The organism is Nonomuraea sp. NPDC050328, from assembly GCF_044459405.1.
Taxonomy (GTDB): domain Bacteria; phylum Actinomycetota; class Actinomycetes; order Streptosporangiales; family Streptosporangiaceae; genus Nonomuraea.
Genome location: NZ_JBITIW010000012.1, coordinates 136,618 through 193,792, shown reverse-complemented (window position 1 = coordinate 193,792; position 57,175 = coordinate 136,618). Strand labels below are relative to the sequence as shown.

The 57,175-nt window shown below is 72.7% G+C and carries 45 protein-coding genes (1 of these 45 cut by a window edge); 20 read left to right on the top strand and 25 right to left on the bottom strand.

All coding sequences use genetic code 11. From position 1 onward, the window contains the following. Window positions 1–248 carry the start of a DUF6232 family protein gene (locus ACIBG7_RS36235; protein WP_397339185.1) on the bottom strand. 262 nt of this gene lie to the left of the window's left edge, so 248 of the gene's 510 nt are visible here — the first part of the coding sequence; its start codon is at window positions 246–248; the stop codon falls past the left edge of the window. Window positions 249–397: 149 nt separating this feature from the next. On the opposite strand from ACIBG7_RS36235, the gene ACIBG7_RS36230 reads away from it, so the two are divergent. From ACIBG7_RS36230 to ACIBG7_RS36215, 4 genes are all read left to right on the top strand, one after another. Beyond that, window positions 398–2,119 (top strand): ATP-binding protein, encoded by a 1,722-nt coding sequence (locus ACIBG7_RS36230; RefSeq protein WP_397339184.1) that lies wholly within the window; start codon window positions 398–400, stop codon window positions 2,117–2,119. Window positions 2,120–2,223: 104 nt separating this feature from the next. Next, window positions 2,224–3,354 (top strand): exonuclease SbcCD subunit D, encoded by a 1,131-nt coding sequence (locus ACIBG7_RS36225; protein WP_357930048.1) that lies wholly within the window; start codon window positions 2,224–2,226, stop codon window positions 3,352–3,354. Beyond that, window positions 3,351–6,560 (top strand): AAA family ATPase, encoded by a 3,210-nt coding sequence (locus tag ACIBG7_RS36220; protein ID WP_397339183.1) that lies wholly within the window; start codon window positions 3,351–3,353, stop codon window positions 6,558–6,560. The genes ACIBG7_RS36225 and ACIBG7_RS36220 overlap by 4 nt, the downstream gene beginning before the upstream one ends. Beyond that, window positions 6,557–7,501: a hypothetical protein gene (locus ACIBG7_RS36215; protein WP_397339182.1), complete on the top strand. Its 945-nt coding sequence runs from the start codon at window positions 6,557–6,559 to the stop codon at window positions 7,499–7,501. The genes ACIBG7_RS36220 and ACIBG7_RS36215 overlap by 4 nt, the downstream gene beginning before the upstream one ends. Here ACIBG7_RS36215 and ACIBG7_RS36210 read toward each other — a convergent pair. From ACIBG7_RS36210 to ACIBG7_RS36190, 5 genes are all read right to left on the bottom strand, one after another. Continuing rightward, complete coding sequence (locus tag ACIBG7_RS36210; RefSeq protein ID WP_397339181.1) at window positions 7,452–8,534, bottom strand: methyltransferase; 1,083 nt, start codon at window positions 8,532–8,534, stop codon at window positions 7,452–7,454. The two genes, ACIBG7_RS36215 and ACIBG7_RS36210, sit on opposite strands and share 50 nt — an antisense overlap. A 77-nt stretch (window positions 8,535–8,611) precedes the next feature. After that, window positions 8,612–9,211: a hypothetical protein gene (locus ACIBG7_RS36205; RefSeq protein ID WP_397339180.1), complete on the bottom strand. Its 600-nt coding sequence runs from the start codon at window positions 9,209–9,211 to the stop codon at window positions 8,612–8,614. Beyond that, window positions 9,208–11,559, bottom strand: a complete 2,352-nt coding sequence (locus tag ACIBG7_RS36200; RefSeq protein WP_357930035.1) for a SpoIIE family protein phosphatase — start codon at window positions 11,557–11,559, stop codon at window positions 9,208–9,210. Before ACIBG7_RS36200 ends, ACIBG7_RS36205 begins: the two co-directional genes overlap by 4 nt. Window positions 11,560–11,605: 46 nt before the next feature. Further along, complete coding sequence (locus tag ACIBG7_RS36195) at window positions 11,606–15,799, bottom strand: HAMP domain-containing protein (RefSeq protein WP_357930033.1); 4,194 nt, start codon at window positions 15,797–15,799, stop codon at window positions 11,606–11,608. Between the two features lie 186 nt (window positions 15,800–15,985). Continuing rightward, on the bottom strand, window positions 15,986–17,959 hold the full coding sequence (locus ACIBG7_RS36190) for a glycogen debranching N-terminal domain-containing protein (RefSeq protein WP_397339179.1): 1,974 nt from the start codon (window positions 17,957–17,959) through the stop codon (window positions 15,986–15,988). A gap of 54 nt (window positions 17,960–18,013) precedes the next feature. Here ACIBG7_RS36190 and ACIBG7_RS36185 point away from each other — a divergent pair, with 54 nt between their 5' ends. Continuing rightward, the gene (locus ACIBG7_RS36185; protein ID WP_357930028.1) at window positions 18,014–19,051 is read left to right on the top strand and encodes a glycosyltransferase family 4 protein; all 1,038 of its coding nucleotides are present in this window, start codon (window positions 18,014–18,016) and stop codon (window positions 19,049–19,051) included. On the opposite strand, the gene ACIBG7_RS36180 is transcribed toward ACIBG7_RS36185, so the two are convergent. Then, window positions 19,048–21,183, bottom strand: coding sequence for a hypothetical protein (locus ACIBG7_RS36180; protein ID WP_397339178.1), 2,136 nt, complete (start codon window positions 21,181–21,183; stop codon window positions 19,048–19,050). The genes ACIBG7_RS36185 and ACIBG7_RS36180 overlap by 4 nt on opposite strands. Before the next feature lie 106 nt (window positions 21,184–21,289). Between ACIBG7_RS36180 and ACIBG7_RS36175 the strand changes: the two genes are divergently transcribed. Then, entirely contained in the window at window positions 21,290–21,658 is a 369-nt protein-coding gene (locus ACIBG7_RS36175) for an ArsC/Spx/MgsR family protein (protein WP_357930023.1), read from the top strand. 4 nt (window positions 21,659–21,662) lie between these two features. On the opposite strand, the gene ACIBG7_RS36170 is transcribed toward ACIBG7_RS36175, so the two are convergent. The 6 genes from ACIBG7_RS36170 to ACIBG7_RS36145 form a co-directional block, all read right to left on the bottom strand. After that, entirely contained in the window at window positions 21,663–22,568 is a 906-nt protein-coding gene (locus ACIBG7_RS36170; protein ID WP_397339177.1) for a carbohydrate ABC transporter permease, read from the bottom strand. Further along, on the bottom strand, window positions 22,565–23,416 hold the full coding sequence (locus ACIBG7_RS36165) for a carbohydrate ABC transporter permease (RefSeq protein ID WP_397339176.1): 852 nt from the start codon (window positions 23,414–23,416) through the stop codon (window positions 22,565–22,567). Before ACIBG7_RS36165 ends, ACIBG7_RS36170 begins: the two co-directional genes overlap by 4 nt. 28 nt (window positions 23,417–23,444) lie before the next feature. After that, window positions 23,445–24,740 carry an ABC transporter substrate-binding protein gene (locus ACIBG7_RS36160; RefSeq protein ID WP_357930014.1) on the bottom strand — a complete coding sequence of 432 codons (1,296 nt, stop codon included), beginning with the start codon at window positions 24,738–24,740 and terminating at the stop codon, window positions 23,445–23,447. Window positions 24,741–24,900: 160 nt separating this feature from the next. Then, the gene (locus ACIBG7_RS36155; RefSeq protein WP_397339175.1) at window positions 24,901–26,154 is read right to left on the bottom strand and encodes a Dyp-type peroxidase; all 1,254 of its coding nucleotides are present in this window, start codon (window positions 26,152–26,154) and stop codon (window positions 24,901–24,903) included. Beyond that, complete coding sequence (locus ACIBG7_RS36150) at window positions 26,144–26,683, bottom strand: copper chaperone PCu(A)C (protein ID WP_357930008.1); 540 nt, start codon at window positions 26,681–26,683, stop codon at window positions 26,144–26,146. Before ACIBG7_RS36150 ends, ACIBG7_RS36155 begins: the two co-directional genes overlap by 11 nt. A 139-nt stretch (window positions 26,684–26,822) precedes the next feature. Next, entirely contained in the window at window positions 26,823–27,365 is a 543-nt protein-coding gene (locus tag ACIBG7_RS36145; RefSeq protein WP_357930005.1) for an MFS transporter, read from the bottom strand. A gap of 124 nt (window positions 27,366–27,489) precedes the next feature. Here ACIBG7_RS36145 and ACIBG7_RS36140 point away from each other — a divergent pair, with 124 nt between their 5' ends. Then, on the top strand, window positions 27,490–30,573 hold the full coding sequence (locus tag ACIBG7_RS36140) for a M14 family zinc carboxypeptidase (protein ID WP_397339174.1): 3,084 nt from the start codon (window positions 27,490–27,492) through the stop codon (window positions 30,571–30,573). Here ACIBG7_RS36140 and ACIBG7_RS36135 read toward each other — a convergent pair. Next, window positions 30,570–31,271 (bottom strand): DUF2470 domain-containing protein, encoded by a 702-nt coding sequence (locus ACIBG7_RS36135; protein ID WP_357929999.1) that lies wholly within the window; start codon window positions 31,269–31,271, stop codon window positions 30,570–30,572. The genes ACIBG7_RS36140 and ACIBG7_RS36135 overlap by 4 nt on opposite strands. A 65-nt stretch (window positions 31,272–31,336) precedes the next feature. On the opposite strand from ACIBG7_RS36135, the gene rpsD reads away from it, so the two are divergent. Then, window positions 31,337–31,951 carry a 30S ribosomal protein S4 gene (rpsD, locus tag ACIBG7_RS36130; protein ID WP_357930403.1) on the top strand — a complete coding sequence of 205 codons (615 nt, stop codon included), beginning with the start codon at window positions 31,337–31,339 and terminating at the stop codon, window positions 31,949–31,951. A 24-nt stretch (window positions 31,952–31,975) separates the two neighbouring features. On the opposite strand, the gene ACIBG7_RS36125 is transcribed toward rpsD, so the two are convergent. Beyond that, a complete protein-coding gene (locus ACIBG7_RS36125; protein WP_357929996.1) occupies window positions 31,976–32,770 on the bottom strand; it encodes an ion transporter in 795 nt (264 codons plus the stop codon). Between the two features lie 71 nt (window positions 32,771–32,841). Further along, window positions 32,842–33,312 (bottom strand): nitroreductase family deazaflavin-dependent oxidoreductase, encoded by a 471-nt coding sequence (locus tag ACIBG7_RS36120; protein WP_357929994.1) that lies wholly within the window; start codon window positions 33,310–33,312, stop codon window positions 32,842–32,844. Window positions 33,313–33,423: 111 nt separating this feature from the next. Here ACIBG7_RS36120 and ACIBG7_RS36115 point away from each other — a divergent pair, with 111 nt between their 5' ends. Next, window positions 33,424–33,735 (top strand): DUF4190 domain-containing protein, encoded by a 312-nt coding sequence (locus ACIBG7_RS36115; protein ID WP_357929991.1) that lies wholly within the window; start codon window positions 33,424–33,426, stop codon window positions 33,733–33,735. Window positions 33,736–33,796: 61 nt separating this feature from the next. Here ACIBG7_RS36115 and ACIBG7_RS36110 read toward each other — a convergent pair whose 3' ends face one another. Further along, window positions 33,797–34,429, bottom strand: coding sequence for a TetR/AcrR family transcriptional regulator (locus ACIBG7_RS36110; protein WP_357929989.1), 633 nt, complete (start codon window positions 34,427–34,429; stop codon window positions 33,797–33,799). Window positions 34,430–34,482: 53 nt separating this feature from the next. Between ACIBG7_RS36110 and ACIBG7_RS36105 the strand changes: the two genes are divergently transcribed. Beyond that, on the top strand, window positions 34,483–35,184 hold the full coding sequence (locus ACIBG7_RS36105) for an ABC transporter ATP-binding protein (protein WP_397339173.1): 702 nt from the start codon (window positions 34,483–34,485) through the stop codon (window positions 35,182–35,184). Then, on the top strand, window positions 35,177–35,899 hold the full coding sequence (locus ACIBG7_RS36100; RefSeq protein ID WP_357929983.1) for an ABC transporter permease: 723 nt from the start codon (window positions 35,177–35,179) through the stop codon (window positions 35,897–35,899). The genes ACIBG7_RS36105 and ACIBG7_RS36100 overlap by 8 nt, the downstream gene beginning before the upstream one ends. A gap of 4 nt (window positions 35,900–35,903) precedes the next feature. Here the strand turns inward: ACIBG7_RS36100 and ACIBG7_RS36095 are convergent, their stop codons facing one another. The 4 genes from ACIBG7_RS36095 to ACIBG7_RS36080 all read right to left on the bottom strand — a co-directional run bounded on the left by ACIBG7_RS36095 (window position 35,904) and on the right by ACIBG7_RS36080 (window position 40,657). Then, window positions 35,904–36,116: a hypothetical protein gene (locus ACIBG7_RS36095; RefSeq protein WP_357929980.1), complete on the bottom strand. Its 213-nt coding sequence runs from the start codon at window positions 36,114–36,116 to the stop codon at window positions 35,904–35,906. A gap of 5 nt (window positions 36,117–36,121) precedes the next feature. Continuing rightward, the gene (locus tag ACIBG7_RS36090; RefSeq protein ID WP_397339172.1) at window positions 36,122–37,480 is read right to left on the bottom strand and encodes a S8 family peptidase; all 1,359 of its coding nucleotides are present in this window, start codon (window positions 37,478–37,480) and stop codon (window positions 36,122–36,124) included. A 197-nt stretch (window positions 37,481–37,677) separates the two neighbouring features. Next, the gene (locus tag ACIBG7_RS36085) at window positions 37,678–39,228 is read right to left on the bottom strand and encodes an LCP family protein (RefSeq protein ID WP_397339221.1); all 1,551 of its coding nucleotides are present in this window, start codon (window positions 39,226–39,228) and stop codon (window positions 37,678–37,680) included. Window positions 39,229–39,328: 100 nt separating this feature from the next. Next, window positions 39,329–40,657: a neutral zinc metallopeptidase gene (locus ACIBG7_RS36080; protein WP_397339171.1), complete on the bottom strand. Its 1,329-nt coding sequence runs from the start codon at window positions 40,655–40,657 to the stop codon at window positions 39,329–39,331. A 316-nt stretch (window positions 40,658–40,973) separates the two neighbouring features. On the opposite strand from ACIBG7_RS36080, the gene ACIBG7_RS36075 reads away from it, so the two are divergent. The 5 genes from ACIBG7_RS36075 to folP all read left to right on the top strand — a co-directional run bounded on the left by ACIBG7_RS36075 (window position 40,974) and on the right by folP (window position 47,231). Further along, on the top strand, window positions 40,974–41,849 hold the full coding sequence (locus tag ACIBG7_RS36075; protein ID WP_357929971.1) for a LysR family transcriptional regulator: 876 nt from the start codon (window positions 40,974–40,976) through the stop codon (window positions 41,847–41,849). Between the two features lie 454 nt (window positions 41,850–42,303). Continuing rightward, entirely contained in the window at window positions 42,304–43,656 is a 1,353-nt protein-coding gene (locus ACIBG7_RS36070; protein ID WP_357929968.1) for a cellulose synthase catalytic subunit, read from the top strand. 112 nt (window positions 43,657–43,768) lie between these two features. After that, the gene (locus ACIBG7_RS36065; protein ID WP_397339170.1) at window positions 43,769–45,628 is read left to right on the top strand and encodes an acyltransferase family protein; all 1,860 of its coding nucleotides are present in this window, start codon (window positions 43,769–43,771) and stop codon (window positions 45,626–45,628) included. Continuing rightward, window positions 45,625–46,392 carry a family 16 glycosylhydrolase gene (locus ACIBG7_RS36060; RefSeq protein ID WP_357929962.1) on the top strand — a complete coding sequence of 256 codons (768 nt, stop codon included), beginning with the start codon at window positions 45,625–45,627 and terminating at the stop codon, window positions 46,390–46,392. Before ACIBG7_RS36065 ends, ACIBG7_RS36060 begins: the two co-directional genes overlap by 4 nt. Then, a complete protein-coding gene (gene folP, locus ACIBG7_RS36055; protein ID WP_357929959.1) occupies window positions 46,389–47,231 on the top strand; it encodes a dihydropteroate synthase in 843 nt (280 codons plus the stop codon). The genes ACIBG7_RS36060 and folP overlap by 4 nt, the downstream gene beginning before the upstream one ends. Here the strand turns inward: folP and ACIBG7_RS36050 are convergent. Further along, window positions 47,213–48,607, bottom strand: a complete 1,395-nt coding sequence (locus tag ACIBG7_RS36050; RefSeq protein WP_357930397.1) for an aspartate aminotransferase family protein — start codon at window positions 48,605–48,607, stop codon at window positions 47,213–47,215. The two genes, folP and ACIBG7_RS36050, sit on opposite strands and share 19 nt — an antisense overlap. A 123-nt stretch (window positions 48,608–48,730) precedes the next feature. Between ACIBG7_RS36050 and ACIBG7_RS36045 the strand changes: the two genes are divergently transcribed. Next, entirely contained in the window at window positions 48,731–51,544 is a 2,814-nt protein-coding gene (locus ACIBG7_RS36045; RefSeq protein WP_397339168.1) for a BTAD domain-containing putative transcriptional regulator, read from the top strand. Between the two features lie 91 nt (window positions 51,545–51,635). On the opposite strand, the gene ACIBG7_RS36040 is transcribed toward ACIBG7_RS36045, so the two are convergent. The 3 genes from ACIBG7_RS36040 to ACIBG7_RS36030 form a co-directional block, all read right to left on the bottom strand. Then, window positions 51,636–51,779, bottom strand: coding sequence for a hypothetical protein (locus tag ACIBG7_RS36040; RefSeq protein WP_357929954.1), 144 nt, complete (start codon window positions 51,777–51,779; stop codon window positions 51,636–51,638). Window positions 51,780–51,843: 64 nt separating this feature from the next. Continuing rightward, window positions 51,844–53,187, bottom strand: coding sequence for an ATP-binding protein (locus ACIBG7_RS36035; RefSeq protein ID WP_357929951.1), 1,344 nt, complete (start codon window positions 53,185–53,187; stop codon window positions 51,844–51,846). Continuing rightward, entirely contained in the window at window positions 53,180–53,854 is a 675-nt protein-coding gene (locus tag ACIBG7_RS36030; RefSeq protein WP_357929948.1) for a response regulator transcription factor, read from the bottom strand. The genes ACIBG7_RS36035 and ACIBG7_RS36030 overlap by 8 nt, the downstream gene beginning before the upstream one ends. Before the next feature lie 118 nt (window positions 53,855–53,972). Here ACIBG7_RS36030 and ACIBG7_RS36025 point away from each other — a divergent pair, with 118 nt between their 5' ends. The 3 genes from ACIBG7_RS36025 to ACIBG7_RS36015 are packed head-to-tail and all read left to right on the top strand — an operon-like array spanning window position 53,973 to window position 56,891. Beyond that, window positions 53,973–55,034: a DUF2092 domain-containing protein gene (locus tag ACIBG7_RS36025; protein WP_357929945.1), complete on the top strand. Its 1,062-nt coding sequence runs from the start codon at window positions 53,973–53,975 to the stop codon at window positions 55,032–55,034. A 5-nt stretch (window positions 55,035–55,039) separates the two neighbouring features. After that, window positions 55,040–56,005 (top strand): ABC transporter ATP-binding protein, encoded by a 966-nt coding sequence (locus ACIBG7_RS36020; protein ID WP_357929942.1) that lies wholly within the window; start codon window positions 55,040–55,042, stop codon window positions 56,003–56,005. Then, a complete protein-coding gene (locus tag ACIBG7_RS36015; protein ID WP_397339167.1) occupies window positions 55,992–56,891 on the top strand; it encodes an ABC transporter permease in 900 nt (299 codons plus the stop codon). The genes ACIBG7_RS36020 and ACIBG7_RS36015 overlap by 14 nt, the downstream gene beginning before the upstream one ends. Window positions 56,892–57,175 lie beyond the last annotated feature (284 nt).

Sequence of the window (57,175 nt, the reverse complement as noted above, 5' to 3'; positions counted from 1 at the left end):
ACGCACAGGGCGGCGACGATGAGCCGGCGGTCCACGTCGAGGTCCACGTAGTCGGACCCGACCATCGCGGCGGCGGCGAGCAGGGTCCACAGCACGACGGCGCGCAGGAACTGCGCCAGCGCCAGGCCGCGCCTGGGGCGCAGGGCCATCGTGTAGGCACGGGCGATGTTCTGCACGGGGTAAGCCTCGCCGCCGACCCACAGCACGCGCCGGTGGACCTTCACCTCGATCGTGGAGTTTCTGGGCATGTTCCGTCCCTCCCATGGCTACAGGCCGATGCTCCTCGACCGGCGCGGGAAGCACATGGGTACCCCCTACTCAAATGCGCGGCGGATCGGCCATCGCGGTTGCGTCCGGTCGCCGGGAATCGTCGGAGGCACCGGTTACGCTGCCTGCTGTGACAGCAGTGGCGACAGGTGTGACGACAGGCGTGGCGGTCGGCCGGGTGCTCGGCACCCAGGCGGCCTCGCCCCTGTCCTTCTGGATCGGGCTGGAGCCGGGCAAGGTCGTGCAGCTCGACGACGTGGTCGTGACCAGGCGCGACGTGCCCGGGCACGGGCCGGTCCTGGTGGCCGGCGTGGTGACCGTGGTCGAGGCCAGGCACGAGGGCGCGGCGTTCGACAGCGACGTGTTCCTGATCGCCGACGGGTCGCTCCCGGCGGCGGTGGTCGAGGTCGCGGAGGTCCGGGTGACGCGCGTCGAGCCGGAGGTCTTCGTGCCGCCGCTGCCGGGGGAGAAGGTTTATCTGGCCGAGGCGCTCGACCGTGACCAGGCGCTCTATTTCGACGTGATGGACCGGCGCATCCCGATCGGCACCGGCCGCGACGGCGGCCCGCTCTACCTCAACTTCGACTTCATGGACGGCACCCGCGGCGCGCACGTGTCGATCTCGGGCGTGTCGGGCGTGGCGACGAAGACCTCGTTCGCCACCTTCCTGCTGTACTCGATCTTCAACTCGGGCGTGCTGGGCGGCGAGGCGGCCAACACCAAGGCGCTGATCTTCTCGGTCAAGGGCGAGGACCTGCTCTTCCTCGACCACCCCAACATCAAGCTGACCGACACCGCCGCCTACGCCCGGCTCGGGCTGCCCGCCCAGCCGTTCGGCAGCGTGCACGTCTTCGCCCCGCCCCGGCCCAACGATCCCAACGGCGTGCCGCACGTGTCGGCGCGCACGCACGGGGTCAGCGCGTTCTACTGGACGCTGGTCGAGTTCTGCCAGGAGGAGCTGCTCCGCTTCGTCTTCGCCGACGCCGACGACGAGCGGGCGGGGTACTCGTTGCTGGTCGGGCAGGTGGCCGCCCGGCTGCAGAGCTGGGCGGAACCGGTGGGCGACGGGGGAGCGGTCCGCATCAGGGGTACGGCCTGCCGTACCTTCTCCGACCTGGTCGAGCTGCTGTCCGACCAGTTGCAGGACGAGGAGGAACGGCGCGAGTGGACGGGCTCGACCACGCCGCTGGGCACGGTCAACGCGTTCCTGCGGCGGTTGCGCAGCGCGGTGCGGGCGCTGACCCCGATCGTCCGGGGCGACCTGCCGTTCTACCGCGGCCACTCGATCCGCACCTCCGACGCCCAGGTCTCCATCGTCGACCTGCACAACCTGCCCGAGCGGGCGCAGCGGTTCGTCGTCGGCGTGGTGCTGCGCGGCGAGTTCCACCGCAAGGAGTCGGCGGGTACGGCGAAGCCGCTGCTGTTCGTGGTGCTCGACGAGCTCAACAAGTACGCCCCGCGCGAGGGCGACTCGCCGATCAAGGAGATCCTGCTGGACGTGGCCGAGCGTGGGCGGTCGCTGGGGGTGATCCTCATCGGCGCCCAGCAGACCGCCTCCGAGGTGGAGCGGCGCATCGTGGCCAACAGCGCCGTGCGGGTGGCGGGGCGGCTCGACCCGGCCGAGGCCGCCCGGTCGGAGTACGGCTGGCTGCCGCCTACAGTCAGAGACCGGGCCACCATCGCGAAACCGGGCACCATGTTCGTCGCCCAGCCGGAGATCCCGGTGCCGCTGTCGGTGGCCTTCCCCTTCCCGGCCTGGGCCACCCGGCCCTCGGAAGCGGCGGCCCCGGCCAAGATCACCGGAAATCCCTTCCAGGGCCTCCCCGAGGAAGAGGACATCCCACCGTTCTGAGATCCCGCCGCCCCAGGATCCCGCCGTTCTGGGAACCCTGCCTTTAGGGAGCTCGGAAGGAATCCGGAGGAAGAGGACATCCCGCCCGTTCTGAGAGGTCTGTCGTGAAGATCCTGCACACCGCCGACTGGCACGTGGGCAAGGTGCTCAAGGGGCACTCCCGCGCCGACGAGCACCGCGCCGTGCTGCGCGAGCTGGTCGGCGCCGCCCGCGAGCACGACGTGGACGCCGTGATCGTGGCCGGCGACCTGTTCGACACCTCCGCGCCCACCCCCGAGGCGCAGTCGCTGGTGCTGCCCGCCCTGCTGGCGCTGCACGAGGACGGGCGCGACGTCGTGGTGCTGGCCGGCAACCACGACAACCCGCAGCTGTTCGAGGTCTACCGCCCGCTGCTCGGCAAGCTCGGCGTGCACGTCGTCGGCACCTTCCGGCGGACCGCGGTGGAGTTCACCGCCCGTTCCGGCGAGCCGGTACGGCTGGCCGCCCTGCCCTTCCTCTCGCACCGCTACGTCGTCCGGGCGGCCGAGGTGCTGGCCGGCACCGCCATCGAGCACAACCGCGACTACGCCGCCCGCATGGGCGAGCTGATCGCCGCCCTGACCTCGGGGTTCTCCGGCGAAACGGTCAACCTCGTCACCACCCACGGCACGCTGCCCGGCGGCCGGTTCGGCGGCGGCGAGCGGGAGGCGCAGTCGGTCTTCTCCTACTACTTCGAGCCCACCGCCTTCCCGGCCTCGACCCAGTACGCCGCCCTCGGCCACCTGCACCGCCGCCAGCAGATCCCCGGCCCCTGCCCGATCTGGTACCCCGGCTCGCCGCTGGCCGTCGACTTCGGCGAGGAGGCCAACCTGCCCGGCGCGCTCCTGGTCGACGTCGAACCGGGCCGGCCGGCCGTCGTCACCGAGCTCCTCGTCAGCCAGGCACGGCGGCTGCGCACCGTCAGCGGCAGCCTCGCCGAGCTGGAAGCGCTGGAGACGGGCGACGACTGGCTGCGGGTCGTGGTGGCCGAGCAGCCCCGGGTCGGCCTGGCCGACCAGGTGCGGGCGCTGCTGCCGTACGCGATCGACGTGAGCATCGACGAGCGCTTCCGGCCGGTGCGTGCCGTACGGCAGGCGGGTGCGGGCACGCGCGCGCCCGGCGAGCTGTTCCGCGACTACCTGACGGCCAGCAAACGCTACGACGAGCAGGTCGCCACCCTGTTCGACCGCCTGCACGACGAGGTGACGAGCGCATGAGGCCGCTGCAACTGACGCTGGAGAACTTCGGCAGCTTCCGCGAGCCGCTGACCGTCGACTTCACCGACGTCGAGTACTTCGCCCTGGTCGGGCCCACCGGCGCGGGCAAGAGCACGGTGATCGACGCCATCTGTTTCGCGCTCTACGGCACCGTGCCGCGCTGGGGCCGGGAGAACTCGGTCGCCTACGCGCTGGCGCCCTCGGCGGCGGCCGGCAAGGTGGGGCTGCTCTTCGAGAGCGGCGGCAAGCGGTACGGCGTGGTCCGCGCGATGGCGCGCGACGCCAAGGGCATCGTGCGCACCCGCGAGGCGCGGCTGGAGGAGCTGTCCGGCGGGTGGGAGGAGGTCACCCGCTCGCTGGCGGAGGGGGAGAACGTCACCGCCGAGGTGCAGCGGCTGACCGGGCTGGAGTACAAGTTCTTCACCCAGTGCGTGGTGCTGCCGCAGGGCCGTTTCGCCGAGTTCCTGCACGCCAAGCCGAACGAGCGGCAGGACCTGCTGGTCCAGCTGCTCGACGCCGAGGTCTACAACGAGATCCGGCTGAAGGCCACCCGCGAGGAGGAGGTCGCCAAGCAGGCCGCCCTGCACGCGCGCGAGCAGCGGGCCGAGTTCACCGCCACCCCGCAGGCCGAGGCGGAGGCCGAGGCCGGGGTGCTCGCGTTGCGGACGGCGCAACGTGAGCTCGGGACCGAGCTCGACCTGTTGCGGGCGCGGGACGCCGAGCTGGAGCGGATCCGGCGGGAGTCGGCCGAGCTCGCCGGGCGGCTGGCCGGGCTGCGGGCGCTGACCATGCCGCCGGAGGTGCCGACGCTGGCCGCCTCGGCCAAGCAGGCCGCCGTCCAGGTGGCCGAGCTGGAGGAACGGGCCGCTGTGCTGGCCGTCGCCGAGCAGGAGGCGGAGGCGGCGCTGGCGGGGCTGGGGGAGGTGGCGGGGCTGCGCGCGGCGCTGGCGGCCTTCGACACGGTCGAACGGCTGGCGGCGGCCGCAGCTTCGGCGCGGGCCGACTCCGAGCGGTCGCTGGCCTCGGCTCGGGCCGCTGCGGCGCAGGCGGTCGAGGAGGCCCGGCGTTCCGTCGCGCAGGCCCGGACCGAGGCCGTCGAGCAGGCCCGGGCGGCGCTGGCCGCCGAGCGGGAGCAGGCGCGGCGGGTGGTGGCGGAGGCGCTGGAGGCTGGGCGGCGGTCGCTGGCCGAGGCGCGGGCCAGTGGGGAACGGTCGCTCGACCAGGCGCGGGCGGACGGGGAGAAGGCCCTGGTCGCGGCCCGCGAGGAGGGCGCGCGCTCGCTGGCCGAGGCTCGGCGGCGGGCCGCCGCGGCCTCCGTGGAGCTGGAGTCCCTGACCGCTGCCGCCGCCCGAGCGGAAGCCGCGCTGGCCGCCGCCGTGGCGGACCATGACCGGCTCCGTGACGCCCACGCCGCCGCCGGCCTGGCCGCCCGGCTGACCCTCGGCGCCCCCTGCCCGGTCTGCCTCCGCGAAGTCACCCACCTCCCTCCCACCCACCAGGCACCCCCGACCTCAGCCCCTCACCGCCACCCGGACGGCCCCGCCAACCTCCGCGACCGCCCCGGCCCGAACGAGCCCACCGACCACCTTGGCCAGGCATCCCCGGGCGGGCCCGTTGACCAGGCCGCCGTCGAGGAGGACACCGACCTCCCAGGGCTGGCCGACACGAGCGGGTCCCCTGATCTAGCGGGTCACCGTGCGGCGGGTGGGCCTGACGAGGTGTTGCGGCGGGCCGAGCGAAGGGCCGACGCGGCCAAGGCGGAGCACGAGCGGGCCAGGAAGGTGCTGGGCAAGGCCGAGACGACCGCCGCCATGCTCGCCGACCGGGCCACCCGGCTGGCGGACGAGCTGGCCGAGCAGGCGGCCCGGGCCGAGCGCGAGCTGACCGCCCTGCTCGACCGCCAGCGCACCGACCTGGCCGACCGCCTCGCCGCCCTGGAGGACGAGACCACCGCCCGCCGAACCGCCCTGGAACGCGACACCACAGCCCGCCTGACCCGCCGCGAACAGGAGATCACCCACCAACGAGCCCGCCGCGAACAGGAGCTCACCGACCAGCTCACCCGCAGGGAGCACGACCTGGCCGCCCAGACCGCCCGCCTGGAGGCCGAGCTGACCGCCCAGGTCGCCCGGCTCGACGCGGAGCTGGCCCAGCACCGCGCCACCCTCCCGGAAGGCGCCGACCGCGCCGAGCTGAGCGCCAGGCTGGCCGCCGCGACCGAGGCGGACCGGCGCGCGGTGGAGGCGAGGAAGGCCGCCCGCGCCTGCCGTACCGCCCTGGACGAAGCCCGGCGGACGGCCGCCGAGGTGTCCCAGCGGGCCGAGCAGGCCTGGGTGGCGCTCGGCGAGGCGCGCGACCGGCTGATGGTGCTGGGCCTGGACGAGGAGGCCGCGCCCCCGGTCGACCGCACCGACCTGCACGCGGCCTGGGGCGAACTGATCGCCTGGCGCAACCGGATCGGCACCGCCGCCCGGGCCAGGGCCGACGAGACCGAGCAGCGGCTGGCCGAACTGGCCGCTCAGCGGGCCGAACAGGCCGGGCGGATCAGTGCGCGGCTGGCCGAGCACGGGGTCGCCGCGGGTGACCGTCCGGACGAGTTCGCCGCCGCCGTGGCCACCGCGCTGGCCAGGGCGGAGAGCACGCTGGAGCGGGTCAGGGAGGACCTCGCCAGGATCGCCGAGCTCGAACGGGTGATCGCCGAGAAGGACCGCGAGGCCGAGGTGGCGCACGAGCTGGCGCTGCGGCTGCGGGCCAACGCCTTCGAGCGCTGGCTGTGCGCCGAGGCGCTGGCCGTGCTGGTGGCCACCGCCTCCGAGACGCTGCGCGAGCTGTCGGACGGGCAGTACGAGCTGGAGCTGGGCGACCGCAGCGAGATCGAGGTGATCGACCACGCCGAGGCGGGGTTGCGGCGCAGCGCCCGCACCCTCAGCGGCGGGGAGACCTTCCAGGCGGCGCTCGCGCTCGCCCTGGCGCTGTCCGGTACGGTCGCCCGCGGGCTCGACTCGATCTTCCTGGACGAGGGGTTCGGCACGCTCGACCCGGCCACCCTCGACACCGTCGCGGCCACCCTCGAACGGCTGGCCGCCGGGCAGGAACGGATGGTCGGCGTGGTGACCCACGTCCAGGCCCTGGCCGACCGCGTGCCGGTGCGCTTCGCCGTCAGCCGCGACGCCACCGGCTCGCACCTGCGGAGAGTGGACGCGTGACCGAGTTCTCCATCGACCCGTGGGACCCCGGCTATGCCGCCGCGCTCACCTCCGAGGCGCTGGCCGAGCGCGGGTCCACCAGCGCGGAGCTGGAGCTGGGCGTCGAGGCGGAGGCCGGCGACTGGGCCCCGGTCACGCCGAGCGGCAGCGCCCCCGCCGCCCTGCTGGTCGCCGACGGGGTGCGCCGGATCGACGCCCGGGTCTGGGTGCACGACACCCCGGTGCCGGTGCCGGGCATCGCCGCCTCGTTCGCCGCGGGCATCGTCCGCTGCGGCTCCGGCGGGGCCGAGCTGGCCGAGATCGAGGTACGGCGAGCGCTGATCAGCGCCTCACCCGGCACGCCCGAGGTCAAGACCCGCTACGCCACCTTCCACCCGGCCCAGGCCACCGACTCCAGCCTGGAGGCGCTCACCCTGGCCCTGCAACGCCAGGTCACCCAGCTGGAGCTCGAACTCTCCGTACGGCACCGCCGCCAGAGCACCGACCTGCTGCTCGTCGACGGCCCGTTGCGGGGACGCGGCCACCTGGCCGGGACGGTGGGCTACATCAAGACCCACCACATCTCCTACCTGCCCGCACCCCAGTCCGCCGTCGTCGGCGCGCTCGCCCCCGGGCAGCGCACGCCGGTGTTCCTCATGGGCACCACCTGGCGCCGGCACGCCTGGTACGTCCGCCTGCCGACCACCTCGTCCGCGCCGTGGTCGGGGATCGCGCGCTGCGAGGCGGGGGCCGACATGAGCTCGGAGGAGGTCGTACGGCTGGCCGACGCCATCACTCTGGCGCTGCCGCCGCTGGCCGGCGTGCCGTACAAGGACCCGCGCGCCCCCCAGAACCTGGTGCCGATCGGCGGCCTGGAGAAGCTGCTGCGTCACCACCTGGGGGACCCGCAGCTCATGTACCGCGCACTGCGCTCGGCCGAGTCGGTTCAGGGATCAAGGTGAGGACGATCTGACCGAGCGGCGTGCGCCGGGTGGTGGCGAGCTCCAGGCCCGCTGAGGCGGCCAGGGTGGCGAACTCCTCGATGGTCCGCTCCCGGCCGCCGCCGATGACGAGCATGCGCAGGCACATCTCGGCGAAGGCGGCCGGGTCGCCGTCGGAGGTGCTCGGCGACTCGATCAACAGCACCCGCCCCGCCGCATCCGCCGCGCTTGCCGTACCCGCTGCCTCGGCGCAGCGGCGCAGGATGCGGGCGGCGTCGGCGTCCGGCCAGTCGTGGATCACCCGCCGCAGGACGTAGACGTCGGCTCCGGCCGGGAGCGGGTCGAAGAAGCTCTGGCCGGAGACCGTACAGCGGTCGCCGAGGCCGGCCAGGTGTTCACGTCCGCGGGCGGCTGTCTCGGGCAGGTCGACGAGGGTGCCCCGCAGGTGCGGGTGCGTCCGCAGGAGATGAGCCAGGAAGCCGCCGGTCCCGCCGCCCACGTCCACCACGTGCCGGACCGCCGTCCAGTCGAACGCGTCGGCCGCGTCGGCGACGTACTCGGCGCCGGTGGCCATCGCCGCGTCGAACGACGCGCCCATGCCGGGGTTCTGCGCCAGGTAGGTCCAGATCGGTGCGCCGAACACCGTCTCCCAGGCCGGTTCACCGGTGCGGGTGGTGTGCAGCAGGCCGGTGAAGGCCAGGTCCATCCGGCCGCCGAACCCCTCCAGATCGAGCCAGGCCCGCATGGCGGCGGGATGGTCGCTGACCAGCAGCTCGGCCGGCTCGTTCAGGGCGAACACCCCCGGCTCGGGCTCGGCGAACACGCCTCGGCCGGTCAGGTGGCGCAGCAGCCAGGTCAGCACCTCTGGGTCCGCGCCGGACTGGCGGGCCAGTTCGGCGGCGGGTAGTGGGCCGGCGCTCAGCAGGTCGGCGATCCCCAGCGTGGCCGCCACCCGCACGGCCATCGGGGTGACCAGGTCGGTCACCGGGGCCAGGACCCGCCAGGCCGCCTCCCATGCCGACGGGCGTCCTTGCTCGTCCTCCGCGCCGGTCACCGCAGGGCCCCTTCCGTCGCGGATGTCTCACCTCATCTTCGACATCCCCTGGGCGAGGGGCAAGGGACGCCGCCCGGTCAGCGGTGGAACTCGACGGTCAGCCAGGGCCAGGCGGCGAATGCCGATTCGGGATCGGCGGGGACGACCAGCGGCATCCCGGGCAGGAAGCGCACGGTGGTGCCGGTGCCGCGGGGGCGGGGGAGCGGGGTGAGGCCGGTGACCGGCACACCGTGCTCGTAGCGCTGTTCCCAGGCGCTGTCCTCGCGCCGGTTGGTGTGCACGAGCCATGGGCTGAACGCCGCGACCACCGACATGCCACGGCGGGGATGCCCGTCGGGCAGGAGCTGCGCGCCGGGGTGGTCGAAGAAGCGCAGGTCCTTGGTGGCCATGACCGGCTTGCGCACCGGACGGCCGGCGTCGAACCGGGTGTCGGTGCCCCGCCCGTCGTCGGCCACCGAGACCGACCCGTCGGCGTGGAAGGCGACCGTGCACCGGCCGCCGCCGCGGCACTCGGCCTCGTCGGCCGCGTAGGCCACCACCTCCAGGACCAGGTGCCAGGCCCCGCCCGGGCAGGGGCCGGAGCGGATGAGGGCGAGGTGGTCGCGGTCGACCTCGGCGGCCCAGTCGTGCGTGGTGTTCCGCCACGAACCACGGGGACCCCCGCCCGGGCCGGTCATACGAGTTGCACGCCGATGAGGCAGGTGTCGTCGTCGGTGTCGGAGATGCAGTGCGTGAGCAGGTAGTCCAGCCGCTGGTCCAGCCCGCCGGTCGCCCGCCGCGCCATCTCCAGCAACTGCCGCTGCGAATGCTGCAGGGTCCGGTCGCGCCGCTCGATGAGCCCGTCGGTGTAGATGAGCAGCGTGTCCCCCTCCTCGAGCTGGACCTGCCCCTCGGCGTACTCCGCGTCCCCGATGGCGCCCAGCAGCAGCCCGTCGATCGCCGGCAGCTCCAGCGACTGCGCCTCGCGGACGAGGACCGGCGGGAGGTGCCCGGCGCGGGCCCAGCGCAGGATCCGGCTCTCGGGGTCGAACAGCGCGCAGACGGCGGTGGCGGTGACGCTCTCGGTCAGGTGGTGCGTGACCATGTTGAGCCACCCGAGCAACTGCCCGGGCCCGGCCCCGGTGGCCGCCAGGCCGCGCAGGGCGTTGCGCAGGGTCACCATCCCGGTGGCCGCCTCGATGCCGTGCCCGGCCACGTCGCCGACCGACAGGAGCACCTGCTTGGACGGCAGCACGACGGTGTCGTACCAGTCGCCGCCGACCAGGTGCTCGGCCTCGGCCGGCCGGTAGCGCACGGCGATGTTGAGCCCGAAGGCCTCCACCGGCCCGCGCGCCGGCGGCATGATCGCGTGCTGGAGCTGCAGGGCCAGCCGGTTGCGCTCCTGCGACTCCTCCTCGGTGACCGCGAGCTGGTCGCGGGTGGCGGCCAGGGCTACCTCGGTCCAGTGCTGGCTGGAGATGTCCTGGTAGGCGCCGCGGATGGCGATCATCCGGCCCTCGGCGTCGAAGGCCGGCTCGGCCACCACGCGGATGTGCCGGACGATGCCGTCCTCGCGCTCCAGGCGGAACGCGGTCGCGGCGGGCATCCGCCGGTGCAGGATCGTGCGCAGGAACCGGTCGATGGCCTCGCCGTCGTCGGGGTGGGCGTGCTCGCGCAGCCGCTCCAGCGGGACCGGCTGCTCGGAGGGAGACAGTCCGTACAGGGCGTAGACCGGCTCGCTCCAGGTGATCCGGCCGATGGCCGGGATCTCCTCGAAGCCGCCGAGCCGGCCCAGCCGCTGGGCGTGCTGGAGCAGGCTGGCCAGCCGTACCGCCTCGTCCTGGACCCGCCAGATGAGCAGCACGCACTCGCCGTGCCGGGTGAGGCTGATGTCGGCGACGGTGGTCAGCGGCACCTGGTCGACCAGCTCGGTCAGGGGCATCGCGTCCGCGCTGAACGGCTCGCCGGTGGCGTGCACGTGGTCGATCTTCTCGAACAATCCGCTGTCGCCGGACGCCAGCGGGTAGGCCTCCAGCAGCAGCGAGCCGGTGACGCTGCCGCGCGGGCGGCCGGCCGGGTCGATGAAGCGCCGGTTGACGTGGTGGATGCGGAAGTCGGCCAGCGTGCCGTCCTCGGCCAGCTCAGGGCGCAGGACCAGCGCCGGATCCGGCAGCGCGTCGGCCAGGTCCACCAGCTCGGTCATGCCGGGCGCCGGGGGGCCGGGCGGGTCGGGGTCCTCCAGGGTGCGGGCGCAGAGCTCGGCCAGCGCCTCGACCTGCTTGCGTACGGCAGGCGGCTGCGGCTCCAGCGGGCCGGTCCAGCCGATCTCCAGGACGCCGAAGATGCGCCCGCCGGTGCCGGCGGGGACGACCACCCGGCCGCCGGAGCAGTCGCGGTAGCCGATCGAGGGCAGGCTCAGCTCGTTCAGCGACCGGAACCAGACCGACTGCCGCTCCACCAGCGCGCGGCGGGCGGGCGTGGAGACGCCGGGCGGCACGTACCGCCAGCGGCGGGCCTCCTCGGTGCTGATCCCGGCGACGCCGGCCAGGGTGAGCGAGGCGTCGGGCCCGGCCACCCACAACGCCACCAGCGAGGCGCCGAGCGGCGTGAGCGCGTGCTCCAGCAGTGACTCGGCGACCATCTGGCTGTCGCCGGCGTGCAGCATGCCGCTCTCGGCGGCGCGCAGCCGTACCCCCACCGAGGGATCGCTCGTGTCCCGGACGCCCGCCTGGGTCAGGAACTCGTGGATGGTGTCGCTCAGCCGGTCCTGGGAGGTCTGGTTGATGATCTCCGCGGCCAGTTCGAGCTGGCTCGTGCCGGCCTGCGCGGCCAGCGAGGCGAGCTGCTGCGCGGCCTGGGTGGGGCCGCAGCGCAGCCGTTCCACCAGGATGCCGCGCGCCAGCTCGATCAGCGCCCGGCCCTCGGCGGCGAGCTGGGCCTCCTGGATCTCCCGGCGCAGCCGTTCGATGGTCGCGGCGAGCCGGCCCACCGTTCCCGCTCTGGGGTCGGTGGAGCCGGCTTCGCGCGGGGTCGGGGCGACGGGCACTACTGCTCCTTGCGGTCGATCGCGGGCTGGCGGGGGAGGGGTCGGATCACCCCGCCATGTACCGCTCGATGAGGCCGAGCAGGTGGTCGGAGTCGACGGGCTTGGTGACGTACGCGCTCGCTCCGGAGGCCAGGCTCTTCTCCTGGTCGCCCGGCATCGCCTTGGCGGTGACCGCGATGATCGGCAGCTCGGCGTACTGCGGCATCGCGCGGATGGCCGAGGTGGCGGCGTAGCCGTCCATCTCCGGCATCATCACGTCCATCAGCACCAGGTCGATCTCCGGGTGCGCGACCAGCGTGTCGATGCCCTTGCGGCCGTTCTCCGCGTGCAGCACCTGCATGCCGTGGATCTCCAGGATGCTGGTCAGCGCGAACAGGTTGCGGGTGTCGTCGTCGACGACCAGCACCGTGCGCCCGGCCAGCGTGCCGTCCACCTTGCGCGCGGTGGGCTCGGCGACCCGCTGGTTGCGCACCAGCGGCACCACGTCGCCCGGCTGCTCGGCGGTCAGGTGCAGGGCGATGCGCTCGCGCAGCTCGTCGAGGCTGGCCAGCAGCTCCAGCGGCCGGGCGTCCTCGCCCCGGCCCTGCAGCTCGTGCTCCTCCTGCGGCGCCATCCGCCAGTTGCTGTAGGCCAGCACCGGCACCCGGTGCAGGGCCGCGTCGCCGTCCATGGCGTCCAGCAGGTCGAACCCGGCCCGCTCGGACATCGCCAGGTCGAGCACGATGCAGTGGCACGGCTGCGCGGCCAGGATCGCCGCCGCCTCCTGCGGCCCGGCCGCGGTGACCAGCTCCACGCCCGGCGCCAGATCGGCCAGCGCGCTCTCGGCGACCAGGGACAGCAGCCCGTGGGCGCGCTCCTCGATCACCAGCAGCCGCCGCTGCGTCACCTGCGGGTCGCCCGCCGACGCCGTCGCCGGCGCCGGCGTCTCGGTCTCCTCCTCGGCCGGTACGGCGGAGCCGCCCGCCGAGTCGATGGCCTGCTCGGCGAAGTCGGGCCGCGCGATCGGCAGGAACAACGTGAACGTGCTGCCCTGCCCGAACACGCTCTCGGCCGCGATCGCCCCGCCCAGCAGGTAGGCGATCTCCCGGCTGATCGACAACCCCAGCCCGGTCCCGCCGTACTTGCGGTTGGTGGTGCCGTCGGCCTGCTGGAAGGCCTCGAAGATGGCCTCCAGGTGCTGTTCGGCGATGCCGATCCCGGAGTCGATCACGCGCAGTGCGATGGCCGGCCCGTGCTGGCGCACCGACGGCGGCACCTCCGCCCCGGCGACCGGCTCGATGCGCAGTTCGACGCTGCCGGCCTCGGTGAACTTGACCGCGTTGGACAGCAGGTTGCGCAGCACCTGCCGCAGCCGCGAGTCGTCGGTGAGCAGCTCGGCGGGCACGCCCGGCGCGGTGGTGATGCGGAAGTCGAGGCTCTTCTGGGTGGTCATCGGGCGGAAGGTGGCCTCGACGTAGTCGAGCAGGCGGCGCAGCGGCACCCGCTCCGGCGCGAGGTTCATCTTGCCCGCCTCGACCTTGGACAGGTCGAGGATGTCGTTGATGAGCTGGAGCAGGTCGGAGCCGGCCGAGTGGATGATGCTGGCGTACTCGACCTGCTTGGGCGTCAGGTTGCGGGTGTGGTTCTGGGCCAGGAGCTGCGCCAGGATGAGCAGCGAGTTGAGCGGCGTGCGCAGCTCGTGGCTCATGTTGGCGAGGAACTCGCTCTTGTAGCGGGAGGCCAGCGCGAGCTGCTGGGCGCGGTCCTCCAGTTCCTGGCGGGCCTGCTCGATCTCGAGGTTCTTGGCCTCGATGTCGCGGTTCTGGGAGGCCAGCAGCGCCGCCTTCTCCTCCAGCTCGGCGTTGGAGCGCTGGAGCTCCTCCTGCTGGTTCTGGAGTTCCTCCGAGCGGGCCTGGAGCTCGGCGGCCAGGCGCTGGGACTCCTGCAGCAGCTCGTCGGTGCGGGCGTTGGCGACGATGGTGTTGAGGTTGACCCCGATGGTCTCCATGACCTGGTCGAGGAAGGCGCGGTGGACCGGCGTGAACGGGGTCACCGAGGCCAGCTCGATCACGCCGAGCACCTGCTCCTCCACGCCGATCGGCAACACGATCAGAGAGGACGGCTCGGTCTTGCCGAGCCCGGAGGAGACGGTGACGTAGCCCGGCGGCACCTGCTCCATGGCGATGGTGCGGCGGGCGTGCGCGGCCTGGCCGACCAGCGACTCGCCCATCTGGAAGCGGGTGCGCTGGGTGTCTGCGGGGTAGCCGTAGGCGCCGATCAGCTTGAGCTGGTTCTCCTCGGCGAGGAAGAAGGCGCCGAACTGCGCCGAGACCAGCGGGGCCAGCTCGTTGACGACGAGCTCGGCGACCACGTCGAGGTCGCGGTGACCCTGCATGAGGCCGGAGATGCGGGCCAGGTTGGACTTGAGCCAGTCCTGTTCCTGGTTGGCGCGGGTGGTCTCGCGCAGGGACTCCACCATCGAGTTGATGTTGTCCTTGAGCTCGGCGACCTCGCCGGAGGCGTCCACCGTGATGGAACGCGTCAGGTCGCCCGAGGTCACCGCGCTGGTCACCTCGGCGATGGCCCGCACCTGGCGGGTCAGGTTGCCGGCCAGCTCGTTGACGTTCTCGGTCAGCCGCTTCCAGGTGCCGGAGACGCCCTCGACCTCGGCCTGGCCGCCCAGCCTGCCCTCCGAGCCGACCTCGCGGGCCACTCGGGTGACCTCAGCGGCGAAGCTGGAGAGCTGGTCGACCATGGTGTTGATGGTGGTCTTGAGCTCCAGGATCTCGCCCCGGGCGTCGACGTCGATCTTGCGGGTCAGGTCGCCCTTGGCGACCGCGGTGGTGACCTGGGCGATGGAGCGCACCTGGTTGGTCAGGTTGTCGGCCATCGAGTTGACGTTATCGGTGAGGTCCTTCCAGGTGCCGGCCACGTTGGGCACGCGCGCCTGGCCGCCGAGCTGGCCTTCGGTGCCGACCTCGCGGGCGACCCGGGTGACCTCGGAGGCGAAGCTGGAGAGCTGGTCGACCATGGTGTTCATGGTCTGGGCGAGCGCGGCGACCTCGCCCTTGGCCTCGACGTTGATCTTCTGCGACAGGTCGCCCTTGGCGACCGCGGTGGCCACCTGGGCGATGGAACGCACCTGGCCGGTCAGGTTGGACGCCATGACGTTGACGTTGTCGGTCAGGTCCTTCCAGGTGCCCGAGACGCCGCGCACGGTGGCCTGGCCGCCGAGGTTGCCCTCGGTGCCGACCTCGCGGGCCACCCGGGTGACCTCGTCGGCGAAGGCGGAGAGCTGGTCGACCATCGTGTTGATGGTCTCCTTCAGCTCCAGGATCTCGCCGCGCGCGTCGACCCGGATCTTCTGCGTCAGGTCGCCCTTGGCGACCGCGGTGGTGACCTGGGCGATGGAGCGCACCTGGGCGGTGAGGTTGTCGGCCATGACGTTGACCGACTCGGTGAGCGCCTTCCACGTGCCGGACACGCCCTTGACGTCGGCCTGGCCGCCGAGCCGGCCGTCGGTGCCGACCTCGCGGGCGACCCGGGTGACCTCGTCGGCGAAGGCGGAGAGCTGGTCGACCATCGTGTTGATGGTCTCCTTCAGCTCCAGGATCTCGCCGCGCGCCGAGACGGTGATCTTCTGCGACAGGTCGCCCCGGGCCACCGCGGTGGCCACCTGGGAGATGTTGCGGACCTGGTCGGTCAGGTTGCCGGCCATGTAGTTGACCGAGTCGGTGAGGTCGCGCCAGGTGCCGGCCACGCCCTTCACGTCGGCCTGGCCGCCGAGCTGTCCCTCGGTGCCCACCTCGCGGGCCACCCGGGTGACCTCGTCGGCGAAGCTGGAGAGCTGGTCGACCATGGTGTTGACGGTGTTCTTGAGCTCCAGGATCTCGCCGCGCGCGTCCACGGTGATCTTCTGCGACAGGTCGCCCTTGGCGACCGCGGTGGTGACCTCGGCGATGGAGCGCACCTGGTCGGTCAGGTTGCCGGCCATCGCGTTGACCGATTCGGTGAGGTCCTTCCAGGTGCCGGAGACGCCGGGCACCTCCGCCTGGCCGCCCAGCCGGCCCTCGGTGCCGACCTCCCGGGCCACGCGGGTCACCTCGGAGGTGAACAGCGAGAGCTGGTCCACCATGCCGTTGAAGACCGTCGCGATCTCGCCCATCAGGCCGTCGGCGTCACCGGGCAGGCGGGTGCCGAAGTCGCCGTCGCGCACCGCCGTCAGGCCGGCCAGGAGCCGCCTCAGCTCCTGCTCGCCCATCTCACCGTTATCGCGGACCGCTCCAGCGGAGCGCGATCCGGAAGCCGTGTCGCTCATGCCACCGTTTGTTCCGTTCGGGGGACACGGCACGAGGCTTTGTCCCTGATTGGTTGACTCATGACAACGCCGTGAGGTTATCCGTGAGAGGTTATCTCACGATCTCGTCCGGCGCGGCGCTGCCCGGGGCTAGATCTGCCTGATCTCGGCCTTCTCGCCCACGTCCACGGCCATCCGGCGGCCGCCGACCGGCAGGCCGGAGATGCGCAGCGGACGGTACGGCTCGGGCAGCACGGGATCGAGCTCGGGCCCGTCCGCGCCGTCCGGTTCGAGGCGCAGCAGCGCGCGCAGGAGCTGGATCGGCGCCGCCGCCGCCCACGCCTGCGGCGAGCAGGACGTGGGGTAGGGCACGGGCACCGCGAACTCGGTCCGGTCGAAGCCGCAGAACAGCTCCGGCAGCCGGCCGTCGAAGAACTCGGCCGCCTCCAGCAGACCCCTGGCGAGCCGTACCGCCTCGTCGGCGAAGCCGTACCGCATGAGCCCGGCGACGATCAGCGCGTTGTCGTGCGGCCAGATCGAGCCGTTGTGGTAGCTCATCGGGTTGTAGGCGCCCATCGAGGAGGCCAGGGTCCGCACGCCGAAGCCGGTGAACATCTCCGGACCCAGCAGGTGGGCGGCGACCTGGGGCGCGTAGCGCGGGTCGGCGATGCCGGTCCACAGGCAGTGGCCCATGTTGGAGCCGAGCCCGTCGACCGGGCGGCCCGAGCCGTCGAGCGCCATGGCGTAGTACCCGCGGTCGGGCAGCCAGAAGTGCTCGTTGAACGCCTCGCGCAGCTCCTCGGCGCGGCGCTCCCACACCTCGGCCTCGCCGAAGGCGGCGCGGGCGCGGTAGGCGGCGTAGACGTAGCCCTGCACCTCGGCCAGCGCGATCGGGGGCCGGGCCAGGGTGCCGTCGGCGTGGTTCACCCCGTCGAAGGAGTCCTTCCAGCCCTGGTTGGCCAGTCCCTGGTCGGTGCGGCGGCGGTAGGACAGGAACGGGCGCGCGTGCGTGGTGATCCACTCCAGCGCCCGGTCGGCCGCCGGCAGCAGCTCGCGCACGGCCTCCTCCGGCGCTCCCCAGCGCCGCAGCTCGCCCAGGAGCATCACGAACAGCGGTGTGGCGTCCACCGAGCCGTAGTAGGCCCCGGCGTTGCCGCCCAGCGACAACACGCCGTGCCGCAGCTCGTGCAGGATCTTGCCCGGCTCCTCCTCGGTCAGCGGGTCGTCGCGCACGCCCTGCAGCTCGGCCAGCCGGCGCAGCGTGCCCAGGGCCAGGCTCTGGTCGAAGGGCAGCGCCATCCACGAGGCCAGCAGCGAGTCGCGCCCGAACAACGTCATGAACCACGGCGCGCCGGCGGCGATCGCGCCGTCGCGCAGCAGCAGCGCCCCCAGGTCGTCGCGGGAGCGGCCCAGCGTGCGGGCCAGCGCGCGGCTGGGCGTGCTGATCACCGGGCTGTCGCGCTGCCAGTCGGCCCGGCGGCGGTACGGCTCGGCCTCCTCGACCGGCTGGTGCGCGGCGAACCACGCGCCACGCTCCTCGCCCTCGATGATCGGGTTGACCTGCAGCACCACCGACCACTGGCCGCGCGGCGGCACGACCACCCGGAAGGTGATCAGCCCCGGCGCGGCCAGCGCGGGCCCGCCGGCGACCACCCGGCTGCCGCGGCCCCGGCTGGCCGCCGAGATCATCAGCCCGTCCGGCGTGATCGCCGACTCCACGTCGGCCACGTGGGTGACCGGGCCCGATCCCTTGACCTCGAACAGGTCGGCCATGTCCGAGCCGACGTGCAGGCCGACGACGCAGCCGGCCGGCTCCTCCGACAGGTTGCGCAACGTCAGGTCCTCGCGCAGCCCGCCGCCCACGTACCGGTCGCGCACGACCAGCAGCGTGCTCTCCGCCGCCCCCGGTCTGGGCCGGGCGCGGCCGACGAAGGTCGCGTGGTACGGCGCGGCGGCCACCACCTCCAGCGCCTCGACCGGCGCCTCGTCGACCCGCAGCTCCCAGTGTGAGATCAGCCGGGTGTCGGCGTGGTAGACGCCCTGGGCGTCTCCCGGCACGATGTCGCCGTTCCTGGTCGAGACCGCGAAGGAGTCGCCTTCCACCAATGTCACGAGTGTGGACACTTTCCAGGCTCCTTGGGGTAGTGGGCGGAAATGCAGTCACTACCCCCACTCCGTGTGGCGATACTCGCCCCGCCCTGGTTCGAACTTCCGCCCGACGGTTACGGCGGCATCGAGTCGATGGTCGCCGACCTGGCCGGAGCCCTGGTCGAGCGGGGCCACGAGGTCACTTTGATCGGCGCAGGCGCGTCCGAGACGACGGCCCGGTTCTTCCCCACCTACGCCGAGGCGCCCTCCGAGCGCATCGGCGAGCCGATGCCCGAGGTCCTGCACGCCGCGCAGGCCGCCCAGGAGCTGGCCAGGATCGACCCGGACATCGTGCACGACCACACGCTGGCGGGGCCGCTGACCGCCGACGGGCGCGGCTCGCCCACCCTGCTCACCGCGCACGGGCCCACCGAGGGCGAGCTGGGCGAGTACTACCGGCAGATGGGCGCCTCGGTGCACCTCGCGGCCATCTCCGATGCGCAGCGGGCCAAGATGCCCGACCTGAACTGGGCGGGGGTGATCTACAACGGCATCGACGTGCCGTCCTTCCCGCTGCGCGAGGACAAGGAGGACTGGGTGCTCTGGCTGGGCCGCTTCAGCCCCGAGAAGGGCGCCCGGCAGGCGGTCGAGGCGGCCCGCGCCTCCGGCCGGCGCATCGTGCTGGCCGGCAAGCTGTCGGAGGAGTTCGAGCGCGAGTACTTCGACTCCCAGGTCAAGCCGCTGCTCGGCCCGGACGCGGAGTACATCGGCGAGGCCGACGCCGAGGCCAAGCGGGATCTGCTGTCACGGGCGCGCTGCCTGGTCTTCCCGATCCAGTGGGACGAGCCCTTCGGCCTGGTCATGGTCGAGGCGATGGCCTGCGGCACGCCCGTGGTGACGCTGCGCCGGGGCGCGGCCCCCGAGGTCGTGCAGGACGGCGTCACCGGGTTCGTGCTCGACTCGGTGGCCGGCTTCCCCGAGGCGGTCGAGGCCGCCGGCCGGCTGGATCCGGCCGGCTGCCGCGCGCACGTGGAGCGCAAGTTCTCGGTGCCGGTCATGGCCGAGGGCTACGAACGCCTCTACCGCAAGCTGGTGGCTCCCCGCGAAGGGGAGCCACCGGGCTTCTAGAGGAGCGGTTTGCCACCGGGCTGGACCACGCCGTTCACGGTCAGCGTGTACGGCTGGTAGTCACGCACCAGCTCGGTGGCGTCGTCGTAGCTGACGATCGCGATCACCTTGGGGAACACCAGGGCGGGCAGCAGTTCGACCGCGCCCAGGCGCAGCGGGTTGCGGTTGCGGAACTCGTGCACGGCGGCGATGTGGTTGCGCTCGTCGAGGCCGACCAGGCGCAGGTTCCACTTGATGTCGACCGGCTTGATCTCCGTCTTCGACTTGAACGGCGCGAGCGAGGAGCCGTCGCTGATCACGGTGCCGTTGACGGTCAGGTCGTCGACCTTCAGGCCGCCCTCGTTGACCCCGCCGTCGCTGACGTACTGCACGCCGAGCAGGACGCTCTTGCCCGCGTAGGCGCTCAGGTCGAAGGTGTGCGGCTCGAAGCCGTTCGTGGCGCCGTTGAGCGAGGGCCCGAGCGGTCCGGCGACGGTCTTGTCCCCGGCCACGGCGGTGTAGGTCGCGCCGCCGTCGGTCGAGACGATCACGTAACCGTAGTCGTAGCCCGCCTCGGCCCCGTACTTGGCCAGCAGGCTGAGCGTCACGGTGCCCGGGGGGAGCGTCACCTGGGTGATCGCCGCCTCGTTGATGTCGTTGCCGTCGCCCGACCACAGCACGGGGTTGCCCGCGCGGTCGGGGTCGTCGGAGACGACGGTCCAGGCCAGCGGGCTGACCGGCACCGTCTTGGCGCCCTCGAAGCGCAGCGAGCGCAGGTCACGGCCGCGTAGCAGCGTGCCGTCGGCCTTCTGCAGCGGCACGAAGTCGGCCCCGTTCGGCGCCGCGCCGGGGGTGCGGTTGACGAAGGGGTTGGCCAGGTTGAGCGACATGCGCAGGCTCGGCGAGGCGATCCGGCTCTTGGGCAGGCCCACCAGCACCGAACGGCGTGACTCCAGCAGCTTGTCCAGCAGAGCCGAGGTCTGGAAGTCGTGGATCACCTTGTACGGGTCGCCGCCGATCAGCTCGCCCAGGCCGGCGATGCCGGTGACGCGGCTGGTGTGCAGCGTCTTCATGAACGGCTTGCCGTACCGGTCCTCCAGGAAGTGCATGAAGGCGTAGGCGATGCCGTAGTCGGCGAAGACCGCCGCCGGATGGGTGGTCTCGTCCCACAGGTTCAGCGAGTTCTCCGGCCCGCCGCACTCGAAGGGCCGTTCGGCCGCGGTCGTCCAGCCCAGGAAGCACTGGATGTGGCCGTCCCAGCCGCGCTCGGTGATCTCCTTGCGCGGGTCGACGTACCCGGTCAGCGTCATCGCCCAGTCCGACAGGCCCTCGTTGATCCAGCCGGCCTCACCGGGGTCGGCGTAGTTCAGCAGCAGGTGCTGCCACTCGTGGGCGAAGGTGCTCTCGTACTGGTACGGCTCGGCGGTCCGGCTGGTGCACGGGTCGGCGGTCGGCTCGTCGGGCGGGTTGGGCCCGGTCCGGTGCTTCCAGTCCCACGCGTCGATGGTCATGACGTTGCGGTCGGTGTAGTCGTTGAAGACGCCGTAGTGGAAGCCGGCGATGTAGCCGGGCGCGTCGATGTCGTAGAAGTCGTCGTCGCGCACGTTGTCGACCAGCGTGACGGTCTTGTCGCCCGCGCCGGAGTAGTCGAGCGGGATCAGCGAGCCGCTGCCGTCACGGTCGGGCGGCGTGCTGAACTGCGCGACCTCCTTGGGGTAGATGTTGCCGTCGAACTCCTGGACCAGGCTGGCCACCTGGGCGTCGGTGACGGTCGTGTCGCCGGCCACCGCACGGCGGCAGTCGCCCTCGGGGTAGGCGGTGTCGTTGGCGACCCAGACCTCGATCTTCGCCCCGACCGCGCGCAGGGTGAACGGCTTGAGGTACTCGCCGTTGATGGTGTCGAGGGCGGGCCACTGGCGGACCGTTCCCACCGGCGGCGTCTGGCCGGGGGCCGCGGCGCGCTTCTGCGGGGGCGTGTCGGGGAGGCCCTTGAGCTTGGGCAGCTTCATCTCGTCCGGGTGGATCCGGATCACGGACTTGCCGGAGCCGTGGTCCTGGGGGTCTGCGCTCGCCGCGGTGGCGGGTGGCGCCGCCGCGACGGAGGTGAGCAGCAGGGCCAGCGCGAAAAGGGGTGCTAATCGGGCACGTGACATGCTTTGGGAATATCCCAGTGCGAACCGCTAGTCAATCTTGGCCGCTACCAGGACGTTCCCGCGACTCCCGCGGTCAAGCACAGGCGGGCTGGTGGATGATGGCGGTGTGGAAATCTGGATCAACCCCGAGTGCTCCAAGTGCCGTTCCGCGCTCGACCTGCTGGAGGAGGCCGGGGCCGGTTACACCGTCCGGCACTACCTCCAGGACCCGCCCACGGCCGAGGAGGTGCGGGAGGTGCTGAAGCGGCTGGGGCTGGAGCCGTGGGACATCACGCGGCTCGGTGAGCCCGTCGCCGGCGAGCTCGGGCTGGCGGGCTGGGCGCGGGGGCCGGAGGAGCGGGAGCGGTGGGTGGCGGCGCTGGCCGCGCACCCGGTGCTGATCCAGCGGCCGATCATCACGCTGGACGAGGACACCGCGGTGGTCGCCCGGACGCCGGAGGCGGTCGAGGCCGCGGTGCGGGCGACGGCGTCCTGACCGCTCAGCCCTTGGTGGCGCCGAGGGTGAGGCCGGCCACGAACTGCTTGTGCAGGAGCTGGAAGACGATCAGCGTCGGCAGCGCGACCAGGATCGACCCGGCGGCGAGCAGGTTGTGGTCGGTGAAGAACTGGCCGCGCAGGTTGTTCAGGGCGCTGGTCACCGGGAGCTTGTCGCCCGAGGACATCAGCACCAGCGCCCACAGGAAGTCGTTGTACATCCAGGTGAACTGCAACGTCGACAGCGCCGCCAGCACCGGCCGGCACAGCGGCAGGGTGAGCTGCCAGTAGCGCCGCCAGACCGAGGCCCCGTCCACCAGCGCCGCCTCGTTGATCTCCTCGGGGATGGTGGCCATGTAGTTGGCCATGACGAAGACGCAGAAGCCGAACTGGAAGCCGACGTGGATCAGGATGAGCCCGAGGTAGGAGTCGTAGAGCGAGTGCGAGTCCGACAGCCAGCCGGGCAGCTCGATCCAGGTGTACATGGTGTAGAGCGGCGTGATGAGCACCTGCGGCGGCAGCAGGTTCCCGGCGGTGAAGACGATCAGCAGCGTCCTGCGCCCGGGGATGCGCAGCCGGGCGATGACGAAGGCGGCGAAGGAGGCCAGCAGCAGGGTCAGCACCACGCCGGGGACGACCACGATGAGCGTGTTGAGGTAGTACTTGGGCAGCTCGGCCTGGGTCCAGGCCGCGGTGTAGTAGCCGAGGGTGAGGTTTTCCGGCAGCGAGAAGTAGCCCAGCCGCGCGGTCTCGTCGTAGGGCCGCAGCGAGGCGTAGACCGCCAGCGCCAGCGGCGCCAGCCAGCCCAGCGCGACCAGCACCAGGAACAGGTGCAGCAGCCCGCGCAGCGGGCGGCGCCGCCTGGTCACGGGCCGGGGCGCGGGCCGGGTCACGGGCCGGGTCGCGGTCATCGGGGATCCCGGAAGAGCTGGGCCAGGTAGGTCACGATGAAGCCGAGCGAGATGACCAGCAGCACGGTGGCGATCGCCGAGCCGAAGCCGATCCGGCTGGCCTCGCCCACGATGTTCTCCGTCACCAGCACCGACAGCAGCTCCAGCCCGTTGCGGCCCTTGTTGACGGCGTAGACGATGTCGAAGGCCCGCAGCGCCTCGATCACGGTGATCACCAGGACGATCACGTTGACCGGCCGCAGCGTCGGGAAGACGACGCGGAAGAAGGCCTGCGCCTCGTTCGCGCCGTCGATCGCGGCCGCCTCCTTGAGCGCCGGCTCGACCGCCTTGAGCCCGGCCAGGTAGATGATCATCACGTAGCCGACGTGCCGCCAGGCGGCGGCGACCATCACCACCCAGATGTTGAGCGACGGGTCGCCCAGCCAGTCGGTCGTCAGCCCGGTCACCGCGTTGAGCACGCCGTAGTCGGCGGAGTAGACGAGCTGGGCGATGAAGCCCACCACCGCCAGCGACAGCACGACCGGGGTGTAGAGCGCGCTCTGGTACAGGCGCGACAATCGCATCCGGCGGTCCAGCAGCACCGCGAACAGCAGACCCAGCGGGGTGGCGACCAGGCCGAGGAAGCCCAGCCAGAGCAGGTTGTTGGTGACCGCCGACCAGAACGGCGGGTACTCGGCGGCCAGGTCGTGGTAGTTCTCGCCGCCGACCAGGCCGATCGCCGAGATGCCGTCCCAGTCGGTCGCCGACAGGCCCACCGAGGCCAGCGTGGGGATCCAGATGAGCAGCAGGTTGACCATGATCGCCAGCCCGAGCCCGCCGACGACCAGGGCCCGGTCGCGGCCGGTCACGAGCCGCCCCGCGGGCCGAGGGGGGCGCTCATCGGAAGATGTTCGCCTTCTGCTGCTCGATCGACTTCAGCAGGCCGTCGATCTCGCCCGGCCTGCCGACGAAGCGTTGCAGCGAGGGGATCATCACGGTCGAGGCGAAGTCGGGGCGGGTGTCGCGGTCGAGGAACTGCGCGATGTGCTTGGCTTGGGAGACCAGCTCCGCGCCGCGCTTCTGCAGGGCGCTGTAGCCGCTGGTGTCGGCCTTGGAGCTGGCCGCCAGCGTGCCGGGGTCGAGCGCGGTGGCGATGTTCTGCGCCGAGGCCTGGGCGAAGTGCTTGAGCAGCGCCTTGGCGCCCTCGACGTTCCGGGCCTTGGCGGAGATCATGTAGCCGTCGATCGGCGCGTCGAGGGAGTCGGTGCCGAACTCGGGGTTGATCTCCGGGAAGGTGAAGAAGTCGAGGTCGTCGCGGTCGGCCTCGGGGAACTGCTGGGCGACGAACATCCCGAGCAGGTACATCCCGGTCTTCTTCTGCGCCAGCGACTGCCCGGCCTCCTGCCAGGTACGGCCCAGCGCCGCCGGCTGGTGGAACTCCATGAGCCCGCGCCAGGTGTCGAAGACCTGCCTGACCTTCGGGTCGGTCCACGACTCCTTGCCCGCCATGAGTGAGATGTGGAAGTCGTAGCCGTTGATCCGCATGTTGAGGATGTCGAAGGTGCCCATCGCCGGCCAGCCGTCCTTGTCGGCGAAGGCGATCGGGATCAGCCCGTCGGCCTTCATCCTCCTGGCCAGCGCGGTGAGCTCGTCCAGCGTGCCCGGCGGGGTGTAGCCCCTCTCCTGCCACAGCGACCTGCGGTAGAAGACGGCCCACGGGTAGTAGGTGAACGGCACGAAGTACTGCCTGCCGTCCGCGCCGGTCGAGGCGGCCTTGAAGGCGTCGGTGTAGTCGCCGCCGATCTCCGCCCAGACATCGGATATGTCGGTGGCCAGGCCCTGCGCGGCGAAGAACTGCATCCGGTACCCGGCGAACCAGGTGAAGACGTCGTCCGGGGTGCCGCGCAGGTAGCGGTTGATGTTCTCCTGGAAGGTGTTGTGGTCGACCGTGTTGATCCTCAGGTCGTGCGCGGTGAACGCCTTGGTGACCTCGGTCAGCGACTTCTTGGGGATCTCGTCGGAGGCGTTGGAGCCGATCGTGACCACGCCTCGGGCGGCCGGGCCGCTGCCGGTGGCGGCGGGGGAGCCGGTCGTGCGGGTGGCCGGGTTCGAGCAGCCGGCCAGCAGGGCTGGGACGCCGAAGGCGGCTGCGCTGCCGAGGAGCACGGAACGGCGGGACAGGGGACGGGTCATCGGATCCTCCACCCGGAAGGCTCATCTTTCCCCGAATACGCCCAGGTTTCCTCACATAGAAGCCCCGCAATGGTCCGATGTCAACGCCCGGCTGCGCTGCGGTTGCCGGTCGCGAAGCCGGGGGTACGGCACGCCTGCCGTACCCCCGGCGACGGCTCGCTCAGCCGAGCAGCGACTCCCCGATCCAGCCGCCTTCCGCGCACCCCGGCGGGATGGCGAAGAGCGCCGAGCCGATCGGCGTGGTCCACTCGTTGAGCAGGTCCACCTCGGCCAGCCGCCGCTGCACCGCGGTGAACTGCCGCTCGACGTCGGCCTGGTAGGCGGCGAACAGCAGCCCCGACTCGCCGCCCTCGTCGTAGTTGTAGGCCCGCCGCCACATCCGCAGCCCCGGATCGGCCACCCGCGCCCGGCGGACGTGCGCCTCCGGGGCGATCACCGGGAAGCCGAGCGCGTTGACCGCCCCGAAGTCGGGCTCGTCGTGCTCGCGGGCCCCGGTGAGCGGGGCGCCGGTGTCGAGCCGCCGCCCGACCGCGAACTCCTTCGCGGCCGAGTCGGCGGCGTCCCACTTGTCGAGCTCCATCCGGATCCGCCGCAGCACCAGCATGGTGCCGCCGCGCAGCGGGCCCTCCTGGATCCAGACCGCCCGGTCGAACTCCGGCGTCCCGGCGACCGGGTTGACCGTGCCGTCGAGCTGGCCCATCAGGTTGCGCTGGGTGACCCCGGCCGGGCGGGTGGCCTGGCGGAAGCCGCGCTGGATCCACTTGACCGTGGTGAAGGAGCGGCTGTCCTTCACCACCATGCGCAGCGCGTGCGCCAGGGTGACCGGGTCGTCGCAGCAGAGCTGGACCAGCAGGTCGCCGCCGCTCCAGCGCTCCTGCAGCCGGTCGATGCCGAAGGACGGCAGGGGGGACGGGCCGGTGCTCAGCCCGGCGGCACGGAACAGGCCGGGGCCGAAGCCGAAGGTGACCGTCAGCCGGGCGGGCAGCTCGGCCAGGCCGGGTTCGGTGTCGGCCAGTGCCGGGCGGCCCGCGGTCAGCCGGCGGGCGTCGTCGGTCAGCACCCGCAGCAGCCGGCCGAGTCCGTCCCGGTCGGTGCCCTCGCGCAGGGTCAGGCCGACGAAGGCGGCGTGGGCCTGGGGGAGGGTGGCCACCCCGGCCTGGTGCTCGCCGTGGAAGGGCACCACCTCGGTCCCCGCCGCCGGGGTTACCGGGGACGAGGGGGTGGAGGAGGTGGCCGCCTGGGCGGTGCGGGCGCCGGGGGTGGGGGAGGAGGCCGCCAGGGCGCTGGGGTCGGCGGAGGTGGCCGCCGGGGAGCAGGCGGTCAGCGCCCCGGCCGCCGCGGCGCCGCCGGCGAGGGTGAGCCCCCCGAGCAGCCGCCTCCGGCTGACCGGCGGGGTGGTCCGGTCAGCCGCCATGGCCGGGGGCGTAGCTCTCGTTGGCGCCGGCGAAGTCCTTGGCCACCGCGGTGAAGGTGACGGTGGTGCCGTCGCCGAGGGTCAGGGTGAACGGCACCTCGGCACCCGCCTCGATCGGCGCCTTGACCCCCATCAGCATGATGTGGTTCCCACCCGGCTTGAGCTCCACCGAGCCCCCGGCCGGGATGACGAAGCCGCCCTTCTTGGGCCGCATCTGCATCTTCCCGCCGTCCTCCACGGTCTCGTGCAGCTCGACCATGGGCGAGACGGGCGTGGCCGCCGAGGCGACGGTCAGGTCGGAGGCGCTGTGGTTGACCAGGGTGCCGAAGGCGGCGCTCATCCCCTTGGCGGCGGTCTTCACCCACGGGTCGGTGACGGTGAGCCAGGTGGCCGGCGCGGTCGGGTCGGCCGCGACGCCCTTGGCGACACCGGCGGACGGGGCGGCGGCGGTCGTGGTGGGCTCGGTGGAGCCGCAGGCGGTCAGCAGGGCGGCCGCGGCGAACGCGAGCAGGGCAGGGCGAAGCTTCATGAAAGGTCTCTCCTGAGAAAGGCATGGCTGAGGAACGCCCCGGATCAGGGGCGCGGCAGACGTGGATCCAGTCGCGGACGTGGACTCAGCCGCGGGCATGGACTCAGTCGCGGGCGTGGATCCGGTCGCGGGCGTGGACTCAGGAGAAGACGGGCGGCGCGCGGCCGCTGATGGCGTGCCGCAGCACCGCCGAGCGCAACACCCGCGGCGCGGGATGCGGCGCCCGGGCCCAGGAGGGAACGGCGAGGGCGACCGGCAGGGTCAGGCGCAGCCGTACGGCCAGCCGCCGCAGCAACGCCCACAACAGGGCCTCGCCCCGGGCCAGCCAGAGCGCGGTCAGCGCGACGGCCCAGCCGTGCATCACCAGCATGCCCAGCCCCGGCACCAGCCCGGCGTGCGGATGCCCGCCGGCGGCTAGGACCGCACCCTCGTGCGAGAGCGAGAGCAACAGGTGCAGCAGCACCTGCGACCCGGCCATCAGCGCGAGCGTCGCGCCCAGCCCGCGCTCGCGGCCGGCCGTACAGAACGCGGCGGCCAGGCAGCCCGCGGCCCCCGCCAGGACGGCGGGCGGCGCGATCGGGGAGCCGCCCGGCGCGGCGAACAGATGGGCGAGCAGCCCCAGACCCGTGCTCACCGCGGCGAAGGCCGTGGCGCGCACCAGTCGGAAGGGCAGCGAGGTCACGCCCGGAATCCTCCCATGGGGCACCGCGGGTGGCGAATGCGCCCCGGGGCGCGGCGGGAGGGGTCAGAGTACCGATACGACATCGTGATTGACTGCCGTTGCCGCTGGGCTGACAAATGACCTTATGAGGCGCTTACCCGTCCTAGCATCCTTATCCCTCTTATGCGCGCTCCTCGTCGCCGCCCCCGCCGGCGCCGACCCCGGGAAGGTCGAGGCGACCGGCCCGAAGGTGTACACCGCCGAAGTCACCCTGGAGCAGCTCGACCTGCTCCGGCAGGAGGCCCTCGACCGCGAGGACTTCCGCGCCGAGCCCGGCGCCGGCGGCAAGATCAAGCTCTCGGCCGTGCTGAACGAGCCGGAGGCCGCCAAGTTCCGCGCCCAGGGCATCGCCCTCACCGAGCAGGCGCTCCCGCAGGCCCGCGCGGCCAAGGCCGCCGCCGCGGGCGTGTTCCGCCCCTACAGCGGCGCCGGCAACCTGCGTGAGGAGCTGCTGAAGGCCGCCAAGGACCACCCCCTGATCGCCAAGGCCGTGGACATCGGCACGACGGTCCAGGGCAAGCCGATCACCGCGCTGCGCGTCACGCTCGGCGCCCGCGTGCTGCCCGACCGCGTCAAGCCCGCGGTGGTCTACCAGGCCGCGCAGCACGCCCGCGAGTGGATCACCCCCGAGATGGTCCGCCGCCTCATGCACCACTACCTCGACGGCTACGGCAAGGACCGCGAGATCACCAAGCTGGTCAACACCGTCGACCTGTGGTTCCTGCCGGTGATCAACGTCGACGGTTACGACCACACCTTCACCGAGGGCAACCGCCTGTGGCGCAAGAACCTGCGCGACAACGACGGCGACGGCGTGATCGAGACCAACGAGGGCGTCGACCTCAACCGCAACTTCCCGCACAGGTGGGGCTACGACAACGAGGGCTCCTCGCCGGTGCCGTCCTCGGGCACCTACCGCGGCCCCTCGCCCGGCTCGGAGCCGGAGACCAAGGCGCAGCTCGCCTTCATGCAGAAGGTCAAGCCCAAGTTCGTGATCAACTGGCACTCGGCCGCCGAGCTGCTCCTGCACGGCACCGGCTGGCAGTTCTTCACCCCGACCCCCGACGACCTGGTCCACGAGGCGATCCTCGGCGACACCGCCAAGCCGGCGGTCGAGAACTACGTGCCGGAGATCGGCGCCCAGCTCTACACCACCAACGGCGAGACCGACGGCCACTTCGAGAACGCCTTCGGCGCGCTGACGCACACGCCGGAGATGTCCACCTGCCAGCGGGCCGCCGATCACGACCCGGCCGACGAGTGGACCCGCGACGACTGCGACGCGACCGGCTTCGTCTTCCCCGACGACGAGCGGCTGATCGCCTGGGAGGTCGCCAAGAACGTCCCGTATGCGCTGAGCGTCGCCAAGTCCGCCTACACCCCCGACCGCCCGGTCTCGGTCGTCGGCCGGACCGTGCCGGACATCGACCCCGACGAGTTCTCCGTCGCCTACTCCGGCGACCAGCAGGTGGCCGCGCTGATGCGCCGCTCGCTGCCGGTCAAGCTGCTGCACTACCGGATCAACGGCGGCCGGACCCGGTCGGTGCCGGTGAGCGAGTGGAAGGGCGGCGAGCGGTACGGCGACGAGAACGACCACTACTTCGCCGAGTACCGCGGCACCGTCAAGGGCCAGAAGGCCGGCGACAAGGTGGAGGTCTGGTTCACCGCCGCCACCTCCAAGAGCTCCCGCTTCACCTACACCGTGCGCGACAAGGCCGGGGCCGAGGTCCTGGTCGTCGCCGACGAGGACTACAAGGGCGTCAACCCCGTCTACCCGGCGGGCACCAACGCGCCCAAGTACGCCCAGCAGTACGTCCAGGCGCTCCAGAACGCCGGCCGCAAGGCCCTGGTCTGGGACATCGACGCCGACGGCGTGCCGCACCACCTGGGCGCGCTGGGCCACTTCAAGGGCGTGGTCTGGTACCTCGGCGACAACCGCCTCACCCAGGACGCGGCCGACGAGACGATCACCGTCTTCGGCGCGCCCCGGCAGAACGCCCAGGTCGCCGACCGGGCCTTCCATCTGACCCTGGCCGTGCGCGACTACCTCAACGAGGGCGGCAAGGTCCTGCACGCCGGCGAGACCGCGGCCTACTTCGGCTCGGTCATGACCACCGGCATCTTCTACGGCCTCAAGGGCTACCCCGACCGGCCGTGCGTGGTCACCGTGAGCACCCGCGACGACTGCGAGACCCTGTCCAACGACTTCATGCAGTACTGGCTGGGCGCCTCGGGCCGCGGCACGGTCGCCTCGCCGACCGGCGTCGAGGGCACCGGCGAGCCGTTCACCGGCGTCAGCGCGGGCTTCGCCGCGGGCGACAACCCGCTGAACGAGGCGGGCAACTTCGTGGTGACCAGCACGCTGCTGAACGAGCGGGACTTCCCGCTGTTCAAGAGCGCGCCTGCGGCCATCTACCAGGGCAGGACCGGGCCGTTCGAGCCGGTCGAGGGCAAGTGGTACATGGCGGCCAGGCACGTCAACGACACCTACAGCCGGATGACCCGGACGATCGACCTGACCGGGGTCGTGGCGGCGCAGGCGCCGAAGTTCGAGGCGCAGTTCTCCTACAACGTCGAGGAGGGCTACGACCACGTCATCGTCGAGGCGCGCACGGCCGGCGGCGACGACTGGGTCACCCTGCCCGACCTGAACGGCAGGACCACCACCGCGATCCCGCAGGAGTGCGAGGTCGGCTACTACCTGGCCAGCCATCCGCACCTGCTCAACTACCTGACCGCGGGCACGCCGTGCACGGCCAAGAGCTGGAACGCCTTCACCGGCAACTCCGGCGGCTGGCAGCCGGTCGCCTTCGACCTGGCCGCCTACGCCGGCAAGAAGGTGGAGCTGTCGATCAGCTACGTGGCCGACCCCGGCACCGGTTTCCAGGGCGCGTTCGTGGACGACACCAAGGTGACGACCTCGGGCGGCGTGCTGGACGCCGAGGGCTTCGAGACGGGCCTCGGCCCGTGGACGCTGCCCGGGCCCCCGGCCGGGAGCGTCAACGTCGGCTCGGACTTCACCCGGGCCAACTCGCTCGGCGCGCCCGCCGTGGTCACCGCCGACTCCGTGCTCCTCGGCTTCGGCCTGGAGCAACTGTCCACCCCGGCCGAGCGTGACCTCGTCATGAAGCGCGCGGCCGACTACCTGCTGAGCGACCCCGCTCGCTAGCAGACGCAGAGCAGCCCGCGCAGGGCGGTCTCCAGGCACCGGCCGCTGCGCGCGGGCTGCTCCCAGCCCACCCGGACCAGCGTGCCGTCCGCCCGGACGGTCGCGCCGTACCGGTCGAGCTCCCACAACCACACCTCGCCGGCGGGGCGGCCGAGCAGGCGGGCCACCCCGCCGCTCAGCTGTTCCCGGTGCGTGCCGTTGACGTGGGCGAGCACTCGCTCGGCGGTCTCCAGCAGCGGGTCGGGCTCGGCGTCGAGGTAGTCGTCGGCGTCCAGGACACCCGACTCCTCGCCGGTCAGGTAGACGACCTGGCCCACGTCCAGCCGCAGCAGGAGCGGCGCCGACGGGTCGCCGTGCCGCTCCAGCGCCTCGAACAAGCCTTCGTCGGGGCAGCGCTCGGCCACCGCCACCGCCGTCGGCCGCAGGTCACGTTCAGGTACGGCCTGCGTCCAGCCCTGCACCTCGACCAGGCCGCGCGGGTGCTCGACGCCGCCCAGCAGGCGGGTGGCGGTCAGGTTGACCGCGACCACGGCGTCCTCCGGCAACCGGTGCAACGGCTCGCCCCGCCGTACCAGCACGACCGGGCGGCCGCGGTGGTCCACGCCGCCTCGGGCGGGGTACGGCACGCCGTCGACGGTCACCTTGGTGACGCTGGCGGCCGAGGCCAGGGTGCGGACGCGCTCGGCGAGTGGCGGCATGACATCCTCTTCAAAGTAGGTTAGGCTTGCCTTAGTAAGGTCTACCTAACCATATTGAGGTGAAGATGCGCTACACCGGCCCCAAGGTGCGGCTGTCCCGGCGAGCGGGCGTCCCGCTGACGCGCAAGGCGGTCCGCTACTTCGAGCAGCGTCCCTACCCGCCGGGCGAGCACGGGCGCAAGACCAACCGCCGCTCCACCGGCGACTACGGCCTGCGCCTGATGGAGAAGCAGAAGCTGCGCTGGTACTACGACGTCTCCGAGCGCCAGCTCCGTCGCTACTGGGACCTGGCCGTGCGCCGCCAGGGTTCCTCCGGCGCCGAGCTGGTGAGCATCCTGGAGAGCCGCCTGGCCTCGCTCGTGCTGCGCGCCGGCCTGGCCCCGTCGATCTACGCCGCCCGGCAGTACGTCACGCACGGGCACATCACCGTGGACGGCCGCAAGGTGGACATCCCCAGCTACCTGGTCAAGCCCGGCCAGGTCGTCGCGGTGCGCGAGAAGTCGCGGCGCATGCAGCCCTTCGTGGCCGCCGCCGAAGGCCTCTACGCCGACGAGCGCATCGCCGCCTACCTGGGCGCCGACCTGCCGAACCTGACCTTCACCCTGCACGCCACCCCGTTGCGCGAGCAGATCGTGGTCCCCGTCGACGAGCAGCTCGTGGTGGAGTTCTACTCCCGCTGACCGGACGTGGCGCGGGAGCCGGCGCTACCGGCTCGGCTCCCTGACCTCCCTCAGCTCCCTGACCTCCCGGCGCAGCTCGGCCAGCTCCGCCAGGATCTGGTCGGTCGCCGCCTCGGTGCTCTCCTCCAGTTCGGCCAGCTCGCGCTTGGACTCCTCGTCCATGGCGCTGACCACGACCGCCATGAACAGGTTGAGCACCACGAACGAGCAGACCAGGATGAACAGCACGAAGAAGATCCAGGCGCTCGGGTGCTCGGCCATGACCTCGCGGGCGATGTCCGGCCACGCCTCGCCGGTCATGGTCTGGAACAGGGTGAACAGCGAGGTCTGCAGCGAGCCGAAGGAGTCGGGCGCGGTCTGGCCGTACAGCTTGGTGGCCATGACGGCGGCCACGTAGAGCACCAGCGACAGCAGCACGACGATCGAGCTCATCCCCGGCATCGCGCGCAGCAGCGCGGCCACCACGCGGCGCAGGCTCGGCACCACCGACAGCAGCCGCAGCGCGCGCAGGATGCGCAGCGAGCGCAGCACCGACAACTGCCCGGCGGTCGGGGCCAGGGCGATGGCCACGATCGTGGCGTCGAACAGGTTCCAGGGGTCGCGGAAGAACTGCCGCCGGTAGACCCAGATCTTGGCCGCCAGCTCGGCGACGAAGACGTAGAGCGCCACGTGGTCGATGACGTGCAGCGCGGTGCCGTATCCCGCCATCACCTCGGGGAAGGTCTCCAGTCCGAGGGTGGCCGCGTTGACCAGGATGACGGTGATGAGGAAACGCTGGAAACCGGCGCTTTCCAAGGTCGCGCGCAGGCGGTCACGCATGGCAGGGGGTCACTCCAAGGCAGACGGCGGTCAGCCCTCCATCGAGCCGCCTCGACGTCCGATGAAGGCCGTCAAATGATCTTAGGGGTGAGCCGGAAGACGCGGAGCTCTCGTCCTGATTTATCGGTGTAATGGGCGAACACCGACCACAGCTCCAGCAGCCGCTTCCAGGCCTCCTCCCGCGCCTCGCCGGTGAGCAGGGTCGCGGTGACCTCGAACTCCCGGCCGCGGAAGCGCACCCTCGCCTCGGGCGCGGCCAGCAGGTTCCCGCTCCACGCGGGATGCTCGGGCCGGCCGAAGTTGCTCCCCACGACCAGGAAGCCGCCGTCCGGCTCCGGCAGGCAGGCCAGCGGCGTCTGCCGGGGCAGCCCGCTCTTCGCGCCGGTGGTGGTGAGCATGAGCGTGGGGATCAGCAGGTCGCCGGTCAGGCCTTTGCCCCTGGTCAGGCGGTGGACGGCACGGTCGAGCGGCGGGATGATCCTCGGGCCCACCCGGCTGAACCAGTCGCGGGTGGTCAGCCACTGCAGGAGGCGCTTGAGCACGCGCGCAGTGTAGCAAGCGCTAGGTCAAGATGTCATGCAAGTGAAATGCAAGGTCATCCTGCCGGGCCCATGGTATAAACCATCGAACTTAAACAAGGAAGGCAAATCTCCATGTCATACCCTCCCTACGGCAGCGGCCCGCAGTACGGCGCCCCGCTGACCCACCCGCAGGGCACCACCATTCTCGTGCTCGGCATCCTGAGCCTGGTCGTCTGTGGCCTCATCGGCCCGTTCGCCTGGTCGATGGGCAACAAGACGCTGAAGGAGATCGACGCCAGCGGCCAGGTGTACGAGAACCGCGGCATGGTCCAGGCGGGCAAGATCTGCGGCATGATCGGCACCATCCTCTGGGCGATCGTGATCGTGCTCTATGTCATCTTCGGTGTCTTCCTGGTGGCCGTCAGCACCAGCGTGAACTACTGATCCGCCGCAGCAGGGCCGGGGTGTCGTGCCGCCCCGGCCTCATCTGTTCCCGGGCCCTTCCTCAGCCGGCCCCGTAGGCGCCCAGCCCGTCCTCCAGCAGCCCGAAGGCGCTCTCGGCCTCGGCCCGCAGCCAGGGGGCGATCCGCTCCCAGCTCTCACCGGCCTCGCCGAGCCGTACCACCTGCTGGGACAGCACGCCCAGCGTCGTCATCAGCAGCCCGGCCACCAGGCGTGGCCGTAGGTCGTCGGGCGGCGCGCCCGACTCCTCCGCCAGTGTGCGGGCCAGGCGCTCGACCTGCTCGGTCTCCAGTTCGCGCAGCCGCGCGGTCAGTGCGGGACTGTCCCTGATCACCTGGCCGAACACCTCCGCGCCCGCGTTGAGCCCGAAGCGCCAGTCGCGCGCCTCGATCGCCGCGAGGAACTCCCGGCGGAAGGCCGCCACCACGCCCTCGCCCGCGCGGCGCTCGCGCACCAGCCTGCTGGGCAGGTCCTCGGCCTCGCCGCGGCGGTCCATGAAGAGGTCTTCCTTGGTGCCGAAGTAGTTGAAGACCGTGTTCACCGACACGTCCGCCGCGCGGGCGACGTCGGCGACGGTCACCTTGTCGAAGCCGTGGGCCAGGAAGAGCCCGGTGGCCACGTCCGAGATCCGCGTCCGGGTCTCCCGCTTCTTGCGCTCGCGCAGGCTCTCCTCCATGTGGGCATGCTACAACTTTGCAGTGACTCCAAATTTGTGGTTACTCTAAAAATATGATCCGAACGCAGGCTCTGAGCATGACCTTCCGTTCCGGCCTCCGCGCCGTGGACGGCCTCGACCTCACCGTCGAGGCGGGCGAGACGGTCGCCTTCCTCGGCCCCAACGGCGCGGGCAAGACCACCACCATGCGCATGCTGGCCACCCTCCTGCGCCCCACCGGCGGCCGCGCCACCGTCGCCGGCCGCGACCTGCTGGCCGAGCCCCGCGAGGTACGGCGGCGCATCGGCTACGTCTCCCAGGCCGGGGGAGCGGGCCTGTTCGCCCCGCTCGGCGAGGAACTCCTCCTGCAGGCCATGCTGTACGGCATGCGCCGCGCCGAAGCCCGCCGGGCGGTGGGGCACACCCTGGACAGGCTGGGCGTGACCCACCTGGCCGGCCGCCTCGGCGCCTCCCTGTCCGGCGGCGAGAAACGCCGCTTCGACCTCGCCTTCGGCCTGCTGCACCGGCCGGACGTGCTCTTCCTCGACGAGCCCTCCACCGGCCTCGACCCCGGCAGCCGGGCGGCGCTGTGGGAGCACGTGCGCGAACTCGGCGTGACCACGCTGCTGACGACGCACTACCTGGAGGAGGCCGAGGCGCTGGCCGACCGCGTGGTGATCATCAGCCGCGGCCGGATCGTCGCCGACGCCGCCCCCGACGAGCTGCGCCGGGGCCGCACCCTGGCCGAGGCGTTCGCGGAGGCCGTCGATGCGTGAGACCTGGCTCCTGCTGCGCCACTACCGCCGGCTGGCCGGCCGCAACTGGTTCGGGCTGCTGATCGGGGCGATCCAGCCGCTGCTGTTCCTCGCGCTGTTCGGGCCGCTGTTCGTCACCGTCGGCACCTGGGAGACGCTGGTGCCGGGGCTGATGCTCCAGCTCGGGCTGCTGAGCGCCGGCCTGTGCGGTTTCGGGGTGCTCTTCGACCGGCAGTCCGGAGTGCTCGAACGGCTGCGGGTGACGCCGGCCGGCCGGTTGCCGCTGCTGCTGGGCCGGGTGCTCAGCGACGTGACGACCCTGCTGGTGCAGACGGTCGTCCTGGTCGGCGCGGGCTACGCCTTCGGGCTGCGCGCGCCGCTGGCCGGGGTGCTGCTGTCGCTGCTGGTCATCGCGGTCCTGGGCACCGCGCTGGCCGCGTTGTCCTACGCGGCGGCGCTGGCCCTGCCCGAGGAGCTCTTCGCGCCGGTGGCGACGACCGCGGTGGTGCCGCTCATGCTGCTGTCGGGCACCTTCCTGCCGATGTCGATGGCGCCCGGCTGGCTCGACGTCCTGTCACGCGTCACCCCCTTCCGGCACGTGCTCGACGCGGTGCGGGACCTGTTCGCCGGGCACTACCTGACCGGCGCGGTGGCCACCGGGGCGGCGGTGCTCGCGGCGCTGACCGCGCTCTGCCTGGCCGTCGGGGTGCGGACCTTCAACCGGGCCAACGCCTGAGCGGCTACTGCGGCGGGCCGTAGGGCTCGATGCGGGGATCGGAGAAGGCCCCCTCGCGCCAGGCCTTCTCCGTCACGCGCAGGCCGTACAGACCCTGGTCGGGGTCGATGAGCACCAGCCCGTAAGCGGAGTCGACCTCCTCGGGCGCCAGGTCCAGCCGCTCGATCGCGTCCTCCAGCGTGGCGCCGGGCGGGAGCCGTACCGTGACCAGGATCATGACGTCTACGCTACGCGCTTGGCCCGCCGCCGCAACGCGGCCACGACGCCCGCCGTGTCCACGATCCCGTATCCGTAGTCGAAGTCGAACCCGATCTCGCTGCGGTCGTCCGCGGTACGGCGCAGCAGCGAGCGCAACTGCGCCGGCGACAGCCGCGAGGCCGGCCACTGCGTGCGGATCGCCGCCACCAGCCCGGCGGCCACCGGGCAGGCCGCGGAGGTGCCCGAGTCCGGCTCCGCCTCGCCGAAGGCCCTGGAGCCGAGGAAGTGCGTGTAGGCGCAGAGGTCCGGCTTGCGGGCGGTGAGCCGGCCGGGGCCCTGCGAGGAGTAGCCCACGCGCTCGCCGTTGACGTCCACCCCGCCCACCGACAGCGCCCTGGCGTGCGAGTTGGCGCCGACGATCGGCCGGTCGGGGAAGGCGCAGCGGCCGTCCTTGCACTCGCGCCCGCAGTTGCCCGCGGCGAACAGCACGTCCGCCCCGGCCCGGTCGAGGCTGGCGACGATCAGGTTGAACGGGTGGGCGGCGTTGTCGGAGTAGTTGCCGGGATGCCCGACCGGGAAGTCCCAGCGCGGCGAGAACGACCCCCACGAGTTGTTGATCACCAGGGCCCTGCTCTCCGCCGGCTGGGCCTCCAGCACGGTGCGCAGGTGCGCGAAGGCGGCCACCGCGTCCGACAGCAGGCCGTCCAGCGCCGAGCCGCCGGGCCGCCTCGACATCAGCAGCGGGACGTCGATCAGCGACGCCTGCGGGGCGGCGATCAGCGTGTCGAAGGCGCACATCGTGCCGTGGTCGACGTCGAACTCGCCCGGCCGGCCCGGCACGCCGGACGGGTTCCAGCTCCGCTCGGCGTCCAGGGTGACGCTCCGGCCGAGCTGGCGGGCCACGTGGGCGGCGTTGATGCCCGTGTCCAGCACGGCCAGCGCCACGCCCGAGCCGTCGAGGCCCTCGGCGCTCAGCGCGGCCACGTTGAGCAGCCGCTCGACGTCGCGCCAGTCGCCCACCGGGGCGTCACCGCCGCAGGTCAGGCTGGTCTCGATCACCGGGTCGGCGTGGACGCCCACCACGTCGGGGCGGAGCGAGGACAGCAGGGCCACCCGGGCGGCCAGGTCGTCGTCGGAGATCGTGCCGCGCACCAGGACCGTGGCGTCCTCGGCGGCGAGGGAGAAGTCGAGCGGCTGCTCGAGGCTGAGCGGGTCACCGCCGGACCGGGGGAGCGGGCGGGGGATGGCGACGGGGACGAAGGCCGGATCGAGCTCGACGCCCGGCAGGCCTCCGGCCACGTCGGCCGTGCTGGGGCTGGGGCCGGGTTCCGTGACCGCGGCGACGAGATCTGGCGTCGGGCGTAGCTGGATCATGATCCGCATGGGCACCACCGAATGCTTGGAGGGATCGAACTTTCCAACACTGCTTCATCGGCGGGGACGCGTCCAGCAGAACGGAGGGTTCTGAGCTGCACAAATACCCGGCATACCGGGCGAATCGGGTTTCGGTCAGCCGTGATCCCCACCGCTGACCGAACCCATCCGCCGGGCCTGCCCCATCACTTCGGCGCGGCCGCTCCTCAGCTCAGGCCGCAGAGCTCGTCGAGGGACTTGGCGGCCTTGTTGTCGTTGCGCGTCGGCGTCTGGCTGGGGGAGGCCTGCCCCGGCCGGGTGCCGGTGGCGGACGCGCTGGCCGATGCGGAGGCGGGCGGGGTGGCGCCGGTGGGATTGGGAGTGGTGGACGGCGCGCCGGCGGCGAGCTGCTGGCGGGCGGGCTTGGCGGAGTCGCGGACCGCCCGGGCGGCGGCCAGCCGGATCTTGGCCCAGTCCGCCGACCCCGGCCAGAACTCCGGCGGCACGAACTGCAGGCTGGTGATCTTGGCGCCCTTGACCTTCAGGGCGAGCTGGGTGATGGCCGGCAGGAGCTCCTGGGGCATGTTCGTCTCGGCCATCCGCTTGGCCGCGGCGGCGATCCGGTTGAACTTGGTGAGGATCACGTCCGGCGTCGCCTGCTTGGCGAAGGCGCCGATGACGCACCGCTGCCGGCTCATCCGGGAGAAGTCGTCGGACCCGACCCGGGAGCGCCCGTACCAGAGCGCCTCCTCGCCGGTCAGCCGCCGGGTGCCCGCCTTGATGGTGCCGGCCGTGCCGTACAGGCCGCCGAACTTGATGTCCTTGTCCACCCGGATCTGGAGCCCGCCGATCGCGTCCACCAGCGCGGCGAAGCCGTACATGTTGATCAGGGCGTAGTAGTCGATCTTGAGCCCGAGGGTGTGGCTGATGGCGTCCATGAGCGCGCGCGGGCCGCGGTGCGGGCCGCCCATGATCTCGGGGTGGTCGTTGCCGTACTGCCAGACCTCGTTGAGCAGGCCGCCGTTGGGCAGGTCGGCCATGAAGCCGTTGGGGAAGTGCTTGGCCAGCGGCGAGGTGGGCGGGAAGTGCACGTGCTGCAGGTTGCGCGGCAGGCTGAACATGACCGTGTTGCCGGTCTTCACCGAGATGCTGGCCACCGTCATGCTGTCGGTCCGCACGCCCTCGCGGTTGCCCGCGGCGTCGCCGCCGATGAGCAGGAAGTTCACCCGCTCCTTGCCGTTCCACGGGTCGGTCTCGGGGTTCTTGACCGCGGGGACGAGGTCGGGGTCGCCGCTCCCGCCGGGCTTGAAGATCGCCTCGACCGTCGACTTGAACGTCACCGCGGTGTTGGCGACCATCGCGAACGGCGCCATCACCGCCACGCACAGCAGGCCGATGAGGACCCCGGAGACGATCTGGCCCCGGCCGTCGAGCCGGTTGGGCCCCAGGCTGATGTAGGACGACAGCACCAGGGCGAACCACGCCAGCGCGAGCACGGCGGCGCCGATGGTGAGCGCGAGCAGGTTGCCGGTGGTGGCGAGCGCGCCGAGATTCTGCTTCGTGCGCGTCAGGCCGAAGATCAGGCCGGTCACCAGCAGGACGCCGAAGACGCCCAGCAGGGCGAATCCGGTGCGCCGGTGCCCGGCCCGCAGGTGGGCCAGGCCGGGGACGAGCGCCGACAGCGCCGTCCAGCCGAGGATGGACCCGAGCGTGATCGGCTGGGCGAAGCGTGGCGTGCCACCACGCCGCGGTTTCCCGGCGCGTCCCCCGTTGCGCATGCGCACACCCAGCTCCTTCTCTACCAGGTCAAAGGCTGGAGAGGATTTTAGCCCCTATATACGGACAACCGAGACAACACACAAATCTCAGATGAACGTTTCAGGAGGTGGCGGAAGCCGAAGCCATCCAGGTATTGCACTGCTGCGGCTTGCTGCGCTCCCACCCCTGGCGGAACCAGCGCTGGCTGTTGGTGAGCGAGCCGTGGTCACGCGGGTAACCGGGATGGTCGCCCACCCGGCCGTAGAAGGCGAACAACTCGGCCCGCCGCCCGGTCGGCACCGGATAACTGCCCGCCACCGAGCGCATCCACATGCCGCCGAAACAGTTGGCCTGCAGCTCCAGCCGGCGGCTCAGCGCCAGCCGGGCGCTCTCGCTGCCGGTCGCCTGGTGGCGCTGCCAGTAGGAGTCGAGGATGCCGGTGAGGTTCTGCACGTGGTGACCGTACTCGTGGGCCATCATGCTGATGATGCCGCCGTGCCAGCTGATGATCTGCCCGTAGCCGATCGAGTTGCCGTTGCCGCGCGCCATCGCGCTCGTCGAGGCGTAGATGGTGTTGTTGCGCGGGCAGTAGTACGGCACCATGCTCCCCGCCGACGGGTAGTCGCCGCACGCGCCCCGGCCGCGGCCCGAGGCGATGGCGTAGCCGGGCGGGCTCCACTCGATCCCCACCCGGTCCAGCACCGGCGCCCACGCCTTGTCCATGCACCGGCCGGTCTTCAGGATCAGCGCCTTGAGCTGGCTGTGGTTGAAGATGCTCGGATTGCCCGCCGGGCAGTTCAGCCGGGGGAGGGCGACGCTCCGGTACAGGCTGTTGGTCCTGACGCTCGTGTCCACCGGACGCGGGCGCGGGACCTCCTCGCGCTGCTCGCCCTGCTCCTCTTCCGGTGTCTGCTGTGTCGGCTGGCTGGTCGGCCGGCTGGTGGGGCGGTTGGTCGGGCGCTGGACCGGCGGCAGCGTCGGCCGCCTGGTGGGCCGGATCGCGGGCCGGGTCTCGTCGGGGTCGGGCAGGGCGATCGGCGTGGTCGTCGAGGTCTTCGACGGGCTCTTCAGCACGTTCGTGGCGACCACCAGCAGGATGAACACCGCCGCCAGCGAGCCGAGCACCACGCCCAGCACCGTCATCGCGCCGCCGCCCCGCTTGCGCTGCGGCTGCGGCGGCGGCCACTGCCCGCCGTGCGGGCGCGGCGGCACCGGCGGTGGCGGCGGCGCCCACCCGGGGCCGCCCTGCGGGCCGGGATGCTGCCCGCCGTACGGCTGGCCGGCGTACGGCTGGCCGGCGTACGGCTGGCCCTGCTGGTACGGCTGGCCCTGCGGGTGGGGAGCGCCCTGCGGGTACGGCTGGCCCTGGGGTCCGGCCGGCGGGTAGGGCCGGCCCTGCGGGTACTGCGGCCGGGCCGGGCCGGGGTGCGGGGCGCCCTGGGGCGGCATGACCGGCGCCGGCGGCTGCTGAGGGGCCGGCGGGTGGGGTGCGGGCTGTGCCTGGCGGTTCGGGTAGTTCGGCGGCGGCCAGGGGAGCGAGTGCGGCCGCTGGGGCCCCGGCTGCCCCTGATCCGGCGGGGGATAGTGCCCGTTTCCCGACATCGTGCCACCCCCGCTAATGGATCTTTGCCAAATATGGGGCAGAAGCATACTGATTTATCACCCGTCACGGATGTAGCACCACTCGGTTACCCTCCGAAATCAAACGAGGTGATCTCCGCTATGTCCCGGACCACGCGCCGGGCGTTGCCCTAGCTTCAAAGGCATGAACCTGCAGCAGCTCCGCTACGTGGTCGCGACTGCGGAGCACCGCACCATGACCGACGCGGCCAGGTCGCTCTACATCGCGCAGCCCGCACTGTCGCGTGCGATCCGGGATCTGGAGCGGGAGCTCGGCATGACGCTCTTCGCCCGCTCCGGCCGGGGTGTCGTCGTCACCGCCCAGGGTCGCCGGGTGGTCAAGCTGGCGAGGGAGGCTCTCGACGCGGTCCGCGAGATCGAGGGCCTGGCCGGCCACAGTGGCACATCGGAGGCCGAACTGCGCATCGCCTCCACCCCCAACCTCGAGCCCGGGCTGGCCGGGCGGCTGCTGCCCGCCTACGCCGCCGAGCATCCGGGGGTCCGGGTGCACATCGTCCGCTGCGACGGCCGGGACGCCGTCGTCAACGCGGTACGGGACTCGCGGGCCGACCTCGGCCTGACCGACCTGCCCGTCCCGCCGGACCTGGTCACCCATCCGGTGGAACGGCAGGAGATCGTGCTCATCTCCCCGCCGGGGCTCGACCTGCCCAACCCCGTTCCGATGAACCTCCTCGACGGCCTGCGCCTGGCCCTGCCCGCCCGGGGCAGCGTGCGCCGCCGGGAGCTGGACGCGATGTTCGGCAAGTACGCCGTCAATCCGATCGTCGTGCTGGAGACCGACGAGCGCAACGGCTGGCTCAAGGCGGTCCGCTCCGGCCAGGCGTCCCTGCTCTGGTACCGCGGCATGGCCGAGCAGGCCAGCCGGGCGGGGCTCGTCGTGCGCTCCCTGGATCCGGCCGTGCGTCGCGTGATCGCCGTCGTGCACGCCCGCCGCCGGTTGCCGCTCATCGCCCAGGACTTCCTCGTCACCGCCGAGAAGGGCTCAGGGTCCGCCGCCTAGCCGATATCCGTACGGAACGGTCCAATTCGCCCCTCGTCCGCCCGGCGAGGGGCGAACAATGCTCCGGAAATCGCTTTCTGCTTGATATTTCACCTAATTGCCCTGTGAAATACCCCACACCCAATAAGCCGATAAATCGGACAAAGGGGTTGATCGGGAGCGGCCGGGAAAGCGATGAAACGCTTAATCTCCGCCGGTTTCCTGAATGTTCACCCAGCCCGACGATCACCAACGGGAAAGTTTCTTTACAGTAGACCCCGTGACCGCAACACTGGCCGAGCCGACGATTCGTGCAGATCACAGCTACCTACCCCAACCCCCGACCGACTCCGAAATATCCCTCTATTTCGGACCGCAGCGCCGCTGGGTGCTCCTGGCCATCCCGCTTTCCCTCACCTTGACCGCCGGAACATTGTTCCTCTTCTCCCTCCGCCACGCCATTCTGACGCCATTCTTGCTCGCCCTCCTGCTCAACCTGGCCGGCTGGATCCTGTCCTACGTGGACGGTCAGCGCCAGCGCTCGACCACCTGGGAGTCCCACCTGCTGCTGGTGCGCTCCTGGCGACCGCCTGCCGTACCGTCCGTGGACGTCTTCGTGCCCACCTACGGCGAGCCCCTGGAGGTGCTGGACAACACCTTCCGCCACGTCGCACGGATGCGCTGGAACGGTCCATTGACCTTGTGGGCGCTCGACGACGGCGCCCGGCCCGAGGTCGAGGAACTGGCCGCCCGGCACGGCTTCCGCTACAGCAGCCGCCCCGACCGCGGCCACCTGAAGAAGGCCGGCAACCTCAACCACGGCCTGAGCCTGAGCGACGGCGACCTGGTGGCGGTCTTCGACGCCGACTTCGCCCCGCGCCCCGACTTCCTCGACCACCTGGCCCCCTACCTGGAGGACCCGAAGATCGCCATCGCGCAGTCGCCGCAGTTCTTCGACACCGGCGCGGACCTGCCCTGGGTGCAGCGCACGGCCGGCGCCGCGCAGGAGCTGTTCTACCGCTGGCTGCAGCCGAGCCGCGACGCCGACGGCGGGGCGATCTGCGTGGGCAGCAACGTGCTCTACCGGCGCAGCGCCCTGGAGACCATCGGCGGCTTCCCGAAGATCGACCACAGCGAGGACATCTACACCAGCGTCGCGCTGATGCGGCACGGCCTGCGCACCAAGTACGTGCCGGTGCTGCTGGCCAAGGGCCTGTCGCCGGACAACGCCGGCTCCTACATCGCCCAGCAGTACCGCTGGGCGATGGGCTGCCTGAGCCTGCTGTTCAGCCGCGACTTCCACCGCACGCCGATGCCGTGGCGGGTGCGCGTGTCGTACTGGTCGGGCTTCCTGTCCTACTTCGTCTCCGCGCTCAACATCGCCGCGATCCCGCTGCCCGGGCTGATCATGCTCTACGCCTACCCGCAGGACGTGCGGGCCTGGCACATGATCCCGTTCGTCGGGCCGCTGTGGGTGGCGCTGGTGCTGCTGCCGGCGGTCTCGGTGGGCCGCTACCGGTTCGAGGTGATCCGCGCGCAGACGCTGTACGCCTACTGCCACCTGTTCGCCATCTGGCACGCCGTCCGCAACCGGGTGGCGGCGTGGGTGCCCAGCGGCGGCGCGGGGGCGCGCCGCTCCCGCATGGTCAGGACGATCGCCCGGCTCGCGCTGGGCTGGCTGGCCCTGGTCACCGCGGCGGCCTGGGCGGGGATCGCCTGGCGCGCCCCTGAGTACGGCTGGCACCACTACTGGGCGCTGATCGCCTTCACCGCGGCCAGCACCTACATCGCCCTCCCGCTCCTGCGCGACCTGTGGCGGCTGCGATGAACCACCGCCTGCGCTGGCCGGAGGCCCTGGCCATCACCGCCCTGCTCCTGCTCGCCGTGCTCGTCGCCGCCGGCGGCGCCCTGCCCCCGCTGCTGCCGTGAGCGAGACCCCGATGAAGCACCGCACCGACATCGAGGGACTGCGCGGCGTCGCCGTGCTGTTCGTGCTCGCCTTCCACGCCACCGTCCCCGGCCTGAGCGGCGGGTTCGCCGGGGTGGACGTCTTCTTCGTCATCTCCGGCTTCCTGATCACCACGCTGACCACCCGGCCCTTCTCCCTGGCCGACTTCTACGCCCGCCGGGCCCGGCGCATCCTGCCCGCGGCCGGAACCGTGCTGGTGGCGACCGCGCTGGCCGCCTGGGCGGTGCTGCCCGCGCTGCGGCTGCGCGAGCTGGGCGCCGACCTGTTCGCCGCCGCGCTGTCGCTGGCCAACTGGCGTTTCATCGCGCTGGAGACCGACTACCTGGCCGCCGACCGCGAGCCGAGCCCGCTGCTGCACTTCTGGTCCCTGGCCGTGGAGGAGCAGTACTACCTGCTCTGGGCGCCCCTGGCCTGGCTCGCCTTCCGGCTGGCCGGGCGCAGGGCGGTGGCCGCGCTCGCGCTGGTGATCACCGCAGGCTCGCTCTGGCCGGCGCTCACCTGGGACGGACCGGCCGCCTACCTGGCGACGCCGGCGCGCGCCTGGCAGTTCGGGGTGGGCGCGCTGGCCTCGCTCGCCGTGCCGTACCTGACCCGCCTGCCCCGGCTCTGGGCCGCGGCCCTCGGTACGGCAGGCGCCGCGGCCGTGGCCTGGTCGCTCACCATCGTGGAGAGCGGCTACCCCGGCCCCGAGGCGCTGGCCCCGACGCTGGGCACGGCCGCGCTCCTGCTGTTCCGCTCGCCGGTCTCGGCCCTGCTCGGCACCGCGCCCCTGCGGGCGATGGGCCGGCTGTCGTTCGCCTGGTACCTGTGGCACTGGCCGGTCCTGGTGCTGGCCGAGGCGGCGCTCGGCGAGCAGCCCTGGGCGGTGCGCCTGGCCCTGGTGCTGGCCTCGGCGGCGCCCGCCTGGCTGACCATGCGCCTGGTGGAGAACCCGGTGCGCTTCTCCCCGGTGGTCACCGAACGCCCCCGGCGCGGCCTGGCCGTCGGCGTCGCCGCGATCACCGTCCCGGTGATGGCCACGCTGCTGCTCGGCTGGGCGACCGCGCCCCGCGTGAGCACCGCGACGGCCGCCGTGGCCGAGCCCGCCCCGGCGCTCGACCCGCTGCAGGCGCGCGACGACTACCCGAGGTCGCAGGGCTGCGAGGTCGGCCCGACGGACGTGGTCAGCCCGCCCTGCCGGTTCGGCACCGGCCGCGACCGGATCGTGCTGATCGGCGACTCGCACGCCGGGCAGTGGTTCGCCATGGCCCAGCGGATCGCGCAGCGCCGCGGCTGGGCGCTGGAGGTGCTGGTCAAGCCGGGCTGCCCGCTGCCCAGGCTCACCGTCACCGACCCGCGGCTGGGCCGTACCTACCACGAGTGCGACACCTGGCGCGAGAACGCGCTGCGCCGCCTGGAGTCCGAGGCGCCGCCCCGGCTCGTCCTGCTCGGCTCGCTCAACGCCTACGCCACGCCCGAGGCCACCGCCCGCGGCTGGCGGGCCACGCTGGCCAGGCTCGAACGGCTCGGCGCGCCGCTGGTCTACCTGCGCGACACCCCGCTGCCCGGCCTGGACGTGCCCGCCTGCCTGGCGGCCGGGCCCGCGGCAGCCTGCGGCTTCCCCCGCGAGCGCGCGCTGCCGCCCGACCGGCTGGCCGAGCGCCCGCGCCCGGGCCTGTGGACCCTCGACGTCACCCCGCTGCTCTGCCCGGGCACGACCTGCCCGGCGGTGCTCGACGGCGTCATCCTCTACCGCGACGACTCCCACCTGACCGACACCGCCGTCGTCCGGCTCGCGCCCCGCCTGGAGCGCGACCTGGAGGACCTCGACCTGATCCCCACCGTGCTATGAAAACGATCAGGACGATCCTGCTGGCCCTCCTGCTGCTCCTGCCGCTCGCCGGGTGCTCGCCCGGCGACGGCTGGCGGGAGGTCTTCCGCGACGACTTCGACACCCTGGAGGCGTGGGTGGCCGAGGAGGGCGAGGGCCGCTGGGGCACCGGCGAGATCGAGCGGATGAGCCGGGACAACCTCTCGCTCTCCGGCGGCCTGCTGGCCATCACCCCGCGACGGGAGGGCGGCGGGTGGACCTCCGGGCGGATCCGCAGCCGCCGCGAGGACTTCGGCGTCCCCGAGGGCGGCGGCACGCTGCGGGTCGAGGCGCGGATCGCGCTGCCCGCGGTGGGCCCGGCCGACGGCAAGGGGTACTGGCCGGCGTTCTGGATGCTCGGCGGGCACACCGGCTGGCCGGCCGTGGGCGAGATCGACATCCTGGAGGCCACCGGCGGCCGGCCGGAGATCATGGGGGCGATGCACTGCGGGGTGATGCCCGGCGGCCCCTGCCAGGAGCCGAAGGGACTGACCACCGGGCCGCAGCCCTGCGCGACCTGCTTCGGGGCCTTCCACACCTACGCGGTGGAGCTGACCGGCGAGCGCACCACGTGGTTCCTGGACGGCCGGCCGTACCACTCGATGGACCGGAGCCTGCCGCGGCGCTTCTTCCTCATCCTCAACGTGGCCATCGGCGGCGGGCTGCCCGGCCCGCCGGACGCCTCGACCGCCTCCGGGCGGCCGATGCTCGTCGACCACGTGAGCGTTAAGCTCAGGTCTCGATGAGCACACTGCGCCTGGGCGGGCGGGAGTTCGCCCCCGGGGAACACGCGATCATGGCCGTGGTCAACCGGACCCCCGACTCCTTCTTCGACCGGGGCAAGACCTTCGGCTTCGAGGCGGCCCTGGCGGCCGTCGACCGGGCGGTGGCCGGGGGCGCCGACCTCGTCGACATCGGCGGGGTCAAGGCCGGGCCGGGCGACGACGTGGACACCCGCGAGGAGATCCGCCGCGTCGCCGGGCTGGTCGAGGCGGTGCGCGAGCGCCACCCCGAGCTGCTGATCAGCGTCGACACCTGGCGCGCCGAGGTCGGCGAGGTGGTCGCCAAGGCCGGGGCCGACCTGCTCAACGACACCTGGGGCGGCGTCGACCCCGAGCTCGCGCACGTGGCCGCGGCGCACGGCGTGGGCCTGGTGTGCGCGCACGCGGGGCGGGTGACGCCCCGCACCCGGCCGCACCGGATCGCCTACGCGGACGTGGTGGCCGACGTCGTGGCCTACACCGTCGAGCTGGCCGAGCGGGCGGTGGCCGCCGGGGTGGCGCGCGAGTCGATCCTCATCGACCCGGCGCACGACTTCGGCAAGAACACCTTCCACTCGCTGGAGGTCAGCCGCCGGCTCGGCGAGCTGGCGGAGACCGGCTGGCCGGTGCTGGTGGCGGTCTCGAACAAGGACTTCGTCGGCGAGACGCTCGGCGGGCTGCCGGTCGAGGAACGGCACGCCGGCACGATCGCCACCCTCGCGGTCTCGGCGCTGCTCGGCGCGCGCATGTTCCGCGTGCACGACGCCGCCTCGGCCCGCACCGCGCTGGCGGAGGTCGCGCGCCTTCAGCCGCCGTCGGCGTAGAGCACCGACAGGAACCTGATCAGGATCTGCTCCCGCTTGGCCGGCGGCAGCGCGTCCAGGATCGCGTTGACCGCGGCCATCTCGGGCTGCCCGCCCGAGGGCGTCAGGTCCACGCCGACCGCCGCGGCCAGTTCGGCGAAGGAGGCGTCGTCCAGCGAGTCCAGGTCGAGCCCCGCCACCAGCTCGACCAGGCCCTCGGGCAGGACCACCGGGCCGCGCTCGCGGGCCGCGCGGGCGCACTCGGCGACCACTTCCAGCAGGGCCTCGACCCCGGCCAGGGTGACGCCGGTGACGGTGATGTGCAGGTTCTTGGGGATCCCGGCGTAGGAGAGCTGCGGCTGCAGGAACCAGCCCCGCCGGCGCGCCTCGTCGGCCAGCACGAAGACGTCGAGCTCGGCGGAGGAGAAGGCGATGAGCGAGCCCTGCGGGTCGCCCATGACGGTGAGCCCCGGGATCTTGGCCAGGCCCTCGCGCAGCCGCAGCGCGGCTTCGAGGGTCGCCCGGCCGAGCGCCAGGTAGCCGTCCTCGCCCACCGCGCGCAGCGTGGCCCACGCCCCGGCCAGCGGCCCGGCGGTGCGGGCGCTCTGCACGGTGGAGTTGATGATCGTGTACCCCGGCCAGGCGGCCGAGGCGAAGTAGGCCTTGCGCCGCCGCGCCGGATCGCGGAAGAGCACCACGGAGGCGCCCTTGGGGGCGTAACCGAACTTGTGCAGGTCGCAGGAGAGCGAGGTGACGCCCGGCACCGACAGGTCGAAGGGCGGCACGTCGGCCCCGGCCAGCCGCAGCCACGGCAGCAGCCAGCCGCCCACGCAGGCGTCCACGTGGCACGGCGGCCCGAGCGCGGCGATCTCCGCGACCGGGTCGACCACGCCGTGCGGGTAGGCGGGCGCCGAGGCGACGGTCAGGCAGGTGCGCTCGTCGATCGCCTCGGCCATCCGCGCCGGTACGGCCCGCAGGCTGATCGGGTCCACCGGGATCGCGCGCACCTCCAGCCCGAGATAGTGCGCCGCCTTGTGGAAGGCGGGATGCGCGGTCACCGGCAGCACGAGGTTGAGCTTCCCGCCGCGCAGCGGGAAGGCGTCGCGCGCCGACTTCACCGCCAGCATGATCGACTCGGTGCCGCCGCTGGTGAAGATGCCCGAGCCGCCGCCCAGCAGCCGGGAGACCGCCCCGACCACCTCGCGCTCCATCGCCACCACGCTCGGGAAGGCGGTGGGGTCGAGCATGTTGACCTCGAGCATCTCGAGATAGGCGCGGGCCGCGGCCTCGTGCACCTCGGGCCGGCCGGTGTCGTAGACGTAGGCGGTCACCTTGCCGCCGCGCACCGGCAAGTCGTGCGCCCGTAGCCGGGCCAGCTCTGCGAGTAGCTCGTCGATCACGACACGACCGTACGGCGCATGGCATAGTCCGGTCAACGAAGCATTCCGGCGAACGGGGTCGGCACCCTGCAAGCGGGGTGCAAGATCTGCTGAGACGATCCAGGGCCGGAGAGGAGACAGATGCGTTTCAAGGTTCTCGGACCGCTCGTCGTCGAAAGGGACGGCGAGGAGTTGCGCACGGGGGGCAGCCTGCAACGGGTGGTGCTCGCCCTGCTGTTGCTGGACGCGGGCCGGATCGTTCCGCTCGACCGGCTGATCGAGGCCACCTGGGGCGAGGAGCCGCCCAGCACCGCACGGAACCAGATCCAGATCCGGATCTCGCAGTTACGCCGCATGCTCGGCGACGCGGCCCAGCCGTACCGGCTGCTGCTCACCCGCCCGCCCGGCTACCAGTTGCGGCTGGAGCCCGGCGCGCTCGACCTGGCCGAGTTCGACGCCCTGGTGGCCAGGGCGCAGGGCGAGGAGCCGGTGCGCGCGGTGGCCTGCCTGCGCGAGGCGCTGGCGCTGTGGCGCGGCCCGGCGCTGGCCGACGTGGAGAGCGAGCTGATCCGGCGCATCGGCCAGGACCTGGAGGAACGCCGCATCCTGGCGCACGAGCGCTGCGTCGACCTCGAACTCGGCCTCGGCCGCCACCAGCAGCTCGTCGCCGAGCTGCGCACCGCGGTGCAGGAGCACCCGCTGCGCGAGCGGCCGCACGGCCAGCTCATGCTCGCCTTGTACCGTTCCGGGCGGCACGCCGAGGCGCTGGAGGTCTACCGGGCCATCCGCGACACGCTGCGCGAGAACCTCGGCCTGGAGCCCAGCGACGAGCTGCGCCGCATGGAGCTGGCCATCCTCAACCAGGAGCCGCGCCTGGAGGGCCCCGCGCCCCGGCCGTCGGTGCCGCGCCAGCTCCCCCCGCTGCTCAGCGCCCTGGCCGGCCGCCAGGCCGAGCTCGACCGGGTCGAGCTGCTGCTGCGGCCCGACGAGGCCGGCGGCGGCCTGCCGGTCGCCGCGCTCACCGGCCGGGCCGGCGTCGGCAAGACCGAGCTCGCGCTGCACGCCGCGCACCGGCTCGCCCCGGCCTACCCCGACGGCCAGCTCTACGTGGACCTGCGCGGCGGCCAGCTCCAGCCGGCCGACGTGCTCAGCCGCTTCCTGCGCGCCCTGGGCGTCGGCGCCGCGCCCACCACGCTGGACGAGCGCAGTGCGTTGTTCCGCTCCACCGTCGCCGAGCGGCAGCTCCTCATCGTGCTGGACAACGCCGCCGGCTTCGACCAGGTCTGGCCGCTGCTGCCCGGCGGCCCGCCCAGCGGGGTGCTGATCACCAGCCGCGAGCGCCTGGTCGGCCTGGCCGAGGGCCAGGTCGTCCGGGTCGGCCTGCTCGACCACGACAGCGCCGTCGAGGTGCTCGCCCAGGAGATCGGGCTGGAGCGCGCCGCCGGGGAGCCGGAGGAGGTCGCGGTGCTGGCCGAGCAGTGCGGCGGCCTGCCGCTGGCGTTGCGGATCGCCGGCGGGCGGCTGGCCGTCCGGCCGCGCTGGCGCGTGCGCACCCTGGTGGAGCTGCTCGGCGACTCGCGCACCATGCTCGACGTGCTGCGCCAGGGCGACCGGGCGGTGCGCGCCAGCCTCGACGTCAGCTACCGCGGCCTGTCGGCGCCCGCCCAGGCGCTGTTTCGCGCGATCGGCCTGCTCGACTTCCCGCAGGTGCCCGGCTGGCTGGCCGAGGCGCTGCTCGGCGCCGAACCCGGCGCCGCCCTCGGCGAGCTCGTCGAGGCGGCGCTGCTGCGCCACTCGGCCGGCCGGTACGGCATGCACGACCTCGTGCGCGCCTTCGCCGGCGAGCGCGCCCGCGCCGAGGAGGACGAACCGGCTCGCGCCGCCACCGTGCACCGGGCCGGGCTGATCCTGCTCGCCCTCGCCGAACGGGCCCACGAGGAGCGCTACGGCGACTCCCACCGGCTGCCCCGCGGCTCGGCCCCGCGCGTCGAACTCCCCGCCGACCTGGCCCGGCACGCCCTGGCCGGCCTCGACGACGAACGCGTCACCCTGCTCGCGGCCGTCCGCCAGGCCGCCGCGCACGGGCTGGCCGAACTGTGCTGGAGCATCACCATGGCGGCCGTCGCGCTCTACGAGAACTACGGCTACTTCGAGGACTGGCGCACCGCGGCGCGCACCGCGCTGGAGGCGTGCGTCAGCGCGGGCGACGTGCGCGGCGAGGCCGCCATGCGCTACGCCCTGAGCACCGTCCAGGTCTTCGCCCAGCGCTACGGCGAGGCCGGCGAGCTGCTGGAGAGCGCCATCGTCTTGTTCTCGCACGCCGGCGAGCGGCACGGCCTCGGCCTGGCGCTGCGCAACCTGGCCCAGGTCGAGTCCTTCCGCGGCGACGACCGCCGGGCGCTGGAACGCTACCGCCAGGCCCTGCCGCTGCTGCACGAGGCCGGCGACCGGCCCGCCGAGGCACACGCCATGGTCAACATGGCCGGCCTCCAGGACGCCGGCGGCGACCCCGGCGGCGCCGAGGCCCTGCTCGGCAAGGCCCTGGAGATCTTCCGCACCGAGGGCGTACGGCGCGGCGAGGCCCAGGCGCTCGACAGCCTCGCCCGCCTCCTGCTGCGGCAGGGCCGGGCCGAGGAGTCGCAGCGGGCCTTCGAGTCGGCCGCCGCCATCGTGCGCGACATCGGCGACCGGATCGGCGAGGTCTACGTCATGCAGGGCCTGGCCGAGGCCTGGCGGGCCCTCGACCGGCCCGAGGAGGCCGAACGCACCCTGGTCGAGGTGCTCGCGGTCGCCGAACCCCTGGGCGACCGCCTCATCACCGGCCGTATCCACCTCAGCCTCGGCTCCCTGCTGGGCAGCGCCGAGCACCTGGAGCACGCGCGCGGCATGTTCGCCGAGATCGGCGCGGAGAGCCTGCGGGCGAGAGCCGAGGAGGCGCTCGCCCGCCTGCCCTGAGCCCCGGACCCCGGCTGCGGTCAGCCGGGCTCGGTCCTGAGGGCGACCAGTCCGGTGGCGACCAGTCCGGGGGCGACCAGTCCGGGGGCGGCTAGTCCGGTGGCGGCGGCATGTCCGGCCGCGGCCACGGGTTGTGGGTGCCGCCCTCGTCGGCCGCCAGAGCCGCCCCCGCGGTGGCCCAGGAGGCGCCGAGCAGCCCCAGAGTGATGGCTATAGCGGCTAGAAATTTCCGCATATGTTCCCTCCTTTACGGACGAATCCGTGCGGGGGAGCGTAGGCGGGACCGCTATCGATTCGCTTTACGCCGGTCCCGGGCCGGAGGGCAGGGCGACCACCACCCGCAGCCCGGGGGCCGCGTCCTCCAGGTGGACCCGGCCGCCGTGGGCCAGGACCGTCTCGCGGACGATCGCCAGCCCGAGTCCCGCGCCGCCCTCGTCGCGGCCGCGGCCCTCGTCCAGGCGGGTGAAGCGGTGGAAGACCCGCTCCATGTCCTCGGCCGGCACGCCGGGGCCGTCGTCGGTCACGGTGAGCCTGCCGGAGGCGTCGAGGGTGACCTCGACGCCGGTGGCGGCGTGCCGTACGGCGTTGTCGAGCAGGTTGGTGAGCACCCGGCTGAGGTCGAGCTCGTCGCCCTCGACGATCACCGGGTCGCAGCGGCCGACCCGCACCAGGGGATAGCGCTCGGCGACCCGCTTGACCACCTCGTGCAGCTCGACCGGGTCGTGCCGGGCCGGGCTGCCCCCGCGCTCGTCCAGGCGGGCCAGCGCGAGCAGGTCCTCGGCCAGCCGCGACAGGCGCAGGGTGTCCTCCAGCACGCCTTCGGCGGTCTCGCGCCAGTCCTGGCCCTCGGGGTGGCCGAGCGCGACCTCCAGCTGCAGCCGGATGCTGGCCAGCGGGCTGCGCAGCTCGTGCGCGGCGTCGGAGACCAGGGCCCGCTGGCGCTGCTCGGCCTCCTCCAGCCGGGCGAGCATCTCGTTGAGCGTGGTGGCCAGCGAGTGCACCTCGTCGCGAGAGGTGGGGACCGGCAGCCGGCGGGCGCGGGCGGTGTGCGTGATCTCGGTCGCGCTCTGGCGCAGCGAGGTGATCGGCCGCAGCCAGCGGCCGATGATGAGCCAGCTCGCCCCGGCCAGCACGACGGTCAGCAGCGGGGTGCCGGCCAGCAGCACCTTGCCCGCCACCGCCATGCTCTGGTCCAGCTCGCGCGCCGAGCGGGCGGCCAGCACGATCCGGCCCTGGTCGGCGCGGATCGCGATGACCCGCAGCGGCCCGGAGGCGCCGTGCGCGAAGTCGGGCTCGCCGGTGGCCAATGCCCGGGCCAGCCGGCGCTCGTTGAGCAGCGGCACCAGCCGGTCGGTGCCGGGGGTGGCGTGCGTGATCCGCCCGCCGCTCTCCACGACCTGCAGGGCGGTGCCGTCGGTCGAGGTCAGCACGCGCGGGATGGTCCCGGCGTCGGCCATCACCCGCAGCGCCTGCGCCCGCTGCCGCATCGCCTCGTCGCTGGTGTCGGTGAGGGCGCGCGCGAGCACGCTGAGCAGGACCGAGGCGGAGGCGGCCAGCGCGAAGGCCAGCACCGCCGAGGCCACCGCGGTCAGCCGGAAGCGCAGGCTGCGCTGCCGCCACCAGGTCAGCGGCGACTCAGCCACCGTCGCCGGCCAGGCGGTACCCGGCGCCGCGCACGGTCTGGAGCGCGCTGCGGCCGAACGGCGTGTCGATCTTGCGGCGCAGGTAGCCGACGTAGACCTCGACCACGTTCGGGTCGGTGTCGAAGGTGTCCCAGACGTGCTCCAGGATCTCCGCCTTCGACACCACCTCGTCGTGCCGGCGCAGCAGGTACTCCAGCAGCGCGAACTCGCGCGGCGTCAGCTCGACCGGCTCCTCGCCGCGCTGCACCCGCCGCCGCGCCGGGTCGAGCGACAGGTCGCCCGCCGCCAGCACCGCCGGCCGCCGCCCGGCGTCGCGGCGCAGCAGGGCACGCAGCCGCGCCACCAGCACCACGTAGGAGAACGGCTTGGTCAGGTAGTCGTCGGCGCCCAGATCGAGCCCGTCGGCCATGTCGTACTCGCCGTCCTTGGCCGACAACATCAGGATCGGGACCCAGTTCTCCTCGGCCCTGAGCTGCTTGCACACGTTGTAGCCCGACAGCCGCGGCAACATGATGTCCAGCACGACCACGTCGTACTCGCCGACCCGGGCCAGGTGCAGCCCCTCCTCGCCGTCGTGCGCCAGGTCGACGGCGAAGCCCTCCGCCTGCAACCCGCGCTGCAGCGCCGCGGCCATCCGGCGCTCGTCCTCGACGACCAAGACCCTCATGGCGTGGAGTGTAGGCGCTCCCGCCTGAGAGCCCTCTCAGCCGGTCTCAGCCTCCGCACAGGACGCATGCCGCAGGCTCCACCACAGAACGGATCAGCGAATACCGTGAAGGAGTGACATGCGAACAGGCAAGCTCGTGAGGTGGGGTGTCCCGGTGGCCGCGGTCGCGGTGATCGGCGCGGCGGTCGCCGCGGGCCCGGTGGTCGCCGCGGTCGGCGCCGACCCGGTGCTGCCCGGCAAGACCGCGAGCCAGTTGCTGGCCGACGCCGCGGCCGCCAGCCGCGACGGCAAGGGATTGCCCCCGATGTCCGGAACCGTGACCAAGACCGCCTCCCTGGGGCTGCCCGCGCTGCCCGGCGGCCCCGAATCGCCCGCCGCGCTGCTGACCGGCGCGCACGAGCTGAAGGTCTGGTACGGCTCGCGCGACCGGGTACGGCTCGCGGTGCCCGAGGAGATGAGTGAGAAGAACTTCATCTACGACGGCACCCAGGCCTGGTTGTGGGACAGCTCCACCAACACCGCGACCAAGTTCAAGCTCCCGGCCGGCACCGCCGAGCAGCCGCCGGCGCCCAAGCCCTCCGACCTGACCCCGCAGCAGGTCGCCGAGAAGGTGCTGAACCAGGCCGAGCAGCACAGCACCGTCTCGGTGAGCGGCAACGACAAGGTCGCCGGGCGGGCGGTCTACCAGCTCTCCCTGGTTCCGAAGGACGCGGGGACGCTGGTGCAGGAGGTGCGGGTCGCGCTCGACGGCGAGACCTACCTGCCGATGCGGGTGCAGCTCTACGCCAAGGGCTCGGCCGAGCCGGCCTTCGAGGTCGGCTTCACCGAGGTGAACTTCACCGCCCCGGCGGAGGAGAACTTCACCTTCACCCCGCCGGCCGGGGTCAAGGTCGAGGAACGCCCCCTCGACCTCGGCGCGCTCGCCGAGCACCAGGCCGACCAGGCCACCCCGGCGATCAAGACGCTCGGCTCGGGGTGGAGCACGGTCGCGGCTCTGCCGTACCAGCGGAGCGAGTCCTTCGACGAGCTGCTGAGCGCCGCCAAGCCGGTCAGCGGCACGTGGGGCAGCGGCAAGCTGATCACCAGCAAGCTGCTCACCGTGCTGGTCACCGACGACGGCCGCATCCTGGCCGGCGCGGTCACCCCCGACAAGCTGGTCGAGACGGCCGGTCAGCGGTGACCTCCATGACGCAGGCAGTGGCACGTCCCGTCCCGGTCTCCGGGGCGGGCGTGCCCGCCGCCATCGCCACCAGCGGCCTGACCAAGCGCTTCAAAAGCGGGCAGGTCGCCGTCGACTCGCTCGACCTGACCGTGCCGCGCGGCTCGGTCTTCGGCTTCCTCGGGCCCAACGGCTCGGGCAAGACGACGACCATCCGCATGCTGCTCGGGCTGGTCTCGCCCACCTCCGGCTCGCACGAGCTGCTCGGCCGGCCGCTGGACCGGGCGCTGCCCTCGGTCGGCGCGGTCGTGGAGGGCCCGGCCTTCTACCCGTACCTGTCGGGCACGGCCAACCTGCTGCGGTTCGACGCGGCCAACCCGCACGCCTCGGCGCACGACGCGCCCTGGCGGGTGGCCGAGGCGCTCGACCGGGTCGGGCTGACCGCCGCCGCGGGCAAGCGCTACCGCGCCTACTCCCTCGGCATGCGCCAGCGCCTGGCCCTGGCCGCCGCGCTGCTGATGCCGCGCGAGCTGCTCGTGCTCGACGAGCCCACCAACGGGCTCGACCCGCAGGGCACCCGGGAGGTCCGCGCGCTGGTCAAGGAGATCGCCGCCGAGGGCACCACCGTCTTCGTCTCCTCGCACCTGCTGGCCGAGGTCGAGCAGATGTGCACGCACGCCGGGATCATGAGCAACGGCCGGCTGGTCGCCCAGGGCGACCTGGCCTCGCTGCACGCCGGCCGCGCGGCCCGCGTGCGCGTGCAGACCCCCGACCTGACCAGCGCCGCCGGCGTGCTGGCCGCGCTCGGGCTGGCCGACGTCCGCGCCACCGGCGAGGAGGTCACCGCCGAGCTGGGCGCCGTCGCGCCCGAGGAGGTCACCGCCGAGCTGGTACGGCAGGGCGTGGCCGTACGCGGGCTGGCGGTCGCGCGGCCCAGCCTGGAAGAGGTCTTCGTCGGACTGACCGGAGAGGGATTCGATGTCGGCGCTTGACACGGCACGTCCAAGGCCCGCCCGCCCGATGCCCGCCGACGGGGCCGTCCGGCCGGCCCGTCCGGCCCGGCAGTTCGGCCGGCTGCTGCGCTCCGAACTCGGCCTGACCTTCCGCCGGCCGCGCAACCTGGTGATGCTCGCGCTGCTCGGCGTGGTCCCGGTGCTGCTCGGCGTGGTCATCCGCATCGTGGGAGCCGAGGGCGGCGAGGGCGGCGCGGGCGGGCTGCTCGCGGCCACCGCCGGCAACAGCCTGATGCTCACCTTCGCCTCGCTCTTCGTGCTGGTGCCGCTGCTCATGCCGGTCGCGGTCGCCGTCGTCGCGGGCGACGCGGTGGCCGGCGAGGCCGGCGCCGGGACCTTGCGCTACCTGCTGGCCGCTCCGGCCGGGCGGACCCGGCTGCTGGCCGTCAAGTACCTCAACGCGGTGATCTTCGCGCTGGTCCTGACGCTCGTCGTCGCGGCGACCGCGCTGCTCACCGGGCTGCTGCTGTTCCCCACCGGAGAGCTCACGCTGCTGTCGGGCACGACGATCTCCTTCGGCGAGGGGCTGCTGCGCACCCTGCTCATCGTCGGCTACGTAACCGCGGGCATGGCGGCGCTGGCCGCCGTCGGGCTGGCCCTGTCGGTCTTCACCGAGGTGGCCATCGGGGCGGTCGCCGGGACCGTGGTGCTGGTTGTCGTCACCCAGGTGCTCCGGGCCATCCCGCAGCTCGACTGGCTGGCCCCCTACCTGCTGCCCACCCGCTGGACCGGCTTCGACGGCGTGCTGCGCGACCCGGTCGCCACCGGGGACCTGGTCTCCGGGCTGCTGACCTTCGGCGCGTACGTCGTGGTGGCGGGGTCGATCGCCTGGGCCCGCTTCACCGGCAAGGACATCAGCTCTTAGACCGGCCGCGCTCCGGACCCGTCCTGTGCGCCCGCCTTCCGTTCGGCGGCCCGCCTCTCCTTGGGCGGCCCCGCCTTTCTCTCGGCGGGCCGCCTCTCTTTCGGTGGCCCGCCTCTCTTTCGGTGGCCCGCCGCTCTTCTGGCGGGCCACCGCGCCCCTCTTTCGGCGGGCCGCGGGGGGGGGGGGGGGGGGGGGGGGGGGGGGGGGGGGGGGGGGGCGGGGGCGGCGGGGGCGGGGGGGGGGGGGGGGCGGGGCGGGGGCTACCGGGCGGAGGCGCCGACCGA

What these genes read in the sequence shown, in the direction of transcription:
- ACIBG7_RS36220 (WP_397339183.1), top strand. Translation starts at nt 3,351, where the DNA reads ATGAGGCCGCTGCAACTGACGCTGGAGAACTTCGGCAGCTTCCGCGAG.
- ACIBG7_RS36205 (WP_397339180.1), bottom strand. Translation starts at nt 9,211, where the DNA reads ATGACCGGCCCGGGCGGGGGTCCCCGTGGTTCGTGGCGGAACACCACG.
- ACIBG7_RS36195 (WP_357930033.1), bottom strand. Translation starts at nt 15,799, where the DNA reads ATGGGCGAGCAGGAGCTGAGGCGGCTCCTGGCCGGCCTGACGGCGGTG.
- ACIBG7_RS36180 (WP_397339178.1), bottom strand. Translation starts at nt 21,183, where the DNA reads ATGTCACGTGCCCGATTAGCACCCCTTTTCGCGCTGGCCCTGCTGCTC.
- ACIBG7_RS36170 (WP_397339177.1), bottom strand. Translation starts at nt 22,568, where the DNA reads ATGACCGCGACCCGGCCCGTGACCCGGCCCGCGCCCCGGCCCGTGACC.
- ACIBG7_RS36160 (WP_357930014.1), bottom strand. Translation starts at nt 24,740, where the DNA reads ATGACCCGTCCCCTGTCCCGCCGTTCCGTGCTCCTCGGCAGCGCAGCC.
- ACIBG7_RS36155 (WP_397339175.1), bottom strand. Translation starts at nt 26,154, where the DNA reads ATGGCGGCTGACCGGACCACCCCGCCGGTCAGCCGGAGGCGGCTGCTC.
- ACIBG7_RS36150 (WP_357930008.1), bottom strand. Translation starts at nt 26,683, where the DNA reads ATGAAGCTTCGCCCTGCCCTGCTCGCGTTCGCCGCGGCCGCCCTGCTG.
- ACIBG7_RS36140 (WP_397339174.1), top strand. Translation starts at nt 27,490, where the DNA reads ATGAGGCGCTTACCCGTCCTAGCATCCTTATCCCTCTTATGCGCGCTC.
- ACIBG7_RS36135 (WP_357929999.1), bottom strand. Translation starts at nt 31,271, where the DNA reads ATGCCGCCACTCGCCGAGCGCGTCCGCACCCTGGCCTCGGCCGCCAGC.
- rpsD (WP_357930403.1), top strand. Translation starts at nt 31,337, where the DNA reads ATGCGCTACACCGGCCCCAAGGTGCGGCTGTCCCGGCGAGCGGGCGTC.
- ACIBG7_RS36125 (WP_357929996.1), bottom strand. Translation starts at nt 32,770, where the DNA reads ATGCGTGACCGCCTGCGCGCGACCTTGGAAAGCGCCGGTTTCCAGCGT.
- ACIBG7_RS36115 (WP_357929991.1), top strand. Translation starts at nt 33,424, where the DNA reads ATGTCATACCCTCCCTACGGCAGCGGCCCGCAGTACGGCGCCCCGCTG.
- ACIBG7_RS36110 (WP_357929989.1), bottom strand. Translation starts at nt 34,429, where the DNA reads ATGGAGGAGAGCCTGCGCGAGCGCAAGAAGCGGGAGACCCGGACGCGG.
- ACIBG7_RS36105 (WP_397339173.1), top strand. Translation starts at nt 34,483, where the DNA reads ATGATCCGAACGCAGGCTCTGAGCATGACCTTCCGTTCCGGCCTCCGC.
- ACIBG7_RS36100 (WP_357929983.1), top strand. Translation starts at nt 35,177, where the DNA reads ATGCGTGAGACCTGGCTCCTGCTGCGCCACTACCGCCGGCTGGCCGGC.
- ACIBG7_RS36095 (WP_357929980.1), bottom strand. Translation starts at nt 36,116, where the DNA reads ATGATCCTGGTCACGGTACGGCTCCCGCCCGGCGCCACGCTGGAGGAC.
- ACIBG7_RS36090 (WP_397339172.1), bottom strand. Translation starts at nt 37,480, where the DNA reads ATGCGGATCATGATCCAGCTACGCCCGACGCCAGATCTCGTCGCCGCG.
- ACIBG7_RS36085 (WP_397339221.1), bottom strand. Translation starts at nt 39,228, where the DNA reads ATGCGCAACGGGGGACGCGCCGGGAAACCGCGGCGTGGTGGCACGCCA.
- ACIBG7_RS36080 (WP_397339171.1), bottom strand. Translation starts at nt 40,657, where the DNA reads ATGCCGCCCCAGGGCGCCCCGCACCCCGGCCCGGCCCGGCCGCAGTAC.
- ACIBG7_RS36075 (WP_357929971.1), top strand. Translation starts at nt 40,974, where the DNA reads ATGAACCTGCAGCAGCTCCGCTACGTGGTCGCGACTGCGGAGCACCGC.
- ACIBG7_RS36065 (WP_397339170.1), top strand. Translation starts at nt 43,769, where the DNA reads ATGAAGCACCGCACCGACATCGAGGGACTGCGCGGCGTCGCCGTGCTG.
- ACIBG7_RS36060 (WP_357929962.1), top strand. Translation starts at nt 45,625, where the DNA reads ATGAAAACGATCAGGACGATCCTGCTGGCCCTCCTGCTGCTCCTGCCG.
- folP (WP_357929959.1), top strand. Translation starts at nt 46,389, where the DNA reads ATGAGCACACTGCGCCTGGGCGGGCGGGAGTTCGCCCCCGGGGAACAC.
- ACIBG7_RS36045 (WP_397339168.1), top strand. Translation starts at nt 48,731, where the DNA reads ATGCGTTTCAAGGTTCTCGGACCGCTCGTCGTCGAAAGGGACGGCGAG.
- ACIBG7_RS36040 (WP_357929954.1), bottom strand. Translation starts at nt 51,779, where the DNA reads ATGCGGAAATTTCTAGCCGCTATAGCCATCACTCTGGGGCTGCTCGGC.
- ACIBG7_RS36030 (WP_357929948.1), bottom strand. Translation starts at nt 53,854, where the DNA reads ATGAGGGTCTTGGTCGTCGAGGACGAGCGCCGGATGGCCGCGGCGCTG.
- ACIBG7_RS36025 (WP_357929945.1), top strand. Translation starts at nt 53,973, where the DNA reads ATGCGAACAGGCAAGCTCGTGAGGTGGGGTGTCCCGGTGGCCGCGGTC.
- ACIBG7_RS36020 (WP_357929942.1), top strand. Translation starts at nt 55,040, where the DNA reads ATGACGCAGGCAGTGGCACGTCCCGTCCCGGTCTCCGGGGCGGGCGTG.
- ACIBG7_RS36015 (WP_397339167.1), top strand. Translation starts at nt 55,992, where the DNA reads ATGTCGGCGCTTGACACGGCACGTCCAAGGCCCGCCCGCCCGATGCCC.